Here is a 57671-nt window from a genome sequence, read left to right as displayed (position 1 = left end):
GCGCGTGTGACAATCTGTTCGAGGGTGGCATCATCGATACCAAAACCAACCAGGGCCAATGAAAAGCCTTCGGCTACGAACCGCGGTGAACGTCCCAGCGCTTTGAGGAGGCTTTCAACATCGCATGGCGGCAGTCCCTCCCGCGCGAAGTCGTTGCTGCGATCCAAGGTCTCCAGCATCCAGCTGGCAAGCGCCTGCGCGACGAAATGTGGGGCCAGTCGCGACATACTATATAAGATCCTCGGCATCGATTGCACATAAGGTCAGACCGTCGGATGGCTCGACCGCAAGGCCCAGACGGACCAGCAGAGCCTGGAAGCTGGCCGCGTTTGGTTGCAAATCCTCGTCGCTGTCGAGCGGACCAAAGCGCTGCGCGCGCAGAAGCTGCGCGTCCTCTGCATCGGCGCCAACGCAAATACGCCATGTTCCGCGCAACGCGCGGGCAAGATCCGACAGGGTCATGATCTGGCCCGGAGCGATCAAGCTCAGGACCAGCACGCGGAGCGTGTCAGCCTGAATCTCGATATGCTTTCGCGTCGCGCTTGGCGCGCGGGGCTGAACGAAGCCAATGCGAACGCCGAGATCCCGAAAATGATTATCGAGGTTCTGGCGCGCATCTGCGGACCCCGCAAATACGCTCCAGTCGCTGGCTGACAGCGCCGCCGGCTTTCTGTCCCATTGACGGTCATAGCTTGCCGAGAACAGGTCCAACTGGCGTGCATAGCTCGCCCGGCTCTGCGCGCGGATTCGCGGATTGCCGCCCTGCAATGCGTCGATCAGCAACAGCGGCTCGAATGCACCACGCTTCATCATGTAGACGAACAGCCAGCTGCACAGACCGATGATGAGAAACCGCAATGCATAAGCCGAGCGCGTTGCTTTCAGATTCTCGACAAGTCGTCCGATCGCCTTCGTCTGCTCGTGCATTTCTGCAGCGATAACCTTCAGCCGTTCGTCATCCAAAGTCCCAAATTGCTCATCATATCGATCGACGAATGGCTCATCGAAGTCATCGAGAAGGGGTGCGCCGAAGTCGGCAAGTGGCGGCGGCGGCGCATCGAGGAGGCGCCGGCACCCTGCCAAAACCGCCGTTCCTTCCGGCGTTGCCTCCAGCACGCTGACGACGAAGGTTCCGGCATAGCCGTGATTCTTGGATTTGTTCGAAACATAACGAAGCGATGGCGTGCTGAAGTCCGTCCCGGGCGAATTGTAAGGAGCAAACGCCGCATTCAGTGCAGCACCGTCGTTATTATATGCGGCATTGAGGTGAGCTCGCAGCGCACGAAACGCGTCCTGATCGATTACGTCGCTAAGTCGATTGAGCTCCACAAGCTTGGGATAGAGTCTGTCGGAGACATATTCATCTAATATAGATCGACTATCGCGTGGAGCGGCTTTCGGAACCGACGCCTTATTCAGCAGCTCAAGCTCATGCTGGCGTCCGGTCAGGGAAAGCAGGAAACTCGTCGCAAAATGGACTGGTTTCATGCGCCGTGGCTGATACCCGAGAAATTCGGCATGGACCCGCCTCTCAGCCGCTGCGTCCGCCGAAATCTCGTCCTTGGTGCGGCGCGGCTTAAGCATAACGTTTTACCCCTTCATAGCGTTTGCCGTCCGCGCTGAGGCTGACCTGGATGACGTCGAGATTTTCGAGGTGGACCGACCAGATCGTCCGCGCGCCCGAATGATCTGCCGTGCCGAGTTTCTCCAGGAAAGCGTCGAGCTTGTGGATATCGCGTTCGGGAATGAGTTTCCGGGGAAGCCCACGCGCGAGACGCTTGAGGGTACGATAGAGCGCGAAATCTATCCGCAATCGAGGATGGCCAGCCATTCCTGGCACACTGAGGGCAATATGATCCGCCTGGTATTCGAAACAACCCAACAGCCGCGATGGCAGTCGGGGTACATCTACTGAGAACAGATCCACTGCCACCCTGCTGCCCGCCAAGAAGGATCGCGAAGGCTGCTCGTGAAATCTGTGTCCGTTCCACAGATATAAATGGTCTTCTCGACCCGCGAACGGAACCGGGCAATAGGCAGCATTAATAGCGGCTATGAGCAGGCTGGCGAGCTGGGTGCCATTGGATGTCTGACCTGAAAGGAGCTTGTTGAAATCCTGGGCGTCCGGGTCGGCGAGCGCAAATGCCTGATGGCCATCGCGATGCTCGAAGTAGAACCGGCGCTTCAGTGCTGCGAAGTTTTCTGCATCTAGCAGCGAATGAGGCGCGGGGGCGGGGGGTGTCGCTACCCAGCCCGATCGGACGGATGCGCCACGCTGCTCGAGTACGGCATCCCAATGAGGATGGCTGCATCGCGCTGGATCAACATCGCGAAGCGCCGTCGTCAGGTCGAACCGGGCATCAGGGGCGAACAATGTCTCTGAATACCAGTCGGCGCGCTGGAAATCGCGCTGTCCGCTTGTACCGAAAACCAATCGAGCCGCCAGAATCCAAAGCTCTCGCACAGTGGCCCGGTGCCCGATCGCAACCAGCCTCGCCATCAGGATAGCGAGGCGCTCGCGCACGAGCGGGATGCTGAGAAGGGCATGGTTTCGCGCCGCGATCATGTCCCGATCGGAACCGATCGTCGCAATAAGCGACGCATCGCTCAGCAACCTGTCAATTAAGCGGCTGAAGAAACTCGCGCCAAGCGGATTGCGGAGACTGAGGTCGATCACGATCACGTCCGATCGGGCGTCTTCATCAGCGGATACGGCACCATAGGCGAGCCGATGTCGGCACTGCCGTTCGACCTCGTCAAGCTGGTCGAAGCCATCTTTGGCGGTACGAAGTTGAAACAGCGGATACTCGTTCGCCGCCATGCAAAAGGGACGCCCCTCGTTCAACGCCGCGCGCCATGCTTCGAAAACAGGCGCCGGATCATCACCGCGCATCAGCGCGGTGGCGTCGGGCACAACATGTGCCCCTGCCCCTTCAAGCACAGACCGAATTCGCCGAAGAATATGGGTTTTCCCATCGCCAGCATTGCCGGTGAGGACGACACTACGTCCCTGTCCCACCTGGGCGGTTACGAAATCTTCGATCGCGGTTGGCACGTGAAGGCGATCGAATTCCTGTGCGGTCAGCGCTTCGGCGATTGCCTTCGGGCCGGCTGCCGCTAGCGTCACCCACAATTTGTAGTCATCGACCGCGCTCGTGCCCGCCGTCCCGGGGTGCTTGTCAGTCACTCGTCGTTACCCCTCTGAAATCAATCAGATAGTCCCCCAAGGGGCGAAATCTGTCTACCAGCAAGCCGTTGCGTGCCGGCTCATAGTCGAGTCGGCTCGCAAGCCACCGCGATCTCCAATAGTCGGCAATGCGCTCGGTTGCTCCCACGAATGCGTCGGGATCTGCCACGTAACTCGGCAGGTTGATCGTGCGCTCCATCAACCAGTCGCGCGCGGCATCGAACAGTGGGGCGGCGTAGATCAGCCGGTGCTGGCGGTGCTGGAGCAGCTTGTCGGGATCGAAGCCAAGCATGCGCAAACCCATTTTGAGCTTGCGAAGCTTGGGACTCGTGCCCTCCCCAAAGACACTGTTCACCTCCTTGTAGGCGTGAGTGCGGGAGAGGAGCGCATCGATCGCGCGGCTCGTTTCAGGCGAGAACTGTACTGTTCCGAAGCCCGAAGTTTGTCCAATCGGTAAGTAGCCGATTTCGGTCTGATCGGGCGCGATCGTCCCGGCGGGGATCCGGAGCCGGTTATACTGGCTCGATCCATGAACGTAGAGGCTGGTGGTGCCAAGATATACTAATGCAGAATCTCGCGTGACAGGCTGGTTTCGCATTTGCGACGAGATGATCGATGGACTGTCATAGGCCCGCTTGTAGTCGGCACCGACCTGCGGGCTGAGCATCAGCAGAGCAACCAGTTTGCCGCCCAGCATTCCCGTATAGGGAGCTATCGCGCCGCATGTGGTGATTTCGAGCAGGTTGGCTCCCGCGCGACGGGCCTTCAGCGCTTCGAGGACAATGTTGATTGCGCTACGCACATCCTCCAGCTCCAGCGTGTCCAACGCTTTGGCTGGGTCGATGAGCGAAGACCGGTGCTTCCTCAGCGCGCGGCGCGCCTGAAGCAGCCGTCCGATCGCATGCGCGCGCTTCTTTGCAATGAGCTGTTTTCGAGCTGTGTGCATCCGGGCATCGATCGACGCCTTGGCTTCCATCTCGAGCACGTTGTCATCGACCGGCGGAGCGTCATCCATCTCCCATCTGGTGACATCGAACGCATCGCGTTCGCTGCTGGCGACTTCGCGCAATAGCTCCTCGCGAAGCCGAGCGAATTCCTGACCGCGTCGCAGGAGCTTTCTGATAATCGCATCATCGGGATCGGCAATCTGCCCGGGTGTGACGAGGTTCTTCCACTCAACCTCACTAAGTGACGTCTCGATCTGCTGTTCGAGCCACTCGACCTCGGCTTCGAGCGCCTCGCCGCCCGACGCCACTGCGGCGGCGAAGCGCGGTGCCAATGCCCGTCGATGCCACCCGATGAAGGATTCGCGGGTTTCCCCCATCTCGAGTGGGCAGTTATTCAGGGAGGCAATGCCAATTACGGGCTTCGACGGCAGCGCATGGTCGCGAACGAGATAAAGCAATTGCCGCCCCGGGGTCGAAACCTGCGGGATCGACCACGTAAACCGGACATAGCGCCAGATTTCGCGTAGGCTATGCCCTGTCAATTCGTCCTTCCTATCGTCAGCGAGCTCAAGTACCGGTTTGACGGCATTTGCCAATGCGGCGGCGCGCTCCGGACCCTTCAATTGGACTGCTTCCCGCATCCGCTGGCTGAGTTCCGCACCGTCCGTGAAAAGAAGCCGGATGCTCTTTTTGTCCCGACTGCCCGCTTCCATCTTCTCAATGAAGCTGCGCACGGCGGGCTGTTCGAGCTGATCCTTGACCAAGGGGCGAAGCTCGGCGCGCAGAATTTCCTTGCTGGCGATGATTTCGGCTGTCGGACGTCCGCTCACCAACTCCTTCGGGTTCTCAAGCGCAAAGCCGTAGCCTTGCTCGATCAGTCTCCAGCGAAGCCGCACGAGATCCATCAGGATTCGGAGGCATGCTTCATAGACGAGTCGTTGATCCCCCAGCTGCGTCGCACCTTCGCACCACCGTAGCTCTTGCGCCAATATTGCTTGCATGCTGTCCCGGTCTCCCGCCTGTTGGGCGGAAGCAAGGGCCCGGGCGAATTCGGGAAAGCGCTCCGCAGGGCTACCGTCGAGCGGTGGGAACAGAGGGACAATCATAATATGAAGGGAATTCGTCGATTGCAGCGGTTACCCGCCAAATCTTTGACGTTGGGCGGCTGGGATGGCAAATGTCTGATCAGGACCATGTTGTTCAGATAGCATGTTGAAAGCCGCGCGGCCACCCGGTCTCGAATCGTTTCCTCAAATCTGCCCTCTGGCTGCAGCATGACACCATCTGAACTGGTTAATGTGGGATTGAATAGATGGGTTTCGGGAATGTGGGATTATTCGAACCACTTCCACGGTATCGACTATTGGTCCCCTAAACGCTTCCCAATGGTATCGTTAGGCGCCAGCGCACGAGGAGGGGCAACCCATAGGGCATGACATGCCTCGGCGTCCAAAACATTTTCATCGATTGAATGGGCCAACTCATTGCGTCAAATTTAAATAATTCACGACCATAGACGTATCAGATCTAATACATGTAATAATACAGTAAGCATTTTCTCGATGAGGGAAACAGATGTTGAGTTTAGCCGAAATCGGCACCCTCGAACGCCAGTTGAAGGCGGCAATCGTCGCTTTAAATAAAAAGAAGGTCGCCGACGTTGCCCTCATCGAAGCAGTCGATGAGGCGATGCTCTGGCCCGAGCATTTCGACACGCTCGGACCGATCGCGCCATTGCACGATCTGGAGAATCTGATCAGGCGCTCACCACTTTTCATCTGCGCCGTCGCCGCTGAGATCGGCTTCCGCTTTGAAGGCGTCGGAACCGTTTTCTGGGCAAAGTTCAGCGACGCTCTTGGTCTTACCGTCTCAATGGCACACCGTCAGCGCATTGCCGAGGCCTTTGAGGCACAGGCAACGCGATACAATCTCTCGCGGCCAAGCAAGAGTGCGTTTAGCAGTCATTTCTCGATTATCGCCTGGCCAATCGCCAACGCGCTACTCCCGGTCGATCTGGTGGGGGCGGTAAGTAGGCTGATTGCAAGAGCGCCGATAGCGGCTCTGCCTGGGCCTGGACGGAGCATCAATTTTCCTAGCTTGCGCGCATGGGCAAGCGCCGCCGAAGGCGCCCGGCTAGCTGACTGGCTTCGGTTCGAGGGGCCAAGCACACGCGTGCTAACGGCACTGCTTACGGAAAACCGTGGATCCGTGTTGTCGCAAGCGAGCTACACGCGGCTGCGGGACGCCGTTGCCGTCGACCCGGAGGCATTCTTCGCCGCGCGAGCCGCGCGGATACGCACGCGTACCACCAAATCGCCCGTCGCCGCTGAACAGATAGTGGGTCGCCTCTCGCTGTTACGCGACGCGGCTGGCGTCCGTCTTTTTGCAAACTGGCCGGCTTTGCCCCCTTCGCTATACGACGAGGCGCGGAGCATCGCACGCTCGGCGGGCTGGCGCCCCCGGCTCTGGGGCTTCGGCAGTTTCCTCCACCCCGATACAGCGCTCAGTGCCGGCCCGTTCGCCATCGCGAACCAATCCGTGCCGAGCGACGAAGACCCTGCATATCCTAACGCCGCTGCCGTCTTTGGCGCTGGCACCGACATCGCCGTCACGCTTGCCGGTCGATCGATCGACTGGACGGTCAATCTGCTATTCGACGTCAATGACGAGCGCGCGCAGGCGGAACAGCGATTTGGCGTGCCGAGTGCGACCAGCGGCTACATATGGCTCGGCACAAAGGCCGGCGGCGCTACACTCGATGGGTTGAAGAAGCTCGGTGCCGCAGCCGGCTATCAGTTTTTCGAAGCCGACCTTGCTTATGCAGCCGACCGGACGCTCTTGACCCGCGAGGGGCTGCTAACCACTCAAGACAGGGTGCAACTCGCGCGCCATCCCGTTGATGCTATCGGAGCGCCGCAGGGCGTAGTTCGGCCAAATAGGCCATTCCTTCTCTACAAAGAGGGAACAGGGACTGACCCGGACGCGGCGCCACAACGCCTGCCTGCAAATGGCCAAATCGCTGCGGTGTCCGGGCGATCGGGCAGACCCGGCTTGAAAGCCGAACCTGCTCCGCCACTGGAGGGCGGCGTCGCCGATATTGTTTTGTTTGAACGCGACAATGCCTTCGAAGCGCTTATCGAGCGACGCCTCCAACTGCGCATTGAGAGCCGACTGCCGCTCATCAACGTCGCCATATCTGTCGATCTTGAGATTGGCGGGCGCCTGGTCGCGCGCGGGCGAGAGTATCTTCCCGCGCTGCCGATGACTGTGCCAGCTACCTCGAAGTTGCTAACCCGTCTTTACGAGGACACAGCCCGTACGAAGTTGCTCGAAACTGGAAAGGGCCTGCTGCAGATCGCCATCGGACGGTCACACGCCATTCAGATCAAACTCGAGCGTCCATCGGCTTCGGTCGAATGGGCGGATGGCAACCCGCGGCTCGTTGGTGCTGACCTCCAAGGAACTCTCGTGGAAGCCAGCGCGCAGGCGCCACACCGCTTCACTGCAACCACAGCCGTTTCCATCCCGAGCCGCGGGGCAAGGGCTTATGGCCTATTGCTCTCGAACGGGCGTATCGCTGACCCGGTGCAACTCTTCACCTCCAATATTTTCGACTATGGTGATTTCACCGCGAACTTTGTTGACGATGTAGGGTCACGGCGTATGTTTGACCGTGGCAAAGGTGTCGGTGACATCGCGAGAGCCCGGATTGCGTGGGCCCGAGCGCTCTGCACGACCTTGCCAGCGATCGGCGCGAAGGGTCGTATCGTACGTCAATTCGAGGATCCACTTGTCGTCGATTTGTGTGGTCGCGCCTGGTCGCTCGCTGAACATGCGAGCAAGGACAGCCCAACCAGCCCGCATCAGGCGCTCTGGCAGTGTGCGCTGGAGAACGGCCTTGCGGCGGTCCCAAGTGAAGCGAACGCCGATCAGGTTGCAGTCTTCGCCCACGCTTTCGTCAAACACGCACAAATTCTCGATCCAGATTGGCCGCTCGCTGATGCCCAGCCAATCGACGGCGCTATGGACGACGCGCTGAATACAGCGTTTTCCGAAGCGATGACGATTCTGCACGCCGAAGGGGCCTTGCTCGACGTTGAGGATGATTTCGATTTCGGCGCGCCGTTCGAGGATTGGGAGGAAGCCGCGAACAAGGCGCTACGTATGATCCGCCGAACTGCGCTCGCGCGCCAAATAGCGCCGAGCGATGGTGGCCGGCTGCTCAGCCACCGGAGCTATGCCCACCTCAGCATCGCCGAACTTGCTGAAGATCTCGCCGCTTGGACCAAGACCTTCGCACTCCCCCGCGGTCAACTGTCCGCCGAGGTGGCAGCGAGTGCTCTTCAACTCTGGCTGTCTCCGTCCGCATGCGATGACGTGGACGCGGCGGTCCGCGTCCTCGCCAATGATCCGTTCGTCTCACGCGCAACGCGCTATGTGGCACTCCGAGTTGGGCCGATCATGTTGGCGCAGCAATGAGCGACTTTCACCGCGTTGTCCTTGGCCTACATGCTGAAGCACGGCGGATCGACCGCGATCAGGCGCTGCTCGGCGCACTCGGCGTCGGTGCGTTCGCCTATACGCATCAGATCGACAGCGTACACCGAATGGTCACGGGTGCCGCTTGCCGCTGGCTGCTCGCTGACGAGGTCGGTCTAGGCAAGACCATCCAAGCGATCATGGTTATGCGGGCTCTGGCAGCGCAAAGCCCGCGGCCTCTCGCCACTGCTCTTGTGGTGCCTGATGATCTCGTGTCGCAATGGGAAGAAGAATTGCTCTGTCGTGGCCATGTGCTCGCACTCGAGAGCGGCGAGCAAGGTGGAATCCACGGCAATCTCGTCATGCGCTTGATCCGACCGAGCCGGCTCCTTGCGGGCGGCCGCATCGCCTCCGATCGAATTGACCTCCTGTTGATCGACGAATTCACAAAGCTCCAGGTTCAGGTCCGCGAGGACCTGATCATCGCTGCGCGGACGATTCCCAATGTTATCGCAATGACCGCGACGCCGGCGCTCCATCATGCGCGGACCCGCCGCGAATTGATGGCACTCCTTGAGCCCGAGGCAGACCGCATCGCGCGCGCCGAGGACGGTGATATCCTCAAGGTGCTCACCGAGCGCGAGGCACGTGCGCGGCATCTCTACAGCCAAGATTTCCAGGAAGCGGGCAAGCGTCGCGCAGTGGAAGATAGCTTCGGCCTCTATCGCCGCCTCATCCGCACCGCCCGCACGGATTATCCCACGGCGCTGCCGAAGCGAAATTATCAGCCGATCAAACTTGCGCCAACCGACGGCGATGTCGAGCGCGCCCGCGCAACGCGGTCTTATCTGGACGCCGCGCGCGCCGGCAATCTAGACATCCGCCGTGAAGCACTCTTGCAAGTAGCCGGACGAAGTCCGCAATCTCTGCGAGAGCGTTTGAGCACCCTGCGACGCAGCACTGTCGAACTCCAAGCCGCTTGGCGCCAGATCGATGCCTGTCTGCGCAATGAACCGGGCGATTCCAAGCTCGACGCGCTAATCGACCACTTGCGCATCTTCCAGGCCAGGAACCCTAGTGGCCGCGCCGTCGTCGTGGCTGAGGACAATCCGACTACCGACTATCTGCGCGACGCGATCGAAAAGCTCACTGACATGAAGGTCGCCAAGAAGCGCCGCACAGTTGGCGCTGCAGAAGAACTCGAGGTCCAGGTCGCTTTGCTCAAGGAGGCACTCGATGACTTCATCAGTGGCGAGGCCAAGATCCTCGTCGCTGCCGACGCCGCGCGCGAAGGCCACAATCTGCAATTCGCCGACGAGATCATTTTCTTCGCGCTGCCTTGGTCGCCGCCCGACATCCAGCAATGGATAGGCCGCATCGACCGCCTTGGCACGAAAGGTTTACCGGCTAATCGTTGTATCGCTATCACTCCAATCGTCGTGGACAACTCGATCGAGAGCAACATTCTGACTGTGCTCGAAGGTACCGGCGTGTTCCTACGCAGCGAGGTCTTTGACGAATCCGAATGGGATGACATCAGCGACGCAATTGGAGCTGCAGCTGATGGCGCAACAGGCGCGAGTTGGGGCGACGCCGCGAAGCAAGCGAAGAGACTCGGCGACGCCTATGATGAGTGGCTCGAAGCAACATCCTTGCCGCCATCGCCACGCACCGCCATCGCTGCCCGTTGCGAAGCACGTTTTCGCAATCGACGATATGCTGCACCGACAGAACTGATCGACAGTGGTCACTGGAACTGGTTTCACGCCCGAGAGCGTGCGGCCGAGACGATGGTCAAACTTGCGCGCGAAAATTTCCTTGAGGTCCGTAACGGCCAGGACGGCGAACAACGGTTCAAGACGATGTGGTACAAGGTCAGGCCCGGTGCCGAAGACCTTACGATTCCCGATCTAGACACGCGTAGCAGTTGGCATCGTCAGGCTTTCATCTCCAAGCGAACGGCGATCGAATGCCCTCCCCGCTCCAACGTCGTCCAGAGCGACGGTGTCAAACGCAGGCTCCATTTCTTCGACCATGGCTGCAGCCTGCATGACGGGGTCGTGGCCGCTTTCGAAAAGCAGGCGCCCGCCACTGACATCAGCACGGAGTTCATCGTTGAGTATCCCGACGGTCATCCCATTCTGCAGTTTGCCAATCGCAAGTTGCTCGTCGCGGTCAGCGAGATCGACCTGCGTGACGTGCTCGCCTTTGACGCCAGCGCGATCCTGGGCGTCGCCGATGGTCAAGAGTCCAGGGCGGAACAGGACGCACGCGCCGCGACTGTGCGCGTCGCACTCGCGCAGTTTCAGGCCGATCGACGCTGGATGATCGATCTTGCGCCACCCGAGATGCTGTTCGTCAGCCTCGTCGAGAACGGAGGCGAGATGGCGGTAGCCGACGCGGGGCCTGCTGTATTGAATCCGATCCATGAGGGAAAATCCGCACGCCAACTCGCCAAACGACGCTCAGTCCTTTCGGAGGGGCAACTGCGCGCGGCGCGGACCGCCGCGATGCAACAGCTCACGAAACTGGGCAATGAGAGCCTTGGTCTGGCAACGCTCGCCGTCCGGCGTACTGTTGAGAGCCGCCTGTTTGCCGCGAAGGCGGATGCCGACAATCTTGCCGACGCCGCGCGCGCCGAGATCAAGGTTGCCGCGGCGCTCGATGCCAGCCTTGAGTTCAATCGCGCGGCTGTTCGCGGCGCCGGCCTGATGTTGACGCTCGCTGAATGCGCTTGGGAGGCGCGCGCTGTCCGCCTCCAGGGGATTGAACAATCGCTAAGGGCCGCCGCAAAACTCAAGACCCCAAAATTCTTTTGGTTGCTGCCAAGGGCTCCTGTCACGGAGACCCCATGAGGGCAGCGATCGCCGCGTAGGCGCTTGGCTCGATTTTCCAGGACCATGCCGCTTGCTGGGTTCCGGTTATGAGCGCTGCCCGCTCTGCTTGGTGTGGCGGCGGTGTCAGGAAGTCGAGGATCTCGCTCATCGGATCATAACGCAGCACCGGGTCGCCCAGCGCCAAGGTCTGCCCGACCACGATCCAGCGCCAGATATCGCGCGACGGCGGTTGCCATAGCGTTGTATCTTTGCCAGCCACATGCAGCACAACATTTCTGTACGAGTAACCGGTGCTGATTGAGGCTGGGAAGAAGCCATCCGCTTCGATCCGTCGCCAACGCCCAGACGGCGATGGGTCGGCGCGGCCGAAAAACTCGGCGCGGCCGCCGACCACCGCAACAGATGTTGGCTCGTCAAGTGAATAGCGGTCCCCGCTGGCTGCCAAAGCTTGTGAAAAGGAGAACAGGTCCCGAGCATCGCCATCGGGAGCATCGGCGCCGCCCAGTTCGAGCAGCGCATTGCGCCACTCGAGCCGACCCAGTTCGTCGGACAACGGAACCTGCGCAGCGGCTTGGCTTCCCGGCAAATCTGCTGGCTGACGTCGGACGACGCCAGTCCCGGAAATGTCCGTGCCGAGGAGTGTCTTGGTTTCGCCGCCCCAATAGACCAGACGTGGTGATGTCCCGACATAGCCCCGGCCTACACCTGTCGTATATTCATCGAGATCGCCGCTCAGAAGCAACAGATTTAGCGCTGCCTCAATGCGTTCGCGAACTAACGCCTCATCCACTCCGAGCGGACGATACGCTTCTTTCAATCCACTGGTGATTCGACCGCGACTGACGAAGCCGGTCTCGAATACCGCGTCGCGGATATGAGTGACGACGGTCTCGAGCGTAGGCCCGTCGCCGTCGCCAGCGATAAAGCCGATCGCCCCCGCCCAGGCTTCGCCCGTACTCATTCGCCCGTGCCAATTGCAATTGCTGCGGCCAATGCGGCATCGAGGCTCTCTTTGGCGGCGCGATCATGGGCGACGATGATGAGATGCGACCGGGCGCGCGTCAGCGCGACATAGAGATCGCTGACCGTGAACAACGTGCTGAGTCCGGAAAAATCGCACAGGATCACGACGTCGGCCTCGAGTCCTTTGAAGCTGCGTGCGGTGGTGACCAGTACGCCCTTGCCATCACGCCACGCGCTGGCGTCATCGACCAACGTAACACCATCGACCTGAGCAACGTTGGCGAGGGGCCCCTTGACTTTGCTCGCGGGTCCCAGGATCGCGATCTGTCGCGGCTCGAGCCGTTGATCAGCAAGCAGGGACCGCAGTTCTTGCTGCACGAGTCCACTGATCGCTGCCGGCGATTGAGGCAAGATCAGTTTGGGCGGCCGCCCCAGCGGCGCCAGTTCGAATGGCTCGCTTTCGATGCTACTCGCGCTATTCGCACAAGCAACGATCCTACGCGTATTGCGGCAATTCACGTCGAGCGCGACATGGAATGCGCCCTTGAGCGGCGGCACGACAGGTTCACGGCGCAGGCTCTGCGCTTTATCAAGGAACGCCCACACCGGATGGGCGCGATCACACAGATAGTCGAGCGCGTCCCACCAGCCCGGTGAGAAGTCCTGTGCCTCGTCGACCACCAGCGCGTCGAATGGTGGGCCATTGGGATAAAGATCCATCGCCGCCTCGGCGAGAAGGTCGGGCGCCCTTTCATCCCACCAACGCTGGGCATCGGCAGCGTTGGCGACAAACTCAACCCCGGCCTGCTTGCACAGATCGGAGGCGAGACGATGAAAATTTTGAACCATGATCTTGCCGCCATTTTCAGCGAGATCGTCGCCGATTTCCTCGCGTATCCACTTGGCGAGTTCGCTATTGAAACAGGTGAACAGCACCGCATTGCGGGTCTTGGCGAAAGATCGCGCGCGCTGGATGGCGAGTAAGGTCTTACCCGAGCCGGCGACGCCTTCGACGATCGCATGGGTATTCGCATCGAACGCGCGCAACACCTGCAACTGCTGCCGGGTCAGTCGCGCCAGGGTCTCGGCAGTGTTGTCGACACTGACGCGCAGCGGCTCATAGACGCGGAATTCGGGCGCAAGCGCGCGGCGCACCGCATCGAACTCCTGCACCGAGAGTTCATATTTGCCGCCACCACCCGCTTTGTAAGCCCGCAGCAGCGCGGGCTCTATATTCGGGAGGTCATCCATAGTGAGGATGGCCTCAGGCGGAAGGTCGCTCGGTGGATGATCCTTGTAGAGACAGTGCGGAAAGGCGATCCCTACCGAGATGATGGTACGGTCGGCAACCGACTTTCCGCAAATCAGTGTGAGACGCTTTTTGAGCGCCCACAGACTTCGGCGCGCCTGCTTCACAGGGTCCTTAATTTCCTTAGGCGCGGACTTGATCCAACGCACCCATGTTCGACCCTTCAAGGCGATCTCGCCACCCTTCACCTCGAGGATTAGCAAACCATGTTGACGATGGAGAACGAGGAAGTCGGCTTCGCCTTCGCGGGCCGGCGCGTCAATATCGTCGCGGGCAGGGAACACCCAAGGCAGCGAATGCATGATCAGATAGCCCGGCCCGAGTTGCTTCAGCATCGCGCGCGCAACGTCGGCCTCCGATCCGAACTCCATCGTCTCGGGGTCAATCATTGGGATGAATTGGGCCATCAGTACACCGCCTTCACGAGCAAGGCGACCGGCACCACCTCCTTCGCCGGCTGCACCAACTCGCTGGCGCACTCCATGAAGTGGGATGCCGGCCGGTAACGGACGCGGATGCCATCGCCGGCTACGGATTGGAGGAGCCCTACTGTCCAGGCCTCACCGGTTGCGCCGAACACCTTCCCATCCGTCCGTCGGAGCAAAAAGACATCGGTCTTCTCGGTGGCCTGATCAGCACCGCCGTCATGCGGCCGGAACAGACACATCGTCCCTTTGGGTACGGGTGCATTGCCGTCGCCCTTTTTACCGCTGAGGACATTGGCGGTGAGTCGAAACAGAATATCGCGCTCTTCGGCACCGCTGACGGCAAAGCGCGAAGCCGTTGCTGCCGGATTAAGGTCGCCCGCCGCGACGGCCGCCGCACTCAATTCCGGGACGCCATCGGGGTCGGGTTTGAGTCCCGCATTGGGATCGACATTGGGGACCGACAGAGCTTCGCTGGACGCAATTGGCAGGGCGCGAAGCACGAGCAGGATGTCGACCGCGACCGCGTCCCTGCCATCGGCAAGCGCTGCACCCCGCGCCGAACCGGGGTGATTCTCAACAAAGGGATGGGCGAGGCAGATCACCTCGCCATTGTCTTTGATCAGCCCGCCGTCGGTGCGAGTGACCGTGGCACCGCTTTCGGTCAAGTCGGCTTCGAGACGGTCAAGCGCGAGATCTTCACGGGTCGGGTCAATTGAAAGCGGCACACCCTTGAAGGCGGCGCGCAGCAGGTCGGCCCCGATCCGTCGATCAAACAGTTCATGCTCATAGCGGTTCTTGTAGGATCTCAGGCACTGGTAGCAACTGTCGTCGCAGTTGCAACTGTCCAGCAGTTCGAGCGCGTTGTTGACGAGGCGTTGCGGATCGCGCGCCGCCGCCTTGACGAACCCGGCGCCCCCGGCAGCCTGATCATAAAGATAGAGATCGATATATTGGCATGTGCCGTCGCCCGGCGCGAAACGGAAATCGCCGTCGATATCGTTTGGCTCAAGGTCTTCCAGCCTGCACGCGGCGCGGCGAAGGGCCTCGACTGCGGAACGCGCGGCGATCGTGGTCGACGGCTGATCGGGATCGAGATTCCAGTCCAACGGGAGCGCGAGCCGGAACACGGCGACATCGGTCTTGAACTCATTACCGAGCACGATCTTGGCGGGGTTGCCGTCGCACTCGACGCTTTCCTTGGGCCGATTGGGACGCGGCCGTGGATGCGACTGCCCACTACGCAATCGGCGTAGCGCAGGGTCGAAGTCCGCGGGCTCAATGCGCCCGCATTTGTTGCAATAGTTGAAGCCGTAATCGGTCGCGCTCAGTGTCCCACGATTGGTGACGACGAGGGTCTTGCTGGCGCCCCATCCCTCCCAGCCGGTGCCAATCGACCAGGCTTTGCCGCCAATCCGCGCTTCGGGCGCGAATTGCAGCGAATCGAGCGTGGCCCGCGTCGGGCGAAGGCGGGTGCCAGCGTCGAAATCGGGCGGAAGCGCTGTGATTGTCGGCGGGTGCGAGAAGCCAGTTGGGCGGACCCAGCGGCGGGCAGGTCCTAAGGCGCCGCGGCTCGCGCAGGCCGGGCAGTCGCGGGTTTCGTCGACGTAACCCTCGGCTAAATCCTTGAGATCAGCATAGTTGCAGATCTGACACTGATAGTAGAGCCGGCGGTTCCGATAAGCCTCATAGCGATCATCTTCATGCCCAGAATAGAGGCCAAGCGAGATGTAACGCTGACTGTCGACATAGACCTCGTGGCCCGGCGCATATTGACTGAGTGCGGCATTGAGACCGAGTTGGGGGGAGTAGCGCCGTTTCGGTCGCCAAGGGTCCGTGTCGCCCTCGAAGACGCTGAAGGTCGCAACGTCGGTCGGGAACGCATATTTGGGCAGAAGGCCTACATCAAACAGGCGATCGAGCAGTTTGCCATTGTCGACTACGCCATGCTCTTCGTCGTCGGCGTCCTCCATCACCTCGTCCTCGATGTCGTCATCGGCAGCTGCGGATTTGGCGGGCTGCGGCACTGGCGCAACTTCGGTGGGCTGCGCCAGCGTGTGTTGGAGCGAGCCTGGAAATCCATTGAGCAATTCATCGGCATCAAGCGCCGGACAATGAACGGTGAACATCCGCTCGAGATCAAACCGAAGAGCCTCGCGGCCTTGGGCAATCCACTGCTTGAAGCCAGCGAGCGAGAAGACATCCTCGGCGCCGTTCATGAAATCGGCAACGGTACCCAACGAAGAAAAGACGTCTGCGCTTCCTCCGACGGTGTCAATGCGCTCCTGCTGGAAGCGTCCGATCAGATAAGCGAGCGCCTGGCGTCGTGCGATGACGGGGTTATCGAGGTTGAGGATGGGATCAGGTGCAGGCCCGGCGACAATCGGCGCCGGTTCGCGAAAGAAACTCTGGTCGTGGCTGTCGGCACCGCAGAACATTACGACGGTCGATAGCCCGGCGCCGCGACGGCCAGCGCGACCGGCGCGCTGCTGGTAGTTGGCTCGTCCGGGCGGTACGTTGCGCAAGGCTACTGCGGTGAGACCGCCTATATCGATGCCGACCTCCATGGTTGTTGTGCAACTCAAAATGTCGATCGGCGAGCCGACGCGCCCATCTTGCTCGATCGGAATGTCTTGGAAGCGCAGTTCATAGGCTTCGTTGCGCGACATCGCGTTGGCGAGCCCGCTATCATTGAGTGCAGCCGAGTGCTCTTCGGCGATCAGCTGATGCGGCGCGTAGGTGTCATCGGGATCGTTTAGCCGCTCCCACAGGCGCCGGTAAAAGGCCTTACGGCTACGGAAGACGAAATCATGCGCTGGGTCGATTTGCTTGGCGCTTCCCCCGCAATATCCGCATACGAGCCCAAGCAACGCGTTGCTTGGTGAGACCTTGGTGCAGCGCTCGCAGCGGAGCCATTCAGCGCTGTCGCCCGGGTCAAGCGAGACGCGGCTTGCCTGGACATGAAAGTCACCTTGCTCACCAGGACTGAAGACGGCGCGCAGCACGGGCTCGCAAACAGTCAGGAAGTCACCCTTCACCCAGGCATTGAATCCGCGCTCCGCGAGTGCCTTGGCGATAACCCGGCTGAACTTGCCGTTCCACAGCCGAATGCCCGATGAGCCCTTGGCTGAGTCGATATTGGACGGCGTCGCCTGGAGCTTGATCGCGTGCTTGCGCATCGCCTGCCATAACCACAGTTCGATGAGCGAGGCTCTGATGTCGTCGGGGGTCATGCCCTCGACTTTGGGCAGTTTGAGTTCGTCGGCCAATTTCTGCTGCTCGGTCTTTGTGAGTTTGGGGCGCAGCATCGCGAGCGCGAGCGGAAACAAGCCGGTATGATCGTCCTGAAGGACTGCATAGATGCTCTGGAACACCGATAGCGGCGCGGCGTCTGAAGTCTGGGCGGTGAGGCCGCGAAAGTCATCATTCTCAGCGTCGTCATTGTTGACGAGCCTAGCGGCCATCTGGCCGGCGCGGTCCATGACGCCATCATCGCCAAGCGGTCGGAGGCGCACACCGAATTTGGTGGCGCCGAGTGCCACTGCGAGCGGCGCATCGTTGAGCGAAGGCTTATAGGTCGGATGGCGAAGGGCGGCCATGCCGACCAGCAACAGCGGGCGTAGGCTATCGCGGAACGAGAAGGTCTTCATGTCGCCCGCAAGCCGCGAAGCGGTTTGGCGACCATCGGAAAATACCAGTGCCTTTCGGCCCTGGAGCGGCGTGTGGCTCTCAGGGCGGGGAGGCTGTTCGAGCACTTGAACGGTAATTAATTCCTTGAAGGGCTGCTCGCCCTTGGTCTGCAGGTCCGAAATGCCGCCCATTGCGGTATCGCCACACGCTGCCCCGCACCGTGGGCAATTCTCGAATAGAGCCGCGCTTGTGATGGGCGGCAGCCAGACTTCACGGTTGAAGGTGCCGCTTCCATCGATGCGCCCGGAACTCAGATCCAGATAGACCGGGCGGACAACGCCGGACTTTTCCGGAAGCGGATCCTCGAGGCAGACATGGATAGGTTGGAGGACGCCGGTGTCGCCGGCATAAGCGCGACCATTATCCTGCCATAGATGCTCGACTCCAGTCGGGGCGCCAACGTTGGCGTGTGCAACGGAGAGCCCGCAATCTCGGCAACTGTATAGCTCGTAAACTTGGGAGCCACAGCCGCAATTCTGGCGCGCCTCGGCATAGAGAGCGCCGGTCGGCCCGCCACGTTCGGCGGGGGATATCTGGTCGCAGCCGGGATTGGCGCAAGCCCAGAGACCTGGCAGACCCCGAAACAGCATATGGACGCGGGCCGGCAGCAGCGGGGCGGTTCCCGGCGCAGCTTTGGCGAGCGAAGCCAGTTCTAGCAAGGCGTCAACCGCCGATGCCGCCATATCGGGCTGGACCGAGGGAAAGAGGGCCTTGGGTAGTGCGGTGAATGCCCAAGCTGCTCCGGGAGATTCGATGGGATCTTTGGGCGACGAAGCGCCTGACGTGATGTTGCGAAGGCGCCCTAGCACGTTGGAACCATCGAGAATTGCTGCAAGCGCGGCAGGCAGGTCGTCCTCATCCCAGTCACAGTTCTCAGATGTGGCAGTGCCGAGAACGTAGGCGCGCGCGAACGCGACGCTGCCCGAGTCGGTACGGACATCATCGACGATCCGAAATGGCTTCGTGGTCGCAACAGTAGCGCCACTCGGCACGACCACCAGTTCTTCGACCTCGGCGCCCGACACATCCCGACCATGGAGGGTAGCGATTATGTTGGCGGAACCGCTGTCCTTGCGCGTCAGGGTAACGGGGAGGAGGCCCGATGTCTTGGCATGAGCCGCTAGCGGGACCAGCACTTGGGAACGTTCGGTCGGAGACGAGGATTGGAGTAACGCGAGCGGGACGGAGGCGAGCGCCGCGGCAAACTCAGCCGACCCGTCACCCGCCGGCTCGAACGAACGCTTGTCACCCTGAAGTATCTGAACGCGCTCTTTCGCGAGTCCGGAAAGGCCAGCGACAAACTCGGCGGCGGCGGCTCCATCCGAAAACGAGGCACTTGTCGCTATGAAGACTACGCGGGACGGTGGCAAACCGAGTCGATCAAGCAAGCGCCGGATTAGATAGGCGACTTCCGTACCGTTGGCACCGCGATAGAGGTGCGCCTCGTCGAGAATAAGAAAGAATTTCTCGTCCGGATGCGCTTCGAAATAGGCACGCGTGTCAGCGAAAATCTTCCGCTCGATTGGGCGCAGAAGCATATATTCGAGCATCGAATAGTTGGTGACGAGAAGGTCCGGACTCGCGCCCTGAATCTCGTGGCGCGTAAGGAGCTCGGGATCCTCGGGTCGCTCATTGGCTCGCAGGGGATCGCCATTCTTGGTCTCCCAATGTTCGCCAGACTTGCCGTACCATTTGCGAAGGCCATCGAACGCGCCGAGGAAACTGTCGGGCTTGGCTGGCCAGCGCCCTTTTTCCTTGAGGATATTGACAAGCGCTTGATCCTTGGCGTTGCCAGTGCGTGCGCCATCCTCGATCTTGAGATAATATTCAAGCGTCTTGAGGCGCTTCTGGTCACGATCACCGTCGCGGATACCAGGATAAAGGGTACGGCCGGTATAACGGCCAAACTTTGCTGGACGCTCGCCTGTGGCAGTGAACCATTTTCGTGCGGCGCTTGAACCGAAAAGCGTGCGCAACCTACCTAGCTGGTCGTTCACGAGGGCATTCATGGGGTAAAGCAGGAGTGCGCGCACCGCGCGCGTCGAGAAATGATCGGCCCTGTAAATCGCTTCATCGGCAAGCCGCGCCAGCACAGGCAGTAAGAAGCTCTCGGTCTTGCCGGACCCCGTACCGGTGGTGACAACAATCCCGGTGCCGCCTGCATTAGCGGCCATCGTCTTTTCAAGCGCTTGTGCCTGATGTTCGTATGGCGGGTCGAAAAGGAGTTCATCAGACTCCTTTGAGGCCATGCTGGTAAGGAAATCGCGAACCTGCTGATCCAGGTCAAGGGTCGCAAACTTGCGGTCTCCTACATACGCTGGCGTACTTTCTATATACGGCGTCTGGGCGATGCCGCCCTTCATCAAGATCTGCCGACGGAGGTTAACAACCTTGGGATTCGAGAGGTGATAGGTCGCCTCGATGTAGGAGGCCAACGCCTCCCGCATATGCTCAATCTCGGTACGCATGCCCCCTCCTTCGACCTCTCCTCGTGGTTCTTGGAGAACCACCGGAAGAAATTCACTTTTCACTATAGTTTTGTGTTTCGCAGACCGTCATCAGCGACGAGGGCGATCTTGCCATTTCTCCCCTCATTCTTGTTTGAGGACTTGTCGATATCTCCATCAATCAGAAGGCGGGAGGCCCATTTTCCGTTGGGCGCGTCAAATTCTCGCCCAAACGGCCAAGCGTCACATTCTGTAGGCTAAACGATCTGGGCGCCACAAAGACCACTCACAGTGCAGCTTTACTGCAGGCACCTCAGCCATCCTCATCGTAGGGTTGCACAACTGAACACGCAAATAGTTTCCTGCTAGAAATCAAAATCTTCAGGATAACTTGCCATGCTTGCCACGTGGCCGACACTGGATGCTCGGATCGATGTTCAGGAGAAAGCAGCTATCGACTGTGTCAGATCGGATGCACCTCGACGTGCAGGAGGATCCTGCCATCACGGCGGAAGTTGAGCGACTTCTGGCGCGCCGCACGCGCGACATCCGCCCCGACGGTACGCGCGAAGGGTGCACGCCTCTCCGCACAGTAAGGAAGATATTCCTGCATTGCCCTTGCAGATGGCGTCCGGAATCGCCATGTACTGGATATTGATATTTCGGCCGATCGATCCGTGCTTTGCGATTTCTCGCTTTTGCTGCGTCTATCTCCAAAGTCTCGATATGAACCGGTTCGGCCTCATCGCCGGACCACGCTGCAATTGTTACGAAGGAATACGCATATGGCGACTGGAACCGTGAAGTGGTTCAACAGCACCAAGGGTTTTGGATTCATCCAGCCCGATAATGGCGGTCAGGACGTTTTCGTCCATATTTCCGCTGTCGAACGCGCGGGTCTTTCGACCCTCGTCGATGGCCAGAAGATCAACTTTGAGATCGAGCAGGACCGCCGTACCGGCAAGTCCTCTGCCGGAAATCTCAGCAAGGCAGGCTGATTGTTTTTCGCGTGCCCCGGCATGAGCCGGAAGGACGCGGCAAGTCACGGATGTACTGGCAGTCGCTCGACAAGAGCGCGCGGGAACATGGTTCAATCGGAAGGCCGGGGCAGCACATTGCTGCAAGCCTTCTGGAAATCCCATGTGAAACCAGACTGTTTGCAAAGAGAAGGCGGGGTTACTCCCGCCTTTTTTGTGTCCGGACTACATAGGCCGATGGATCTGCAGCAATCAGGCCGCGGCCTTCTTGCGCGTCCGCTTCACCGGCGCCGGCTTTTCCAGTTCTTTCGGCTTTCGGCCGAGCCCCATCGTCTTGGCCAATGCCGAGCGCGCCGCGGCATAGTTCGGCGCGACCATCGGGTAGTCCGCTGGCAGGCCCCATTTGGCGCGATATTCGTCGGGCGTCAGGTTGTAGTGGGTCGCGAGATGGCGTTTCAACGACTTGAACTTCTTCCCGTCCTCAAGGCTGACAATGTAGTCCGGAGTGACCGATTTCTTGATCGGCACGGCAGGCTTGAGAGCCCCGGACTTATCCGGCGCAACACCGCCGCCGGCGGTGCCCTTCAATGCGGCGTGGATCTGACCGATGAGAGCAGGCAATTCACCGACCGGAACCGGATTGTTCGAGACATAGGCCGAGACGACGGCGGCAGTGAGTTCGATCAGGTTGTCGGCATTGCTTTCAGCTTCTTCTGTCACGAAACTCTCCTGGCGGCTTGAAAGACAGTCGGCGAAATTTTCCGTTTCATAGTGGCGGTTGGCGCCAAACGCAACGAATGCATTGGCAAGACTATTGCGATGCCTGTTCTGCACAGCGGTCTATGGCGGACGCATCCCGCCGTCGTGCGCGTGTTGATCTGTCTGCTGTTTGCATAGCCAAGCATCGGGAATGACGAAGCCATAGCGAGCAGGCGAGGGAAGGGGCCGTACTATCTTTGGGGACTCGATCTCGTTGGCCTACGGATCGAACGAAGCAACCGCTGCGAGCTGCTCGCGCAGCCAAGCATTACCGGCGTCGCGGTCCAATCGGCGGTGCCAGTACATGGTGACGTCCATTGCCGGCGATTCCATCGGTGGCATGAAAATATCCAGCTCAAGACGTTCGGCTACCAGACGCGCAAAGTGGACCGGGATGCTGCCGAGCAGGTCGCTCGTCGCCACGGCTAGCGCTACGGCCTGGAAATGCGGAACGGTGATGGCGACCTTGCATTTGCGGCAAGCGCAACTTTTGATCCTCAGACGTCGACGCGATCATTCATGCTGATTGGGTCGGACTATTTTCTCAACATTGCTTATGCCAAAGCTGGCGGCGAGCATCACGCCAATCGCGCCTTCTGTCATCCTCCAGATGATGGACCACCCGTCGACCGATGTTTTCGGCCTGCTGAGCGACGGCAAGGCCGACATCGTGCTGGACCGGGTGTTGGACACCCCGGAGTGGATCGCCAGCCGCAAGCTGTTCCGTTCCTGGCTTGTCTGCATCGCTCGCCGCGGACATCCCCTGCTGAGCGCAAGGGGCATCCGGCCTGCGGAGGCCATACCTGCCGATGTTTTCTGCGCCATCCCGCAGGTGTTGCGCTCGGCCGACGGGAGGAGAACCGGGACCATAGATCCCGCGCTCGAAGGGCTCGGCCTGTCGCGTCGCTCGGTCGCCTGCGCTCTATCCTGGGCGACGAGCTTTTCGTGCGCGACGGCAACCGCACATGATGCCGACACCGCGCGCGCTCCACCTCAAAGAGCCGGTGCACCAGGCGCTGGTGCAGATCGAAGAGGCATCGCAACCTTACGATCCTGACTCCCGGAGGGCTGGAGGAATTCTTCGTTGAGGCGGCCGCACGCGAGCTGCGCATTCCTAACCAGATAACCGAAGTGGCGGAACTCGCGGGCCGCTATGGGATCGAGTTCCGTGGACCGGCCAAGTGGGCCGATTGAACCGGAAGTCCCCACGAGACAAGATAGCGCAGTGTCCCCGCGCCGCTTCTTCATGCAGGCTCCGGTCGGGCCGCCCGATATTTCGCGACTGCTCGAAATCGGCCGCCTGCGATGGCCTGACTTTTATGCTTTGAGCGACTGAGAGCTGGGCCTGGCAGGCCTAGCAATCGGCTCGATGGAACAACCGCTCGGGACAAACAGGTGCTGCTCTTGTGCCCGCCAAGCGAGCCGGGCTATCGTCCGCTCGCCCTGTCCGTCCTGCGCCTCGAGGACGGACGGTTCGCGAAGGACTTCCAGGTGCCGATGAGTTTTCCGCTCCCGCGCGGTTTCAACAAGGGCGAGGTTCGAACATAGGGAGGTCGGATGAAGTTCGCGACTGAGCAGGAGTGGCAGGCCGCCCGCAAGGAACTGCTGGCGGCCGAGCAGGAGCTGGCCGCGCACGAACAGCGCATCACCAAGCAGCGGCGGGAGTTGCCCTGGGTCCCGGTCGAGAAGCACTACACCTTCGCCACCGACGACGGGCCCAAGTCCTTGCCGGAGCTGTTCGATGGCCGCTCGCAGCTCCTCATCTACCACCTGATGTACGGGGAGGACTGGAAGGTGGCGTGCCCGGGCTGCACCTCGGTCGGCGATGGGCTGGGCGGCATGATCACGCACGTGAACGACCGCGACGTGACGCTCATCGCGATGTCGCTGGCGCCGCTGGAGAAGCTGATGGCAACTAAGGCACAGCGCGGGTGGACGGTGCCCTACGTGTCGGACTACGGCGACGACTTCCTGTTCGACTACGCCTTCGCATTCCGCCGGGAGGAGATGTCCGGAATCGTCCGCGACGAGTTCGACATGGGGCAGCTGCTCCGCGAGGCCCCGCAATGGCTACAGGACTACCGCGACGACGTCGGTGCGCCGGACCTCCAGTCGGCCGTGTCGGTAAGCGCCGGGTGGAGCGTCTTCGCGATGGAGGATGGAGCGGTCTACAACACCTACCGCCGCTATCCGCCGCTGGTGGGGCCGCCCTACGCGCCGTTGCTCGAGTTCGTGCCAAAGCCGTAACATCCGCAACTTGCGCGCCTCCATAGACCGCCTCCTTCCAGCCCGTCGCGCCCCGCCCTGGGCGTGTGAAAGCGCTCCCACAAGGGCGTGCCCTCCTACTTGCCCGGAAAGGGCGAAAGTTCGCCACATCTGACAGGCCAAGATCCCTGGCGATCTCACGGGTCGGTTTCTCCCAAACCATCGCAAACAACTCCTCTCGGGAGAGTTCTCGTCGTGCCATGCTACCTCCATCCGGCGACGGCGCCCGCTGGCCGGCAACGCGCATGTCTGCAACGAGCTGGTCGGCTGTCGCCCGCCGTTTCAAGAAAGCTCGAGTTGTCAGATTGCGAGACTCATCTGTCTCTCTTGTGAGACCATTTCAGCCTCAAGCGAGGAGATCGTCACGCCAAGCAGCCGAATTCCCTTCTCGACCGGAAAAACAGGATCGAGGAGGCCAAATGCCATGGTCTGTAGCGCAGCTTGGCTGCGGATGGTCTGCTGACTGGTTCGACGCCGCGTAATCTGGCCGAAATCGGCATATTTGACCTTGAGCGTCACCGTGCGCGCATAGATTTCGTTGTGTTCGCAATACCGCCACACCTTTTCTATGAGCGGACGCAGCCCTTCGCGTGCCTCCGCTATCGTGAACAGATCCCGCGCAAACGTATCCTCCGCTCCTACGGACTTGCGCACGCGATCAGGCTGCACCGGTCGCTCGTCGATGCCACGCGCTATCCAGTAATAATACGGTCCGGCCTTGCCGAAATGTTCCTGCAGGAACGGCAATGTCTGCGCCCGCAGATCGGCGCCGGTGCGGATTCCGAGCCGTTCCATTTTCGAATTGGTGGCAGGGCCGACGCCGTGGAATTTCTTCACCGGCAGCACTTCGACGAAGCCCGGCCCCATCCTCGGCGTGATCACGAACAGCCCGTCAGGCTTGCCCTGATCGGAGGCCATCTTGGCGAGGAACTTGTTGTAGCTGACACCGGCTGAGGCGGTAAGGCCGGTGGTCGCCTTGATCTTCGCCCGGATCGCCTCGGCGATCTCGGTCGCCGTGGCCATCCCCTGCATGTTTTCCGTCACGTCGAGATAGGCCTCGTCCAGCGAAAGCGGTTCGATCAGCGGCGTGTACTCGGCGAAGATCTCCCGGATTTGCTGCGAGACCGCCTTGTAGACGTCGAACCGGGGTTTGACGAAAATCAGATCGGGGCATTTGCGCCTCGCGGTCACGGAGGGCATCGCCGAGTGAACGCCGAACTTGCGAGCCTCATAGCTCGCAGCTGCGACCACGCCACGTTCGAGGGCGTGCGCGACGGCGACCGGTTTGCCCCGCAGTTCCGGTTTGTCGCGCTGCTCTACGGAAGCGAAGAACGCGTCCATATCCACATGGATGATCTTGCGCTGCAGCGCAGGCCTCTCAGCCCCAGCAGCTTCGCTTGTGACTGCGTCTTCCATGACTCGTCCGCCTCGATTACCGGCTTACCTCCACATGCCTTTTACCCGCGCGCCGAAATCGACCCTCACCTGCCGTGCCTCTGAGCGCGCGGTTTGACCGGCCGCAGCGATCGGCAAACGGCGTTTACCTCAGCTGCGGCGGGGCTTCTTTTGTCTACGCCATCCGAAGGAGTCGATGGTTAGGTCTGGGAAAGCCGCTCCAGATTGCCAATCGTTTTCCTGTTGAGCTGCATACCGATTGCCTATTCGGCACCGGGCGGAGATGCTTCTATGGCCAGCACCTCCAAGGCCTCAATCTCCTGCATCACCTTTCCAGCGATGCCTTGCAAATCGCCGTACATGCCCACGGTCGACTCGATTACGCTTTGTATTTGAGCCTCCCGCTTGGCCCACAGGCGTGTTGTGGCCTTGCGTTCCCTGGCCAGGTCCTCCTGCATATCGGAGAACTTTTCGACGATCGCCTCGACGCGATGGCGGAACCGTGGACCGGTCAGGTAGCCATAGACCTGCTCCATTTTGGTGGCTTGGCCGTCCTGGGCGAAGCGGGAGTTCGCCAGCTCTATAAGAGATTGTCGCAGCATGATTGCGATCGGCATCGCGCATTTGGGATGGGCGACATAGACCCCGTCCAGAAGATCGAAGGTTTCCACGCCAGGAGGCAGCGCTTCCGAGATCATAAGCGCAATGTCCGCCTTTGCGGCCCGCTGATCAGCCCTGAGCTTCCCCAACCAACCCTGGCTCCAGTTCTTGGTGCGCTTCGATTCCCACAAAATGGCACCGGATGGCTGGCCGGCCGGTCCGACCACTCGGTGCAGGACATCTCCGCCGAACTCACCCTTGGCGACCGGTTCAATGATGTCCATCGGGAACCGGCTGACAATGAGGGCTTCCAGCTCGAGCTCCAGCACCTCGCCCTGGAGCTGCTGGGAACCCTGTTCCGCACGGCGCTTCAGCTCCTCAATCTGACGCTGCATGCCGGCGATCTGCTCCTCTTTTTCCGCAACCTTCATTTTAAGGCCGTCTTCGGCTTCCGACCTCGCCTTGATGCGAACGGCGTCCAGTCCCTCCAGGATCTTCCTTTCGATGGTCAGCGCCATCTCCCGCTTTTCATCGTCAAGCGCACGCTGCTTTTTCAGGAATTCCGCCTGTTGCTGCTGGGCCTCGGTGAGCTTTTCGTCGCGCGCCTTCAACGTCGCCTCCAGCTCGGCAAGCTTCTTATCCTTATCCTCCAGGTCTACCGAAAGCAGCAATTTTGCCTTGCGGGCTTCCTCGACCGCGATTCCGGCACGCTCAAGCTTGATTTGCTCAGCCACCTGGTTGGCGATGTCCTCTTTGGCGGCGGCGATCTCGGCCTGCTGGCGCTTAAGCTCCTCTTCTCTGGCAGCCATCGATGCGTTGCTCTGCGCCAGGCGCACTTCGTATTCTTCGCGCGTGGCGGCAATCAAAGGGGCCGCGAGCGACTCATTGAGCTTGATTTCCGTCTTGCAGCTTGGGCAGCTGATCGTCGGTTCATTGAGAATCCTGTCCCCCTGCAGCATGGTATTGGTGGGCTGGATAGTCATCTGCGCGCTGCTCCCTGAGGAATCTGTTTTAGACACGCTAGACTATATCGCGCCAGGCGCTTTCGGAAAAGAACAAAGAGTGAACTGACGGGCTTATCCCCGCCGCAAAGCTAGGGGAGGCGCGCTTCTTACACTTCCTTTGTGCGAGCGGCGTCAACCTCGGCTAGGACTCGATTGCCAAGAAGGTCGATTACCTCGACGGGTATGTCCGAATGTCGAGATCGCATGCAAATGACGAATGTCGTCCTTTTCGCCTGGACGGAGAGCTGAAAGTTCACTGGCTGATTCTTTCATTGCACCGGCAATTCCGCCAGTATTTCAGCTTCCCGTTTCCGTTCGAAACTGAAATCTCTATCGGCGCTGATTGAGACCGTGATGTCGTCAAATTCACGCCTTTGACGCAACGGAGACCTTCATCATCCGCGTTGCGAATGGCAGCAATACGCCTGAAGGCCGGTCATTGAGATCGGGCCTTCCACCGCCTGAAAGCAGAGATTCCAATCGCGCTATAGCTCTTTCTGGAAGGTCTGATGGCGCTGCATCGATCAGGCGATCTGGCCTTCTTCGGCGATCTGGCCGGGCTTGCACATGCCGACACCTTCGCCGCCTGGCTCGCGCCGCTACGCAAATCCGAATTGGTGGTCTACGCCAAGCCCATGAAGGTTAGGAAGGTCAGGACCGGGTTGACGACACCGCCAACAAACTCCCCGAATGTGCCGAGACTTAACTGGTCGTCAGACTTCCAGGCGTCGAGGTAGAGCGCCAATCCCAGCACCGCGACCAGAACAAACAGCCCGGCAACGAACAGCCGGAACACACCAGTTGTGCTGTTCTGGTCTTTCGGCTGGACGATGCTGTCAAAGCCCTTGCGCAGCAGCCCGAACCGCAACTCCGCAAGAGAAACGCAACTACGACGGCGGCAAACGCCCAATTGTGCCACATCACGGTATCCCCCCAAATCTCAGCAGAGATACCACGATTCAACGCGCTGGCAGAGACTACTTGGGCTCAGACACCCTTCGCCCCCCGTGCTAAAGGTCTCCGGCTCTTTGAACGATTCGATGGTTGGACGCCGTGGCAACTCTAATGGAGAAGATCAGAGCCCGTGAGGCAGAGCGGGCGAAGCTCATTCAGTCGCTTTCCTATCTCAACGTCCCACAGGCATTGCAGATGTTCTGGGCAGTCAACATGCTGCAGTCTGAAAATCCACCGGCCGACATTGCCAGATATCTGACCTTCCCTGCCTCAGCGGCCGGTGCCCCTATGGGGTCTCCCAACCACGCGCTGAAATGGGAAATCGAGAACGTTATCCTGCTCATGCTGGCGAACCCAACCAGCGGGCTAAAGTCCGCTCATCCGTCGGAAGTTCGAAAGTTCGACACCGTCTGCAAAATACTCAATCAATACAAGACGGCCAAGATTGCCGAGGACCGCATCCTTATCAGCGACAGGACCGTGCTGGAGGAAATGCCTCGCATGGCGATTGAGCAGTTCATCTGGCAGCGGGAGTTCTTCCACAGCCAGCGCATGCACCTGTATTACTTCATCTACGGCCAAGGCTCCTGCGCTGCCTATTTCGAGCAGAAATACGGGCTTCCCATCGACCAATTCGCATTGAACTGCGTCGGCCTCTACTCTACGCGCAGACGACCGGATGGCACCTGAGGCCCAGGTTGCCGGAGGAGGACATTGGCCTGCGGCGGGACAGCATGGACCTGACCATTGACCTGATTTCCAAGGAGCTTTTCACTCTGCGGGAATTGACCCGCGAGCGCATCGACACCCTAACAGCCGCCAACAAGTCCAACCTTGCTTACCTGCCGAGCACTTTGAGGCAATTCCCAATCGTCTCTTCGGTCGCGGTGGGGAAGAAGTTCATTTCCCCCTTCCCGCAGCTCATCATATTCCGTGCCACGTCGGGCCTCTATTTCGATCTGTGTGACGGTCCTAAGACGATGATGGACGAGGCGCGGGAACGGTTCGAGCAATACGGCAAGATGCTGATCGAGGCGCGGTGCCCGAGGTTCAAGGTCTCGCGGGAGCAGCCGTTCGGCACCAGGAAGCGGCCTTTGAAGACGCCAGACCTCCTTGTGCAGGATGGCGACAAAATTAGCGTCGTCTTTGAATGCAAAGCCACCAAGCTCACGTTCCAGGCTCAGTATGCCGAGAACCAGTACGAAGCTGCGTCGGGCGCTTACAACCAGATTGCTAAAGGCATGTCGCAGCTGTGGAGGTTTTTCGCACGAGCCCGCAATGGCACTTACACCGACATGCCGGTGGCGCCGGATGCGGTTGGCGTGGTCCTCACCCTGGATTCATGGTTCGCGCTGACCAGACAGCATCTGCCCGCCATACGCGCCAAAGCCGTGGAGCTTTGCGCCGACGAGCCGCATATCATCCCCGAGGACATGAGAGATATCGTATTCTGCTCCATCGACGACCTGGACGACTTGCTGGCAGTGTCGGACGAGGACCAGACGCTGGAGGTTCTTCGCAAAGCGCTGCTGCCCCAATACGAGGGTTGGGAATTGGCAAACATCAGGCGCCCAGCTTGGGAAGAGCCGCTGGAAAGGAAGGCCTATCCCTTCCATGTTGCCGACGTACTCCCGCTTTGGGAGGAGGTCGGAGGCGAGCGGCGACAGCGGCGCCAGTGCGACTAGCTATCGTTCTTCCATCCCGCCTTGTCGCACCTCCGACATCAACCTGGTCATCTTAACGGCCTGAGTTTCCCAGCATAGCGTGGCGGTCTGCTATTGTCCGCCGCCCGCCCGGGGTGCCCGAGTGCGCGCAGCCGATGGCTCGCCCGCTCCGTATTCGGTAAGGAAGTTCAGGATGTCGTGGTTCGTAGGCGGTTTGCGCGACGGCTCTTTTGCGCCAATACTGAATTCCGAATTCATGCCCGCAATCAAAGCGGATAATCATTGTGCCGACGCGGCTTTTTTTGGGCATCGGTGGCAACCGCACTTGGTAAATTTTCAACAAATTCTTCTCCGCCACCTTGGGCGGAGTCGCCCTCCTGCAATTTTACAAATCCCTGCCGTTCAATTGGCCGATCAGCTCACATTTTTACTTTGAGCGCTAACATATCCTGTGTATGCTAATTTGAGCTAGTGACTTGGGGGGTGCTTAATGATCGCCGTACCGGATTTCAATTCCCAACTCCAAGCACAGATCGAGCGTGATCTCCTGGCATGGAATGATGCCGAAGAGCGGCAGTCGACGCGCTACCGAGCCGCGCACGAGGCTGCGATAGTGCTCGGGGCTACATTTCATCTGGAGCCTAAGCATCTGCTCGCGATCGGCGACTCCTGGTTCGACTACCCGATCGAAGGCAACAATCCTTTCTCCGGCCCATCCGACATCAAGGTTCAACTTAAGGCGATCTGCAATCCGTCGCCTGTCATCTACTCCACCGCCCATCGCGGCGACGCCTCCACCGAGGAGATGAGCCTGCCGAAGCAGGAACGGATTCTGGAACTGCTGATGGACAAGGCCAAATGGCCCAAGGGCAAGCCGGACGCCATCATCGTGTCGGCGGGAGGCAACGACGTTGCCGGAAACAACTTCTGCATTTTCCTCGATTACAACGATGGAAAAGCCAGCGGCCTCAATGCTGAGCGCTACGCGGGAGTCCTGGCCATCGTCCAGTCGAGCTATTTGTCCTTGTTTGCCTTGCGCGACAGGCATGCCAAGAACGTGCCGGTCTACGCTCACTGCTATGATTTTCCGACGCCCGACGGGGTCCCGGCGCCGTGTGGCAACGGACCGTGGTTGAAGCCATCCCTGGACTTCTGCAACTGGCCCGTGATCCGTGGCAAAGTGATCGTCCATGACGCCCTCGTTCAGTTCAAAACCATGCTCGACGGGTTGGCGGCAGATGCTAAGAACAACTTTCATGTCGTGCCGACGCAAGGCACGCTCAACGACAGCCACTGGGCGAACGAGTTGCACCCTGATCCCGCGGGATTTCGCAAGATCGCGCAGAAATTTGCCACCGCTCTCCAATTGAATCAGCTTTCGGTCCGGTCCGCGCGCAAGGCCGTGACCCCACCCACCGTCAAGGCGCAAAAGGTCGCAACCGCTCCCAAAGCACAGGGCCGCAAGCTGAAGCGCAAGACTTCAGCCGCGCGCTAAGGCACGTCTTGTTTTGATCAGAAATTATCGGATTTACATCGGACTTCTCAGGGCAGGATTGCGCGGGGGCTAAGACAGTGAGCAGACCGGATGTGTCACCCCGATCGCGGCTGCGGACAGTGTCCGGCCTGCTTGGTCTTCTCGCCTTCCTCTTACTGGCCTCGCCGCCTGGACTTGCCGAGGAACCTCCCGACTACAGTGGCGAGGTCCCCGCCAACCTGCGTGGCCCCTTCGTGTTCGAGCCGGACGTTGTCGTCGCCCTTGACTGTGCCGGGCACGATCCATGCGACGGTTCGCTGAACTTCCGCACGTTGATCGAGGCCAAGGCCAGAAAATATGAACAGGTCGGGCACAAGAACCCGTTCCTGCTCAAGATCGCACGCCCGATCGAAAGCACCCTGGCAACCGATCTCGATGATTTGACGGCCAAAGCCGATGCTGCTGGCTTTCAGCTGCACACCGAATTCCTGACCGATCCTGGCTCGAGGATAGAGCTGGGTGGGGTCGTCAACCGCATGGATCGCCAGTTCATCACCGATGCCTCACTCTCGCCGGCGCAGCGATCCTGCGGCGAGATATCGGTCATCTACCGCTTTTCCTATGATCTTGCGAACGGCCGCAAATCTAGGTTGCCCGTGACGATGAATATTGTCTTTCCCGCCTTGCCCGCCGAGACGAATGGCGGGGCGGTCACCTGCCAAAGCGTCGCGCAACGCTGGGTGAAGGAGCTTGCGCAACCCTCCGGCCGGACGCCAGCGCGCAAGTTGCAAGATCTGCTAAACGCCAACAGCGGTCCACTCGCCTTGATCAGGGGCGAGGACATGCTGCGCATCGAAATCAACGCGCAGGTCTATCGCAAGCCTGCCGGTGTCGTTCATGATTTCGGGTCGGAGGCGGAGTATCTGATCCGTGTCTTCCATTGGGAGGACAAGGCCCAGGAGTTCCAGCCGATTGGGCTGACGAACCAGATCGATCGCGACAGGCTGCTCTGCAACACTGGCGACAGCGCCGCGCAGTGCAAGAAGAGGAATGCTTTGCGCGCGGAGCTTGTCGCCTATCTGCAGACGCCGGCCGTCGTTGCCGACATTGATGCCGGCACGCTGGAACTGCCGCAGAAATATTTGTCCAAGCGGGCCGTTTCGGTTTCGCCAGGCGGCGTCCACCGCGCGAAGAACCAGCCTTTCTGGAAAGCGGCGCAAGGTGGGGACACGTCGGATCAGGATGTCATCTCCGACGACGCGATTGAGACCGCGTTGCGCCGCTTCGGCGACACGGGCCAAAAGCTCAGCTTCATCAAGTCGGCGGAGGACTTTCGCACGCGGCTGAATGACAGCACCTGCACCGGCTGTCACCAGACAAGGGCCATCGCGGGTTTTCACTTCCCGGGCGCGGACCGTCAGGGCACGCCGGCGGCGAATTCGGTGTTTCTGCCTGGTTCGCCGCTCTTCTACGGCGACCAGCCGCGCCGCAAGGCGATTGTCACCGCGATTTCGGAGCGTCCTTCTGGCAGGTTATCGAGCTATGAACTGGCGATCGGCTACTCGGCCCGCCCCCTCAACAGGCTGCAGGACGAGCTGTTCGGCACGCAATTGCTGGGCGGCTGGGGAGGGGCCTGCGTCATGCCCCAGTTCCTCCCCTCCACGCAGCGCCAATGGACCTGCCAGCAGGGGCTGACCTGCAAGCACTTCTACAAATCGTCCAATGAGCGGATCGTTGGAACTTGCGTGCCCGAGAGCTACACCGGGGTCGGCGATCCGCTCCAGATCGGCACGATCCGTTCGCTGTCGTTCGAACGGGATGCTTACGCCCGGGAGTTCCCTAGGCCCTATCCGGACGGCAACGACAGGAACTGGCTTGTCGACGCCGAGGCGCTGAAGAAGTTCAAACTTCAGCCCCTGAGGGGCAATTCCTACTATGGTGCACACCAGGAGTATTACGCCGGCAAGAGCTGCGAGGGCGGATCCTGCGGCAAGAACGAGCTGCGCGACGCCCAGACCGGGGGGTTCCCGGGTGGCATGTTGCGGCTCTCGGAATGCCAGGGTCTCGGCCCGACAAGCACCTGCGGCCTGATCGCGTCGACAGGGTTCAACAGCTGCCTTGACCGGATCACCGAACCCGGTAGCCCCTATACCCAGAGCGTGTGCTTCCTGAATTTCACCTCCTTCGCCGGCATGCGCGCCTGCGACGCCGCGAATCCTTGCCGGGACGACTACATCTGCGTCAGTCCCGTGGCCGCCAGCCCGGACGCGTTTGCGAGTTACTTCGCCACCCGGTCCGAAGCGCTGACCAAGAATCCGTATTTCAGAAACATCGTGGGTAAGGCCTATGCGGCCGCAGACTACTTTGGCCAGAGCTTTCCCGACAGGGAGTGGCTGGACAGGCAAGATCACCGGGGTCTGTGCATCCCGCCCTACTTTGTTTTCCAGTTTCGCTCAGACAAGCATCCGAAGCCGTGACGATGGCGCGATTTGAAAAGGGAGGGACAGTTGAAGATTGGCACAGTCACACTCGGCTCTTCGAGCCAAGACCTAACAGGCAGCTCGTTCGGCAGCTTCGCAACCGGGCTTGACGATGCGGTCGCCGCGACCTTGCGGGACGGCGGCTCATTTGCTTATGCCGGGCCACTGTTCGCGGGCGGGGCCATTGAGGCAATCAAGATCGACGGCCAGACCCCCGCCAATCTGCCCGCCACGGTTGATGTCCAGTCCGAGGCGGCACTGGCCATCGTGGCGCTGTGCTTGCGCGATGGCGACGCGGTCAGATTCTATTTGCCATCCCAGCCGGGCATTTTGAGCGGTCGATGGGTCGATGTCGCCCGCGTCCCCGAATTTCAGGCCATGGCCGAGTCCGATCGCGATCAGCAGCGCAAGGCCTGGATCAGCGTCCTCGGCAAAGTACCTGCCGGCAACTGGCCGGCTGGCATCGACCTCTCCAAAAAGACGCTGGCGGCTGTTTCGGCGCCGGCCCTGCGCATCTTGCTGGCCTACGTGGCAACGTATGCCTGCCCGGTGACAGGGGTGAACCAGCCAGCGGACAAGTACCGCGGCGGCCAGAGCCATGGCGTCACGCTGCCCGTGCTGCGCTACCCCGTGTCGGAGCCCGACTGCTATGTCCGCGTCATCTCGGGGCGCGAGGGTCTGCTGGAATCCATCAACGCCTACGATCTCAAGGCGGGCATAAGCCTGGGTTCGATCCAGTTCAACGTCAACCGCGCCGCCATTTTCCGCTTTCTCTTTGCCTTCAACAAGGCGGATGGGGACCTGTTCGGCACCTGTTTCGGAAGTCTTGGCTGGTCGCCGAGCCAGGTGATGATCGGGTCCGACCGGTTCTTCGCGCTTGACGTGCTCGACGCGGCCGGGCGGGCGGTTCAACTGGTCGGACGGGAGACCGACCACGATCGCAACTGCGGTTACTTCCAGTCGGCCGTCCCGGGCAATGATAGCTACGCGCAGATCGACGCCAATTTCCGCAAGCGGCTGGCAGCCGCGTTCCGCGACGCGGTCATGTGGCCACATGTGCAAGAGGTGGTGATGAGCGTTTCGGCGGAATGGCTCCGCCCGGGCCTCCAGGATATCGAGGCTGCGGGCATCCCGCCGGTCGATTCGTTGCGGCCCGATCGCGACACATTCATCCTCAAGGCGCTGCTCCTGTCTGCCTATGTGCGGTACTCGGCCTGCCTCGCTCCGCTGCTCAAGGCGCTCAGGCCCTATGCCTCGCCAGTCGCGAAGCTGGCCGCCCTCAACGGCGTGCTGCTGGCGTCCGACACCTGGTCGAGCTGCGATCATAGCCGACGGTCCAAGCTGGCCGAAAGGCTGACGGCGCAAAAGCCCGATGCGATCGCGGCGTGGGAGGTCATCGACCGCCTCTCCGGGTCCCGGTCTCGGCAAGGCGACGAGAGAACGGGCGCCGTCGTTGCGGCGCTCGAGACCGACACCGCCGACCACAGCTGCGACCACCATGGCGGCCCCGCGTTTACCGGGCGTCGCCTCTGGGACACGCAGGCCACTGCCGCCAACACTGGTCTCGGCGATGTCAGCCAACGCTTTGAGGCGCTTTTGGAAGGTGAGATCAATCGCACGCGGGGCCGCAAGTCTGCGAAGGCCGGTTCGTCCGGCGCCGGCAGAGCTAGACCCATCGCGTCGGGGGACATTGTCTTCAAGACCTCGAAGTCAGGCCGGTATAAGATCGCGCTGGTCGACGCCGTCCATGGCGACGATCTGCATGTCCGTAACCTTGAGGGCATCTATAAGTGTTGGCGCGCAAAAGACGTTCGGAAGCGTCACAGCGCTCTGCAAGTCCTGGTGCCCGCCAAGAGCGTCTTACGGCAGATGGAGGCGTTGCAAGAGGCATCGGTGTTTGCTGACCCCTGGCTCGCGATCCCGCCGTTCGAGAGCGACGAGCGGCGGGTGATCGTTACACCGTTGCTGACGCCAAACGACAACCAGGCGGCGTTCGTCTGGGGCGCGCAGAGGCACCCTAGCGTGTCTGGCGTCGGTCTCGGACGAATTGCCGCGGCCCTTGAATCCTATGTGGACTTTGCGGCCGTAAAGGCGGCGATCGCGGCGGCAAATGGGGCGACATCAGCCACTGACGATGCGGTGCTGGTCGAGGCGATCCACCAGTTCCAGCGCAAGGTCTATGTCGATGCTGCCCAATGCGACGGCCGCTGCGGCGAGTCGACACTCGACAGCCTGGGGCTCTACCTCGGCCGGCCGGGCCTGAACCAGGTCGACGTCGCCAACCCGACGGCACAGGCCCGCCTGAACGCCGTCGACAGGAAGCTTGTCGGCGTGGCCGACAATCCCGCCGCCCCTGCGACCCTGAATGCGGCGAATTGGTTTCGGCACATAACCGCATCTGCCTTCTTGGGACAGACGTTTCGCAACGGCATCCACGCCGTGTTATTGCGCAGGTTGCGGTCCGCCGAGCGCCATCTGCTCGGCCTTTCGGCCTATAGGGGCCTCACGCCCGTCAAGCTCGGGCTGGCGGTCGGCATAGGTGAGTTCCACCGGGGATCCAGGCCGACGGCGACAACTCACAGCATGCACACCTTCGGGCTGGCGACCGACCTTAACTACAGCGGCAACCCCTGGATCGAGGGTGGCGACATAGTGCGCGTGTTGCAGCGGGCAAGGCTGCTTGTCTCGGGCCAGATGTTGGACAATTACTCCACCACCGCCGGCCTGCTCCACGCCAAGCTCGCGAACAGGCCGACCGCTGAAATCTACGACACGCTCTGGGGCTTTGACCGCGAATTCCGCAGCTACCTCGCCCTGCGCGACGACGCGGACGAACTCCGGCACCTACTCGAGGGGCACCGCCAGAGCGGCACCCCTGGCATCTTCAACGCCGGCGAGACGACCGACCACGCCGCCGACCGCTGGCGCAATACGGTCACGGCCGACCTCGCCGGTCTCGGCGCCAATGACGGCTTCGTGGACCGGGATCCTCGCAACGGCTTCTTGAACCTGTCCAGGGATCTGGTGATCGCCTTGCGTGACTTCGGCTGCCTGGCCTGGGGAGCCTCCGACTTCGGACCGGGGGCGAGCGGCGACATCATGCATTTCGATTGCCGCAACACCGGCCTCGGTCGCATCGTCAACGTCGGGTTTGTCCCTCCGGAACGGACATGCGCCTGAGCTCTCCACCCGCAAGAACGTGATTTCCAAGGGAGTTACCCAGGCGATGACCAGGCTTTCAACCTCGACAGTGCTGCCTGCATTGGCGCTAGCTGTCCTGTTCGCCGAGGGCGCGCATGGCGGTGATCTCGTGACGACAATCGAAAGCCAGCTGAAGGAGCGGTTCGCAGGCGGCACGCGCTACGTGATCGGCAGCGAGACCAGCGCCAACCCGCACCCCTGGTGCACTGAAATCACGGCTGGTGATCCGCTGCTGGAGAACGAGCTGGTGAAACCGTATGCCCGTCTCGCCGGGCGTGGATCGGCCAGCCTCTTGGAATGCGACTATCCGGTTCCCGGCTCAACACGCCGCGGCTGGGTGGTCGTGTTGGCGGCGACGCCTCGAAACCTGGCCGAGAGGATGGTCAATGCCTGCAACGAAGTGGCGGTCGACCAAGTCGAGACCTGCGTGAACAGACTCATGGACAGCGGCGATTCCACGGTCCCCGCAGGCTCCAATGGCTTCATCTACCCAATCACTGGCTTTGTGCGAGAACCGTGCGGGGGCGGGGAAAATCTTATCGGCTTCCGCCACGGGGTTACGATCCAGTACACGGACGGACCGGCGAATAAAGACAAGCTGAGCTACTGCGTCACGACGGACGAGACGCCGGCCTGGCAGCGGGAGGTCGGCCTTACGTTTGGGACCTTCGACGTCTTCAAGGTTGGGCGCTTGGCCGCGGTCACTAGGTCGGAAGCCTCCGTCGACGGCGACTTCCCCTCACCGGACGAAGGGACGGTAGAGGGATTGAACGCTGCTGCGTTCCAGTCCTACGTGCGCGACAATGAGATACGCGCGGTTGAAACTGCCTACGATCGCATGATGGTTATCAAGGCTGCGCTCAAGATGGGTGTATCGGTGCCAGCAAGGCGGTAACGCTGAGCATCGGGCTCGGCCGCTACCCGAGTTCGATAGGCCGCTTGGCACAGATGCGCCTCAGCTCTCGACCGATGACGGTAAATAGAGACTGGCCTGCACGATTATTTTTCTTGCCAGGTCGATATCCACAGTGCCCCCATATCGCCTGGAAAATTGGACGACGCCGAGCGGGTGGAAGCAGTGAGTGATGTAGAGGTTCTAGGTTCCGTCTGTTCGGACTGGGATTACAAGAACATAGCGTGCAGGTCGTTCGTTGACGTGAAGGTAGTTCGCGGGGGTGCGCAACCGTTCTTTGTGACGAAGCTGGCGATTGACGCCGAGGGTGCTCCCAAAGCCTATGATCCGATGACGACGGCTCTTACGACTATCTAGCCAATGTCAGCAAAAATGACCTTCACGGCACCGAGGAGAAGGACGGTGCGATTGGACCGGCCCCAGGTTTCTACATATCGGACACGTCCCTTAGTGACGATACCTACACGGCAAACGACACGCGCCGCTGGGTCGACGCCGAGAAGGATCCGGAGCTCAAACGCGCCATCGAGGCGGCAGAGCAGTCCCAAGAGCGGCCGGCAGAAGGGCAGGGCAAAGCCCCTGCAAATGTCGATGCCGTGAGCGAACAGCAGCGAGATCCTCGCCCCGAGGAGGCCGAGCGCCGGCCGGACGAACCGGCCGAGCGCGAGGCTCACGAACTGGCGTCAACCGTAGATGCTACAAATCGGCTGCAGGATAAGTTAAACAGGGACAAGGAGGCCGCACAACGCGGCGGTGAAACGATGCGGATCGATCCGGCGCAACAGCACATTCCTCGCCTCGAGGAGTTGGAGCGCGAGGAACTAGAAAGAAGGGAACGCGACCGCGACGACCGAGACCGTTAATGGACCATGTTTAATCGACAAGATTACGATTGCAGCGACCCGAAGGGTGACGAGGGGTTTGGCAAGGTATTTGCTATCGTCATCTGTTTCGTTTTCTTCCTGGGTGCACTGCAGGTTGTTTATGAAACGGTGTCTGGCTGGTACCAAAACGTCATGCAGTGGGGCAGCGATATGCTGGCTTTTTTGGCTGGCTTTTGGCCGTTCTGATCGTTGCGGGCCCCTGACGCTCAAGTCTCGTGCAACTAGAAAAAAGATGAACCGAACCGGAATCCGACTGCTGACGAAATAGCCGGCATGCAGTGGTGGAATTCACTCACCGAGGCTGAGCGCGCGGACTGGCTGGCCCGGGTGGATTCGGCAGTGCCCGCCGAGGCTTGGGCAGCATATAAACGTCAAGCGCGGCTCGAGCTACAACCTGCTGCAGGGATACACTAGACCGCCGGTGACTTCCGCGGTGATCGCAGCTGTAAAATTCAGAGAAATTGACCCTGAGCCGCCCTTCATCAGCCCATTTCGCTGCCCGATGGATTCTATTATCGGTAGCGACTTTGAGGTGCGTCGGACTTTTTCAACAGTATCGGTGGAAATGAGACGTTCGGAACCCTGTCGCAGGCAGCTTCATCACCGCGACAGGAGCTGACTGGTTGCTTGCTAGCTGGCCGCGACAGAAGCGGACCCTGCCTAGTTTGTCGCTAGTCGATAATCACGCTTTCGGCGGCTCACTCGAGGCAAGGTTTGGAAACCAATATGCCAACTGCCCGAAATCTTCGATCTGCTCGTATCCCGACAATTCCTCCTTGGCAAGCAAGGGATCGATCACACGACGGAAGATCGGAATTTCTGGAGAATGGGCTTCGGCGGCTATTCGCAACGTTGCTTCGTCTTCCTGCGAAATCCTGGGACCGATGAAGATACGTGTGATCCCCGAGCGCTCGAATGACGCTATTCGTTCCTGTTTCGACTGCTCTTCGTCGGCGAAAAGTATAAGTCGCCATTCCTTCTCATCTTGCCAGTCAGCGTGCTTCACGTACAACATTGACGACATCAGCTGCTCGTTCAGCCTCATGTCTTCCAATAGGAACGCCGAAGGACACAGGTCGAGCTTTGACGTGGTGTAAATTACCGGGCCGAAATGCCCTCCTAAACGCGAATCTAGTGGGCTGGTACTAAACTCAATCACCGCGCCTGAGTGATTGTCACCATAAGTCCCCCACATTCTCTGGTTGTTTCGCTCTGATGAAAAACAGGTGACGCCGGAGTGCGCCATGATCCTATCTAGAGACCTATGCAGAGCCTCGAGGAAGGCTTGATATCTCGCGTCCGTGTCAATTGCGTCCAGTTCCTTGGAAGCGGCCAGCGCCTCATCGAAGGTGGCATACCAACCCTCAGCCACGAGCGTCTTCGCAAAGACACGATATCTGCTTTCATCCGTATCCCTATACAGGGATCTTGCCCGAAATTCGTAGAGGTCGTTCTGCCCAGCTGCGGGGGCTAGAAAAATCGTGAGATCGCCAACGATTTGGATCGCCCTCTTAGCTGAGCAATACTTGTAGACAAACGGCGGCGTGAATTTCGGTGCGAGCATAGGATAGTGTTAGCCATAGACACACGTACTGTCGATATCGGCGGGGCTCAATGTGCACGCAATAGACCATACACTGCCAGGATATGAGATTTGAACGAGGGGTGGCTGATCGGCTGAGCCATGTCCGCTTCGGGTCCAGATCGCGTCATGCGCGCTCGCAACTGAACAACCGCGCAATGGGTCGTTTCCTCGTGACCTATTTCTTCAGGAATGAAAGAAGGCCGCTTGTATGGAAAGTGATATCGCGCTGAAAGAGTTGCGAGTATCGGCGTTCCAGTTCGGCGTCTTTTTGATGGCTCACCACCCGTATAATTGGTAGATCCTTTCTTCCGCGACGTATTACAACTGCGCGCAAGAGCATTGAGCGAATCCAGAGGTCGTCATCCGGAAGCGAGTAGCCAACAAAGATCCACTCACTTGCGTCTTCTAATGCCTTTTGTGCACCCCGCCAGATGTTTGCAAGGTGAACGTTCGAGTACCGTTTGACGAATGATGGGGTCACAACCAGCCCATCCATCTCGGCTCCGCAATGACATTTCCGATCGAGCCATGACCGTTCGGAGTCGTCGGACGGCATGATAATTTTGTTAGGGCTCACATAGAGATTTCCACAGCGCGGGCAATATTGCCAATTAAAAGAGCCGTGAAGCTTGTAAAGAAACCTTGATTCAATCGACTGTTGTTGCTCCAAATCGTCGCCAAATTTGTCGACGAGCCTAGCACCAAGAGTGCCATAAGCTGGCGGGAGGCCGGTCTCTCGAAATATAGCCTGGTCAAGCAGTGTGTCCCAATTGGTCGTCACCACGACGTCACCCTGGCAAACGCCTTTTGCCAAAGACTCGAAAGCTGGATGATACGGCCTAGTCCGGCCCAGATTCATGAAACCGTCCAAGAGCGCCGCCACAAGACGTTCACGAATCCGGTGCAGTTCGTTTCCTTTCAATTCGCGAGGTTTTCCACCGGCCGACGACTCGTCGAAGCTCGGCCCGAGGCTCCACTGCTCGGCAATTGCGACATCGATGATGCTAAGTATCTCTATGATGCTGGGCATCAACTCGGAGTTGGGCAGAGCGGAGGGCACGTGGCCAACTGGAGTGTTCACGAATTCATGCCACTCGCGTGCCGCCCGCTCTAGCCCTGCGTTTTCGAGCGAATAGACAGTCGCAAGATATTGCTCTAATCGGCTGGACCGCTGTTGGTTTTTCCGTCTGTACTCGAACAAGTAGTGCGCGACGGGGTAAATCAGCCATTTCGTGATGGGATAACCCGCTTCCGCGGAGCCGCCAGCACCAATGAAAAAGACCTTCGACATGCCCCCTCCTGAGACCCGTCACTGCGCCGCAGTTGGGCTTCCCGACGCGACGTTCCAGAGGAAAATTTGTATCAGCCCCCTCAGTAACGAATGCTATGCCTTTAACGTGCGCCCTGTCAGGTTTTGAACCGGACCGGCCAGAGACAGCTCAGTACTGTTTCGCCCCTCGGGTTCGACCAAACGACCTGGACCGCATGGTGCGGCGACGGGACATGTGTCTTGTCGATATCCCGGAGCAAGGGTGTAAAATCGCGCATCGGCGCAGGGTCCGTAAGATCGGGTGCTAACGACGTGAGATGTAGACGCGGTACATCTTCGATGCGCGTCTCGAGTTGGTCGGCGAGTTCGATCTGCGCATATCGTGGATGCAAGTCGGGTCGCCGCTGAATGATAAGCCCGTTCAGGCCGTACCGTGATGAGCGCGCCCGGGTCTGATCCCAGAAGAACTGGTTCGCGCCCGTGGAGTCAGTAAAAGTCGCATTGAGGGCGGCGCCTAGCAGATCGCCATAGTCGAAGGGACCGGCGTCCCTCAGGAAGGTATCAAGACTCTGCTGCGGGGTCATCGTGACCAGCGGGTCGGGGAAGTGATGCTTCTGCAGAGTCCGAAAGTCGATGTCGACCGGTTCTCGGCCGTGACTGCTCCAACTCGAATAATCGCCAAACATCTGGAAAGCCGGGTTGATGTCAGGGATGTCGTCGTCATTGACGTCGCGCAGGTTGCGCTCGACCCGGACGCGCACGCGCGTGTAGCGCCAGGGTTCGTCCAATACCATTACTTTCAGTACAAAGCGATCCGGCGATGGCGCGTCGGTCATCAGTTGCATTACCTCTGCCGCCAAGACGCTGCCAACGCCCTGCGGATCATTCGAGCGCAGCCGTGCGGCCGGCAGCTTACCAGGTGCGAACCAAGTCACCTTGGTTTCCAGAGTAGCTGTCGCGGGTGCGGGGCCAGCGGACTTGTCCACAGGCGGCGCCGGCACCATTAGTCCGTCGTCGGGATTCGGCGGGGCCAGCCAAGCCTTCATCTCCAACTCGAGCGCTTGGCGACCCACATCCGCCGGTTTTGTGCCGATCCCTGTCGGGTCGGCCGCCTTTAACCGCTGATAGGTGAACCAAGCACCAATTTCCCCTGACACTGCATATTTCGCGGGTGATGTCGGTTCTTCGTCCGCGAAGGGCTGCTCGCCAAGATCGACCTCGATTCGAAAGCGATCGTTGTTGAACGGCCCATCTGGGCCCGAGGCCTCTTCGTCGGCCTCAACCACGAAATAGTGCTCTGAGGCGTAGCTCTCGAGACACCACCATCCCGGAGCCATCTGGCCGACACGGGGAGGCTGAAGCTGACCGAAGAGTGGCGAAGCCAGCCGAGCGGCGATGAGTCCATGCCCGCCCGAGGTGCCAAAGTCGGCTGCGTTGTTGTCTCGCAGCCGAGCGATGACTGCTGTGCTGAGTTGATTGTTGAGTACAGGTCGGTCAATTGGGCTGGTCAAGGTGAGTGGCAGGGTGCAGCGAGCTGGGGTCGCGCCTGGACGCGGCTTCAGCTTCACCGGTGTAGCCGGGCGTCGGCGCGACGGGAGTAGATAGAACTGACGGTTCACACCTGGCGCCGAGACGGTCCAGTTGGGGTTCCAATGCACCGCGTCGGCTTCGACCTGCCGCTCCCTTGCCGCGCCGTCGTCGAAACGGTTCTGTTGTTCAATAACGTCCTCGCCCGTTCGTGCCTGAAGATCGCCCCGCTGACGGAGGCGATGATCGTGCAGCACGACCCCAGGTCCACCCGGCTTCCAATCGGGCCGACGCGGATCAAAGACGCTCTCGTCAATCTCGAACTCGTTATCGTAGCGCTTGTCGTCAAGAATATCGACTGTGTAGCGCAACGCCCCGCTGGTTTTGAATTTAGGAAACACGAACTGGTCGACGTCGAAGCGCGACGGGTCGCTTCCTAAGGCATCGGGGCGCCCGGCGGGGTGAATCTGCTTACGCAATTGCAGGGAGTGCAAGCGGCTGCTCCAGGCGTCAGGCTCAAACAGCACGAGGCCGAAACCCTTGGAAGTTGCAAAGAGACCCGGTGTCGCTTGGAAAAGGTCGGCCAGTGTGTTGCGGGCGTCACCCATCACGCGGCCCATGAGGTCGTGCACATAGCCAAAGAGGGTATTTCCGGGTACGCCGGACTCGGTATTGTGGACCCAGACCACTAGGTCGGCCACTAGACGGGTAACAGTCGGCAGCAAAGTATCCTTGAAGCTGCTTCGAACCGCGTGGGCTTCCGCAGCAGTCAGCGCCTGCACTCCCACGTACTGAGGCTCTCGACCCGAGCATATATCGTCGAGAAGTTGTGCGAGGAACTCCGCAAACTCCAGGGTGGTCTCGGAGTCTCCAATCTTCGGATGCGGTCTTAGTGGCCGGAAGCTGAGCGGCACGTAGAAGAGGTCGAGTACCCGAGGGACCGTCGGCCGACGATCGGATGGTGCCACCAAGAACGCCGTGGTTTCGCCGAACAGTCGTTCCAGTCGTCTGGGATCATTGGTCTGTTCAGGATCGGTCACGCCTGCTGAGATGGGTGCGGGCTGTGGTGGACGAAGGGACCGGATCCAGTCGAAACGGCGGCGGAGCGATGTAGGATTGGCGACGGACAAATAGGTTCCTAGTTCCTTCGCAGCCGGATCGTGGAGAGCCGCGAACGTTTCGTTCGCGAGTTCGGGGTATTTTTTGATCCGATCAGCATCTACTGCCAGTCCGAATCCTGGCGTACGCGCCGGGGCGGCGGGATCAGCGAAGGTCGCTGGCACGACTGATCCTGGCGACCGCGCGAGGTCAAGGCCGAGACGCAGAACGTCGCTCTCAGCTGACACGACTCCAGGGTTCGGCAAGTCCGACCACGAGGTATCGAACGGCAATGCCAGCTTCAGCCAAGTGTCGCCTGGGCCACTGGCAAGGCTCGCGACGTCCGTCTCGAACTTGGCTAGGGGTTGGTTCAGTAGTGCACGAACAACTGCCAGCGGCGCCAACAGCACGTCGGTCGGTCGTAGTGAGCGGCGGTGGCTTGCGATCAGCCGCATATTCTCCGCCAGCGATCCGCTGTCCTGGGCGCGCCGTCCGGTTGTCGCTGTACCATCGGGGCCATCGGGGTCGAAAGCCCAGCGCTCAAGCCGCAACTCAGCAGTGCCATAGTCGATGGCCGCGATGAGATCTGCAAGCGGTTCGTAGACGGCCCGCAGGCTGGCCGGTCGTGCATCAGCACCGGGGTCGACTGCGGTTGCCAGCTTCAAGAATTTTCGGGAGAAGCTGAGTTCCAACGTCGGCGGTGTAGGTGAGAAGGCCCAGGCTATCAATGCCTCGTCCTGGTTGTCCGCGCGCAGTGCGGCAGTTGCGGGGTTCTGGATATCCGACGCCAGTGGCAGGGTCATGTCGGCGCCGGTAAGCGGAAAACGGAACGTGTACTGGTGTTCGGCGTACCCCTCGATACGCCAGGCGATCTCCGGGGTCAGATAATTCACATAGCGCAACGATTCTGCGGCAAGCCGCTGGTTGGGATCGCCTTTCTCGGCCGCTTTCGCATCCTGGGTGAATATCTGGGAGAGAAAATAGCCGAAATGCCGGGTCGTCGCACCCTGCGGCGCTGCTACAAACCAGGGGGGAGTTGACGGTTGGTATCCTGCAGATGGCATCGGTGCCACGGCGTCCGGATAGTTCAGGAATGTCACCCAGCGTCCGTCGATGAGAGGAGCGGGTGCACGCTTGGTGACCGCGCTTGCGTCGCTGGAGAGGGCCAGACGAAGCTTATTAAAGTCGCCGAATTGCCCAACGACGGGTTGAGTCGCGGGTGCGTTACTCGGCGAGGGCGTGTAGGTGAGCTCGAACCGGTCGAGAATTCGATCCGCGCATGCACTGACGCGGCTGGTGAAACTATCTTTCAGAACGCAGATAGGTGGACGCTCCGGGTCGCCAAGCGTTACGACCAGACCGCCCATGACCCGATTGAACAAGGGATCGCCCCCGCTTGCCGGAGGCAGGATCAGCTCCACGGCCGCGCCATTTAGCGTCACATCATTCTTTCCTCCCGGCACGGGTGCGCTGATCTGGTCCACTAAATCCGCCAGAAGCCCTGCAGGGCCGGAACGATCGACCACTGTCGCGATAAGACCACGCCTGGAGTCTTGTGTTAGGCTCAAAACCTGGCCGGTAAGATCCCATGCGGCTACGCCGGGCGCGGTAGCAATTGTCAGCCACACCTGACCGCCCCATTGTCCCAGCCGCATGAAGCGGGCCTGGATCTCTACGCTTTCATCGTCGTGAAAATCCGTCCCAATAACGAGCTCAAAGAGCGCGGTGGTCGCGCGGAACGTCGCCCCCAGTTTCAGGAGCCGAGCCGGAACCGCAAGCCGTCGCGCCGTCGCAGTTCCCGCCAGCTCCGGGCGATAGAGTTCAGCCTCGCGTAACGCCATTCTTGCAGCTACGCGCAGGCTCAAGGTTGGCCCGCCTTGCGGCGCGCTCCAGCGCGGCTTGTGATCAACTGCGTCCAGCAATGAGGACGGGATGGCGTAAGGTGTCGCCGATCCAGTGGGCGCGCTACCGGCGGTCATCTCGGCCATTTTCGGCGCATATAGAAAGAAGCCGCCGGGCCGATCAGCGTCGCGTGCGATCGTCGCAGTCTGGGCGCGCGGGGCCGCGACGTCAGCGAGGAGCGTGCGCAACGCCGGGGCCATGTCGGGACAGGAGTGCCCCTGCACCTCGAAATGGACGGCGGCCTGGTTGACGTCGTCATCGATATGGACGGGCAGCCGGAACACCTGGCCAAGTAGGGAATGCACATTGGTACCGAAGGCAGACCATCCACGTAGGGTCGCGCGTCGGGCAACCTCGTCTAAGACCATGAACGCGGGATCGTCCATCACCGTCATGGGCCAGCGCAGGCGTTCGCCGAAGGCATACAGCCGGCCCAGCGCCTGCGTGGCGGGACCGTCCACTGGCTGGGCAGCGACCTGGTGACACAAGTCCCGCCAGATCTTCTGATGGTAGGAGACCGCCCAGGGCGGATTGACCGGTTCGCCGAGATCGAGCAGACGGACTGGTGCAGTAGCTAGCGAGACTTGGTCGTGGAGGAAGCGAGGCGGCAGTATGGGCCGGGGATCGGCGGGGATCGGCGGTTGCAACATACGCTCCCAGAGTAGACCGACGCGTGGCGTGCCGCCGACGGTCGGCGATGCCTGAAGAAACGCTCGAATCATCTCTTCGGTCTGCGGCGTCGGAGCGTCAGCCGGACCCAGGCTCAAGTCCAGCGGAGCAAGTAACGCATAAGCGTCCCGTTCCGCGGCGGTGGGCGTTGGGGCGTCGGGGTCGCGATGTTGATGAAGGATGCTTGCCGCGAGGCTGATAGCCCAACTCATCAGATCCTTCTCGATCCCGTCCCGCCGTTCTGGGCGGACCAGCGCTACATCAGCGTAGGTGCGGATAGGTGGCGCAGCAAAGTTCACGTCCGCGAAACTCGGCCAGTCAGAGACCGGCAGTAGCAACGGAGAGGCGAGGCCGCCGGCCGGGTCAGTCTGGGTCGATGGAATCGTGCGCGAGATCTCGATCGGTTGAGCCGCACCGGAACTCTGCCAGACGGCCCTGAGGGCAGTATCTGGCGGGAACGGGACAGGAATGGCAGAGGCCGCGATTCGCTGCCGCAAATCAAGGCTAAGCGCATCGCTGACAAACACGACCTGATGGTTGCTAAGGTCGGGTCCGGTGAAGGCGAAGTATTCGGCTGGCGGCAACGGATCGGTTTTAGTGTCGGTTGTAAGGGCCGCCTGGAGTACCGCAAATACCGCCTTCGCCTCATGCGGATAGGTTTCAGCGCCCGAAAGCGGCGTGGACGGAACAAATGCGCCGGGGCAGAAGAAGTCGAGACCTATGTACAGCGTTCCCATATTGCCTCAGCTCAGCAGAAGTTGGCCGGAGACGCCCATGGAGACCTCCCCTTGGACGGAAAAGGTCCAGCTACAGAAACCGCAGCCGACCCTGACGGAGGCGGAGTATCCGGCAGCCATGATCGCAGAATAGGTGAGGGCACAGGGACCGCCGGCGACGTAGCGGATCGTGCAGGAGACGGCGACTTGGGCGGAGACGCGGAAGCTCGCTGACAGGATCCAGACGTCAATGCCGCCTTCGCCGTAGGCCATGACGCCGATGACACCGACAATCTCTATGCTGTAGATCGACGATTTCAGCAGCGCCATCGGGTCGCTGTGTGCCGGCCCTTGTAGTGTAATGCGGCCCTCGAGGATTGCGAACACACCGATCCCTGCCCGGACCCACGCCACCGAATTCCCGGCCCCGAAATAATAGCCCACATAAAGGCCCATTCCGATTGCCAGGGTGATGCGCTGGTCGTCCTTTACAACGAGCGTCTTCTTCTCGATGTAAAAACCGAACTTCCCCTCGTAGCAGCCTACTGGAATGCTGAACGACCGGAACCAGTCGTACCCAATGCTGGTGCGCCACGGGAACCCGATATCAATCAGGAAGTCCCAGTTAACCCCCCACTCCAAGGCGAACTCACCGGACTTGAGGCTGCCCAGCATATCCAAGGCCGGAACGCGTAGGTTGGTGCGGAACCGGTCCTCCGCGCGGGTCGGTCCGGGAATGTAGGCGAGCTCGATGCTCTCTTGTTTGAAGACAGACTTCACCCAGGGTGCCCAGAGCCGGATGCCGTAGTAGTGTTGGTCGTGCAGCACGAAGCTGCAGCGTTCGAACAGCACACCCAGCTTGAAACTGAGACCGAACAGCCAACTTTCGCGGTCCATTAACTTAACGTCGCGCAAGATGAGGTCTTGGCGCGGTGTGGACGGGTCAGGGCTCTCCGACGGCTTGTCCAGCAGTCGGTCCAACAGGCCTTTCGGGTCGTCAGCGCCCGGGTTTTGTTCCAGGAGATGATTAAGTGCTTTGGCAGGCAGCTCCATGTTGTGCGCCAGCACCATCCAGTAGAGCTCAAAGAAGCCGCCGGATGGTGGATGCATGCTCGCGTCGTAATAGGCCAGCAGGCCCTTTCTCCGATTGTCCTCGACGCTTCCTCCCGGGTCGCGGGTGGGGTGTAGCATCAGCAGATCAAGCCGGCTGCCGGGAGGCGTCGGCGACCAATTGAAAATCCGCAGCTTGAGGTCTTCGGCCAGAATGGCACCGGCATTGACCTTGCTCGGGGCCGGTCTTTCCGTTCCCTGCAGGAGTTGGGCAGGCGAGATCCGCAACTCCTCCACTTCGAGGGTGAGGAAGCCGAACAGGTCAAGTTTGAGGTCCTTCGCGTCCAGGCCAGAAATACCTAGGTAGGCGGCCGTCGGAGCGTTATTCTCGACCTTGACAGCGAGCGCCATGCTGAAGCGCAGGCCGCGAGCATCGACAAGTCCGAAGCTTGGCGATTTTCCGAAGTCGACGTCGAATTTCATGTAGGACAAGAAGACATTGTTCGGTGCGGCGTCGAGTTTGAGCCGCGTCAACCAATTGTATTCACTGCTGAATTGTCTGAGGGCGTCCGTTTCGTTTCCTCGGATGTAACCGAGGCCTGTGGGTACCAACTCAATGCCGAACAAGTTGAACGCCCTCGGCCTCGGCAGGGCGAAGCTTAGGGCGGGAAGATCGAAGCCAAGCCGACGCCGCGCCCCGACCTCGACCTTGACACCGGGCAAGGTTGGCACTTGGATACGAAAGTTCTGCAGGGAGAGTCGCAGGTTCTCCTCAGCAAAATCGATCGCCACATCCAGGCCTTGCGGCTTCTGCACTGTCAGTTCGCCGTCAATGTCAATGCTCGTAGAGCCATTGCGCCGCGCGACACTTAGGCGACTGAACTCCAGCTGCTTCACGAATGCTAGATGGATATCGAGCGTGAACGGCGTCGGGAAAAAGGCGGAGAACGCTAAGTCCTTAGGTCCATCAGGCTTGCCTGACGGCGCCTGCAGCGTGCCATGCAGCGTTAGCGTCGAAAACTCCTTCGGAGGCGTCTGTCGGCGTCCCCACACGTCTTGGGGATAGATCTCTACCTCAATGTCAGCGGCGCTTAGCTGTGACTGGCGGACCCGAACATCGAACTTTGTCAGGGCAAGCTTTACATCGCCTATCTTCCCGGGGTCTTTCGGCAGATCCTCACCATCAGGATTCTGTTGGAAAATGTGCGCCCAGACGTCGATATGCGGTGGCTTCGGCGACGCTACTGCAGGTCGGCGTCCGCCGACAGCGACGTAGTTCGCGGTAATGTGGTCGAAGCCAGCGAGGTCACGCAGCACGATGTCCTGATGGATATCGGCGACAGGACGTAACAGGACCACACCAATCCAGGTGGGCTCCGTGAGGTCGGCGTCCAGATCGGTGATGAAGCGCTCGACGATCTCGCTGGAGTCCAACGGTGCTGTGTTAGGCGGCGCATACGGCCGAATGCCTAGTGGGTCGGGCCGACCCGCGTCCGCGTAGCTGCGCACTACTTCGCGCAGGATATCGCTCAACGGGCGCTTCCGAGAAAGCTTGATCAGGACCGTCGTTTCATCGTCCAGGAAGAAGGTCCAAGCTTTGTCGGTCGCGAAGGCGCAGAGATCGAAGCATTGCTGCCACAGCGCATCGACCAAAGTCTCGTTCGCGACTCTGGCGACCGGGAAACGCCGAGTTCGCAGAATGTACTCCGGTGGGTCAGCGGACAAATCGCCGAGCCTACGGAGTGGTTGCGACAGGTAGCAGTTGAGCACGGCGAGCAGTGCGTCAGCGTCGGCCTGCGCCGCAGACTCCAGCAACTTAGCGTAGGCATCGCGTGTGAGGCGGGGGCCATACTTTTCTCGTAACGCCGCTAGAATCGGTTCGGAACCGTTCTCATAGATGTCGACGACCTCTTCCCAGAGCGCGTCGACGCCCTGCATTACTCCTTGCAGCAGTCCCTCCGCCGGGATGTCAAGAAAGGCCGCCAGTTGGGTGAGGTCACGCACGCCGAAGAGCTTCTCGGCTAGGGCGCCAGACCCTGCGAAGCGTACGATCCGCCGCATTAGATCGTAGTTCGCCGGCGACCAGACGTGCTCGAGAAGCAGGACGAAGCGCGGTGTCGGGGTTGTCCATTCATCCACGAATTCGTCCGGCGTCACGCTTGCAAGATAATCACCCAAGGCCTCCGCATCGTCAGAATCGTCGACGATGTCGGCAACGTTGTCGCTGACCCGTAGGTAGTCGATGGCTGCCGAAAGGAGTTTCGGAGCTAGACCGGGGTCGAGAACGGGCGGTCGCGGAAGGATGCCGATGGCGTCGCGCAGTCCTTGAACGTCGGCGTCCGCGGTGAATTGCCGCCAGCTGCGTTCAAAGGCTTTGAAAGCATCTCCGCCGATGGAGCCGGCATGCAGCGCCTCAGTCCTGAGCTGGTGGACGACGTTGGAAACAGCCCCCTCGTCGCCGCCAAACAGAAGGTAGGTGGGTTCAGACGACGTGCCCGCAGCCAACGCGGCCGAGGACGCGCCTTGCAGATCCGGGCCGATCCGACCTGTTGCCTCAACAGTCGCGGCGGTGGGCAACTGGTCTAAAAGACGTCCGAACTGCTGCCTGTCGGCAGGCAGCAGTCGCGCGCCATCGACGTGTCGCTGGGCGGGAATGGCCGGCGGCTCGAAGAGTGTGATGAACTGCGCCTCGTCTTTATCGAGCCTGGTCTTCGCCGCCTTCGGCAACCTACCGTCGCCCAAACGAAGGCCAGCTTTGTTGACGCGATCCCGGCCACTTAGGTTTGCGACCGCAAAGGGAAGGTCGATTGCCGGAAGATAAAAGGGTCCCTCTCCCGGAATGCCGATCAATCGGTGTGCGCCCACCGGCTGCGGTGTCGCTAGGCTGGTGTTATCGCCTGGCTTAATATCTCTTTCTTCCCGCAGGACCACAATGTCCCAGTGTCCAGCTTCGCCCAATTCCAGGTGGGTATGATGAAACAGCGGCTGTCCGTTTACATCTGGCTCCGCCGGCTCGACGACAAGAGCGACCTGCGCCTGGCCAACTTGCACCCTTGCAGATTTGCTCTCCAATCGGGCTCCTCGCGAGAGACCGTGGATCTCACGGGGAATGGTGATAGGATCCAGCGGCACCAGTCCGCTCTGGACAAACCACGGCTTTGTAAGGCTGTTCTTCGCGACCGTGTCATCAGAGAAGGTGTCGTACAGCTTGGGTGTGCTCAGCGAGCGCATCTGCCCGGAAACTCTCAAGGGGCCAGCAAGCGGTGTCACGGGGCCGATAACGTTCGCCCGATTGGTGGAAACCCAGGAGGCAACATCGCTGGCGGAGTGCACGGTTGTCGCTACGCCGACCCGTGTGCCCAGTTGCACCGCATCATCGGTTACAATACCGAGCGGGTAACCGTGTTCGTCCTGCTGTCGTAGCAAGAGGACGAGCGGAGAGTCCGGATCACCCGGCAGAGCCTCCCAAGACATCGCGCCAATGTGCGCAACGTCTGGTCCGACTACTTGCAGCAATCCGTTTGCAACCGCGTATTGGAAGATGAACGCGTTTTCCGTGTTGCTGACAGATGAGGTGTCGAGAACGTCGGCGTGAAGAAATAAAGCGCCGGTGTCTGGACGAGCCAAAAGTTCGTAGCCCGACACTCCAGCATCGAGCGTGGCGATCGTGAGAGTTTGAATCGGACCAAAAGAGGCGGGCGGGGTAATCTTGTGCCGGAACCGGTCCGCCCAATTCAATTTCGGCCCTGCGGGTGCCGCCGGCCGATGTCGAGCCTTAGCGCGACGCACATCAAGCGAAATGACTGTCGCTCTCGGCGCGAAATCGAAGTTCAGGCCGAGGGGAAGGCCGGGTGCTAGCCAAGTGAACACAGCGCCGTTGCGGTCGACCACTTCTAAGCCCAGTGCTGGGTTGGATGACACCTGCAAAATCGGCGTGGCGAGCGCAACCACGGTGGGACCTGGGAGACGCAAGCTTGCGGTCAGCGATGCAGTTGGCGCCGGTGGTGAGACCAAGGTTGCGTTCCCACCTGATATCTGTATGGACCCTCGCCAAGAGAGGTCCATATTCACGTCGCAGACCTCGCCTTGCAGGGCGATACTAAGACGGCGTTGGGCGGAGGTGAGCGTTATCCTGGCGCGTACGGCAAAAGAGCCAAGTGCGGTGATCGTGTTTGGTCCTTCAGCAAGCTGCAAATCCGCACCGAATAGTCTAAAGGACAGCATCGGAGGTTCTCTCGGTTCCTAGGGGTTGCAGGCTTTGCGCGCGGCGCTGGATAGGGCGACAGCGGTGTTCGGCGGATGGAACTGGGCCACATATCCCCATCTGACCGTTCGTACATCTCCTGGCGACAGGAACACCAAGCTTTGCTCTGAAAGGGTTTCAGCAGGTGCTGTGCGGTCGGTTTCTGTCGTCCTGGTGCCAAGGGGCAGGGGCTTGATATCGAAACGCCCCTTCTTGTGTGCCGGCATAACCCGCAACAACCGCAGGGGTTCGTCCCGCAGTGTCACATGGACAATCCTGAGAGCCCTCCCCTGCGCGTCAACGCATATGCCGGCCTTCTGCCAATCCGCCAGGCTCCAGCGCGCTTCTTGGCCGGATCGATTGAGCATAGCAACACCGGCGCGTTCCACCCGGGCGACTGATACCGCAACCGTGCCGTCGTAGTACTGATCGCTCTTCAGATTGCCCGACGTCTCCGTGACGGCCGAGAGCGGCCCGCTGAGCGCCTCGATGCGACGAAGCTCCTGATTGTCCTTCGTCTGACTAGCATCTCCACAAGTGGTCACGAAGAACGACGTCGCGAGGACCGAATGTCCCGCAATCCTTCTGAACTTCGTGCAGAAGCCCTCGTCGACAACGTTGTTTTCACCCTTCTGGTCGCCCATACGGACCTGGAGTTGCGCGGGCTGCGTTGTGGTCGCCTTACTGAGCACGAATGTGTCGGCCAGGGCGTTCCAAAGCTCAGTCCGGGAGCTTTCCAGATACGCGGGAACCTCAGGGTTCAACGTTGCGCTCGCAGCGCCGGCGGCCAAGAATCCCATGAGGAGATTCGCCTCGTCCGACGTAAGCGGCCCGCGCGCCTTGCGCAGCGGCAGCCTTACCGCGTCGGACCAGAGCGGATAGGGGTTTTGGAGACTACCTGAGGACCCCAGGGGAAACCCCTTTATCGAAGTTGTCAGATAGATGACATCACCGGGATTAAGGGCGAAAACGCCGGTCCAACCTTCTTCGGCCACGACAAAGCGGTCTGAGAGTCTGGGTGCGGCGCAACCGAAGAGCCCGAGCCCCAGGCAAGCGAGCGCCGCGATTAGAGCCCACGACCTCACGTGTCACCTCCGAGCGCCGCGGTGGGAAACGGAATTCCGTCGGTGAACAGCGCGAAATCTCGCCGTAAGCGCAACAGGGGGCCTGCAAGACCGTCCGACCAAGCGGGCGCCGACCAGCTTGCGAGGGTCGCCAGGGAGGTCGCAAGGCTCGGCGCACACCTGCCCGCGAGGTTGGGCGTTGTGTGCGCCTTTGCGAAGGCGGCTGCTAGCTTTATCTCATCGGCGTCGCGCCAAGTGCCTACGGCCTTGGATGTCAAACCGGCCGCGGAAACAAGTCGCCCCGGAACCACGCCGGATTGTCCCCCATCGACGATATGGCGCGGGCGAAAGATATGCCATCGTACGAGCGAGCCTACCGTCCGCTCGCTCTTGAATACGTCGCCGAGTGTCGTCGCCCCAGGGGGGGCACCGGCCCCCCAAGGCGTGGTCAACACATCGTTGATGCGCTGGCGGGCGAATGGCCAGACGGCTCCTTGCACACCAGGAGAGTTCCGAAGAGCCGCCTGAATTCGATAGAGGCTGGGCCATGTTCGCAGCCAGTTTCGTGCCTCCAAGGTAGTTGGCGCAGGCATACCGCCGGCTGGATCGACAAACCCGAGTTCGGCACGATAAGTCCCATCTCCGGAGTTGAATAAAGCTCGGCTCCAGGTCTGCCGAGCGGCGACGCCCATCCGCGTGAAGATCGCGTCGTACTGCGTCGCTGAACGCGACGAAAAATACGCGAGGAACGCGCCGAGTTCTGCGGCCCCAAGGGCATCCGCTGGGAAGCCAGTATAGTGATAGGGGCCTGCTGAGAAGACAGACGTATCGTAGGCGTTGAGCCCATCAAATATGCCGCCCGCCTCCACCTGGGCGAGCGCCGCCGTCACCCGAAATGTTGATCGCTCTGGCTGGGACATGGCCGACCAGGCTCGACCTACTACATGTTCGGGATCGAATGGCGTGAGGGAATGCGGCGGCTTGCTCGCCGGTCCGTAAACCGTGACAATTTGCTGTCGGATTCTCGCCTTACGATGGACCGCTGTGCCGACCGGCACCAGCGGCGGCTGTCCATTGGGGTTAAGAGGGTACCGTCCGGTGTAGTCAAGCGCGAACACTCGAGGCTTGGTGGTCTGTAACTCGTCATGGAAGCAGAATGCCTGCTGTGCGACATGTTGCCATGGTGCAGTGTGGCTGCCGGGATCCCGTGCCTGGAATACCACCGGGCTGCGCAAGCGCGCGGTTCCCGCCAGCCAGGCATCGATGGCCGCAAGGGTCAGCGGCTCGGGATCGCCGTGGGGGATGAAGTCGTCGGCCAACTTGGCGACCGGGTCGACCTGTTGAAGCTCCACCTGCTGGAGCCGCGCGGCGTCTGGCGGACCACTGGCTTGGGAGTCCTGCGCGCCATAACGCTCTCGCGCTGCGATCTGAAATTCGCGCACGAGCATCTTCTGCCGCGCGGCCTTCGTACCAGCTGGCGTTGAGCTGGGAAGAATGAACCACAGCGCGTCCAACTTGGCTTGCAACGCCGGATCGAATGCCACGAACCGCCCCCTCCGCCATGCGTTTGTATGGACCAGTCGGGCTGCCACGCCGAAGACGCGCCTTACCAGGGCCGTAGGAACAGGGCTTTCCGTCCACCAAACACCGCCCTCGAATTTGCGCACGACTTGCACGGGCGCGCAATCCCAAGGCGCAAATATTTTTCAAATACAAACTTGACCTTCACTGCCAATCCACTCGCTCGAGTCCTGCGTCAGCTTCGTGAGTGAGGCTCGGTAGGTTATAATCCGAATCTATCATCGATTAAACCTTAAGGGCTGTTCACGATAAACTAAAGGAGAATGATCTACGGTGCAGATTCCCCTAGCCATTTAGGCGCCACGAGGCTCACACGCCTTTCTTAATAGGACATCGATTCCAAGCGATTTAATCGCCGCGTTGCGCAAAGACTTCTGTCAGTGTCGAATTTGCGAATGTATCCATCGTGGCTGTAGTTCCCGGCCTGTTCGCATCGGCCTGGAAACCAGAGTGGAGATGGAATTTGGTCCTAGCAAGTCAGTAACGAGGGCAATGCTACTCATGGATCGGCCAATTTACCAGAGTACGTTATGGCTCCTGCTCACTGGTGTTGAGCGTACGATTAGCGCGATGCAAGAGCTGGCGCTACAGAGCGATCAGATTGTGATCGCGATGCGTCTCGACACCCACAATTGTCATTCAACAGTTCTGCCCTCTTTGCTCGCTTTGTCCAATTTCTCTAATTTTGGAAGAGAGGCCTTATGGAGTACTCTATGAGCAATTGGAGAGAGAGCAATGGCGACTACGGTCGCCAAAGTCAAATTTGACAGTATACCGTACGTCGCGGCTACCGCATTTAACCAAGGATCGGGTATCTCCGTTGATGGTCCATTCCCCGAAATAACCATCGCAGCGTGCGTATAGGCCAAGAGCGGGCTTTCTCCACTAAACTGCAAGTAAATCAGCATACCCAAGCCGACTGTCGCGGAAAGCAGGACGGAGGCGAACAAAAAATGCAAAGCGAGACGTCTCGCAAACACCGCCAGTGAGGCCAATGGCTCAGAAAATCGCTCGTATCGCATATAGGTCTCTTGTACTGAAAGCTTCCGGAGCTTCATCGAACCGGTAATTCCCCGGGTCATAGAACCATCGAGATCAGCAAGGTGATGGGTGCTGCGTTGGACGACAGTATGTTGACTTTCTCGCCCCAGTGTCGGCTCCATCCTCCACCTTTTGGCGTGTATCTACAATAGTTAGGTACCGTGTGGATGCGAGAGCCGGACGTGCTATTTCATGCTCATCACACTGGCGCCCAAGTCGTCAATGTGATAATTGAGAGTGAGGGGACCTCCAAGCGAGTAGAAGGGTAGTTCGATGAATTATCGCGGGCACGTATTCGACATAGACTTTGGGACGCCTCGTAATAACGTTCAAGTTAGTGTTAATGGGCAGATGGGCACGCAAGCTTTTTTTGTGAACGATTCCTCCTTGGGATGCATATTAGCAACAGCGCTGCTCGCAAACGAACCAGTAGAAATTGAATATCAAGACAGCCGAAAGCTGATAACGGAAGTGCGATTCGCTGGATTATCATCCAGTTTTACAAGAAAAGTGAAAGTCGATCTTGATATTGAGGTCGAGTCTGAAGTCTCCGGTAGCGTAAGGCGGTCAAAGTTCCACCGCAAATTAGAGGGGTAGGGTCTTAGCGACGGAGTCAAATTTATTTTTTGGCAAGATGAAGCAACTGCCCGCCTGGCGGTAGGGGCGGGTGGTTGATAGTTCAAGATACCTACCAACAGGCCATTCTTAGGTGGGCATCGCTTCGCCTTTCGCCGATCGAGGTCTTCGATGGTTTTCGCGCTCAGTGTGATGCGGTTCGACGGTCCGGATCATCAATAGTGGTCGTGAAGGTAACTGCGGTCAAAGCGCCAACACCGGGAATCGTCATTAAGCGCCGACACGTTTCATCATCGCGTACCGCTTGGAGAAGCATCTTATGCAGCACGGTATACTGCTGACGAAGTGCGGCGCGCGCTTTCAGCATTGGACGGATCATCGCTTCTAGCAGGCTTCTCTGATTGGGGTCGTTGAGGTCAAGCTCCTCCTGATAATTTTCCGGACCATGTCGCCCCGCGGGTCACTCGCTTCTCTTCGCGGTCGGCGTTAGGCCGC

Annotated in this window: 32 protein-coding genes and 2 pseudogenes (1 of these 34 running past the window's edge); 14 read left to right on the top strand and 20 right to left on the bottom strand. The window is 60.1% G+C overall.

Annotated elements, in window-relative coordinates; all coding sequences use genetic code 11:
* The 4 genes in view from NKI59_RS27235 to NKI59_RS27220 are tightly spaced (at most 1 nt apart) and all read right to left on the bottom strand, a layout consistent with a single transcriptional unit that may run on beyond the window.
* Positions 1-227, bottom strand: the 5' portion of a protein-coding gene (locus NKI59_RS27235) for an AAA family ATPase (RefSeq protein WP_352707919.1). It extends 4480 nt beyond the left edge of the window; only the first 227 of its 4707 coding nucleotides appear in the window; it begins with the start codon at positions 225-227; the stop codon falls past the left edge of the window.
* A 1-nt stretch (position 228) separates the two neighbouring features.
* Positions 229-1584, bottom strand: coding sequence for a hypothetical protein (locus NKI59_RS27230; RefSeq protein WP_352707918.1), 1356 nt, complete (start codon positions 1582-1584; stop codon positions 229-231).
* Positions 1577-3187, bottom strand: coding sequence for a DEAD/DEAH box helicase family protein (locus NKI59_RS27225; RefSeq protein WP_352707917.1), 1611 nt, complete (start codon positions 3185-3187; stop codon positions 1577-1579). The genes NKI59_RS27230 and NKI59_RS27225 overlap by 8 nt, the downstream gene beginning before the upstream one ends.
* On the bottom strand, positions 3180-5039 hold the full coding sequence (locus NKI59_RS27220; protein ID WP_352707916.1) for a Druantia anti-phage system protein DruA: 1860 nt from the start codon (positions 5037-5039) through the stop codon (positions 3180-3182). Before NKI59_RS27220 ends, NKI59_RS27225 begins: the two co-directional genes overlap by 8 nt.
* Before the next feature lie 673 nt (positions 5040-5712).
* Here NKI59_RS27220 and NKI59_RS27215 point away from each other — a divergent pair.
* Both NKI59_RS27215 and NKI59_RS27210 read left to right on the top strand, forming a co-directional pair.
* Positions 5713-8613 carry a hypothetical protein gene (locus NKI59_RS27215; RefSeq protein WP_352707915.1) on the top strand — a complete coding sequence of 967 codons (2901 nt, stop codon included), beginning with the start codon at positions 5713-5715 and terminating at the stop codon, positions 8611-8613.
* Positions 8610-11468: a helicase-related protein gene (locus tag NKI59_RS27210; RefSeq protein WP_352707914.1), complete on the top strand. Its 2859-nt coding sequence runs from the start codon at positions 8610-8612 to the stop codon at positions 11466-11468. The genes NKI59_RS27215 and NKI59_RS27210 overlap by 4 nt, the downstream gene beginning before the upstream one ends.
* Here NKI59_RS27210 and NKI59_RS27205 read toward each other — a convergent pair.
* Genes NKI59_RS27205 through NKI59_RS27195 form a run of 3 tightly spaced genes read right to left on the bottom strand, consistent with a single transcriptional unit; the run spans position 11452 to position 20305 of the window.
* Complete coding sequence (locus tag NKI59_RS27205) at positions 11452-12411, bottom strand: hypothetical protein (protein ID WP_352707913.1); 960 nt, start codon at positions 12409-12411, stop codon at positions 11452-11454. The two genes, NKI59_RS27210 and NKI59_RS27205, sit on opposite strands and share 17 nt — an antisense overlap.
* Positions 12408-14129 carry an NERD domain-containing protein gene (locus tag NKI59_RS27200; protein ID WP_352707912.1) on the bottom strand — a complete coding sequence of 574 codons (1722 nt, stop codon included), beginning with the start codon at positions 14127-14129 and terminating at the stop codon, positions 12408-12410. Before NKI59_RS27200 ends, NKI59_RS27205 begins: the two co-directional genes overlap by 4 nt.
* Positions 14129-20305: a DEAD/DEAH box helicase family protein gene (locus NKI59_RS27195; protein ID WP_352707911.1), complete on the bottom strand. Its 6177-nt coding sequence runs from the start codon at positions 20303-20305 to the stop codon at positions 14129-14131. Before NKI59_RS27195 ends, NKI59_RS27200 begins: the two co-directional genes overlap by 1 nt.
* Positions 20306-21069: 764 nt before the next feature.
* On the opposite strand from NKI59_RS27195, the gene NKI59_RS27190 reads away from it, so the two are divergent.
* Positions 21070-21282 (top strand): cold-shock protein, encoded by a 213-nt coding sequence (locus NKI59_RS27190; protein WP_282753690.1) that lies wholly within the window; start codon positions 21070-21072, stop codon positions 21280-21282.
* A gap of 231 nt (positions 21283-21513) precedes the next feature.
* Here NKI59_RS27190 and NKI59_RS27185 read toward each other — a convergent pair whose 3' ends face one another.
* Together NKI59_RS27185 and NKI59_RS27180 are read right to left on the bottom strand one after the other, a co-directional pair.
* Complete coding sequence (locus tag NKI59_RS27185; protein WP_352707910.1) at positions 21514-21981, bottom strand: Ros/MucR family transcriptional regulator; 468 nt, start codon at positions 21979-21981, stop codon at positions 21514-21516.
* A gap of 258 nt (positions 21982-22239) precedes the next feature.
* A complete protein-coding gene (locus NKI59_RS27180; protein ID WP_352707909.1) occupies positions 22240-22443 on the bottom strand; it encodes a type 2 periplasmic-binding domain-containing protein in 204 nt (67 codons plus the stop codon).
* 133 nt (positions 22444-22576) lie between these two features.
* On the opposite strand from NKI59_RS27180, the gene NKI59_RS27175 reads away from it, so the two are divergent.
* The gene (locus NKI59_RS27175) at positions 22577-23077 is read left to right on the top strand and encodes a LysR substrate-binding domain-containing protein (protein ID WP_352707908.1); all 501 of its coding nucleotides are present in this window, start codon (positions 22577-22579) and stop codon (positions 23075-23077) included.
* Between the two features lie 500 nt (positions 23078-23577).
* Complete coding sequence (locus NKI59_RS27170) at positions 23578-24267, top strand: DUF899 family protein (protein WP_352707907.1); 690 nt, start codon at positions 23578-23580, stop codon at positions 24265-24267.
* 318 nt (positions 24268-24585) lie between these two features.
* On the opposite strand, the gene dinB is transcribed toward NKI59_RS27170, so the two are convergent.
* Both dinB and NKI59_RS27160 read right to left on the bottom strand, forming a co-directional pair.
* A complete protein-coding gene (dinB, locus tag NKI59_RS27165) occupies positions 24586-25701 on the bottom strand; it encodes a DNA polymerase IV (protein WP_352707906.1) in 1116 nt (371 codons plus the stop codon).
* A gap of 242 nt (positions 25702-25943) precedes the next feature.
* Entirely contained in the window at positions 25944-27263 is a 1320-nt protein-coding gene (locus NKI59_RS27160; protein ID WP_352707905.1) for a DUF2130 domain-containing protein, read from the bottom strand.
* Between the two features lie 512 nt (positions 27264-27775).
* Here NKI59_RS27160 and NKI59_RS35185 point away from each other — a divergent pair.
* Positions 27776-27919 (top strand): annotated as a pseudogene (locus NKI59_RS35185) (IS91 family transposase); the annotation flags it as partial.
* On the opposite strand, the gene NKI59_RS27155 reads toward NKI59_RS35185, so the two are convergent.
* Positions 27907-28203 carry a hypothetical protein gene (locus NKI59_RS27155; protein WP_352707937.1) on the bottom strand — a complete coding sequence of 99 codons (297 nt, stop codon included), beginning with the start codon at positions 28201-28203 and terminating at the stop codon, positions 27907-27909. The pseudogene NKI59_RS35185 and the gene NKI59_RS27155 sit on opposite strands and share 13 nt — an antisense overlap.
* Before the next feature lie 125 nt (positions 28204-28328).
* Between NKI59_RS27155 and NKI59_RS27150 the strand changes: the two genes are divergently transcribed.
* From NKI59_RS27150 to NKI59_RS27115, 8 genes and pseudogenes are all read left to right on the top strand, one after another.
* On the top strand, positions 28329-28928 hold the full coding sequence (locus NKI59_RS27150; protein ID WP_352707904.1) for a hypothetical protein: 600 nt from the start codon (positions 28329-28331) through the stop codon (positions 28926-28928).
* A 44-nt stretch (positions 28929-28972) separates the two neighbouring features.
* Positions 28973-29923 carry a hypothetical protein gene (locus NKI59_RS27145; protein ID WP_352707903.1) on the top strand — a complete coding sequence of 317 codons (951 nt, stop codon included), beginning with the start codon at positions 28973-28975 and terminating at the stop codon, positions 29921-29923.
* A 469-nt stretch (positions 29924-30392) separates the two neighbouring features.
* Complete coding sequence (locus NKI59_RS27140; RefSeq protein WP_352707902.1) at positions 30393-31397, top strand: SGNH/GDSL hydrolase family protein; 1005 nt, start codon at positions 30393-30395, stop codon at positions 31395-31397.
* Positions 31398-31489: 92 nt separating this feature from the next.
* A complete protein-coding gene (locus NKI59_RS27135) occupies positions 31490-33853 on the top strand; it encodes a hypothetical protein (RefSeq protein WP_352707901.1) in 2364 nt (787 codons plus the stop codon).
* A gap of 30 nt (positions 33854-33883) precedes the next feature.
* On the top strand, positions 33884-37036 hold the full coding sequence (locus NKI59_RS27130; RefSeq protein WP_352707900.1) for a hypothetical protein: 3153 nt from the start codon (positions 33884-33886) through the stop codon (positions 37034-37036).
* A gap of 46 nt (positions 37037-37082) precedes the next feature.
* Positions 37083-37952: a hypothetical protein gene (locus tag NKI59_RS27125; RefSeq protein ID WP_352707899.1), complete on the top strand. Its 870-nt coding sequence runs from the start codon at positions 37083-37085 to the stop codon at positions 37950-37952.
* Between the two features lie 512 nt (positions 37953-38464).
* Positions 38465-38833, top strand: a pseudogene (locus NKI59_RS27120) (conjugal transfer protein TraA); the annotation flags it as partial.
* Positions 38834-38839: 6 nt separating this feature from the next.
* Complete coding sequence (locus NKI59_RS27115; protein WP_352707898.1) at positions 38840-39040, top strand: hypothetical protein; 201 nt, start codon at positions 38840-38842, stop codon at positions 39038-39040.
* A 496-nt stretch (positions 39041-39536) separates the two neighbouring features.
* Here the strand turns inward: NKI59_RS27115 and NKI59_RS27110 are convergent, their stop codons facing one another.
* From NKI59_RS27110 to NKI59_RS35180, 8 genes are all read right to left on the bottom strand, one after another.
* Positions 39537-40418 (bottom strand): DUF2971 domain-containing protein, encoded by an 882-nt coding sequence (locus tag NKI59_RS27110; protein ID WP_352707897.1) that lies wholly within the window; start codon positions 40416-40418, stop codon positions 39537-39539.
* A gap of 196 nt (positions 40419-40614) precedes the next feature.
* Complete coding sequence (locus tag NKI59_RS27105; RefSeq protein ID WP_352707896.1) at positions 40615-41730, bottom strand: SIR2 family protein; 1116 nt, start codon at positions 41728-41730, stop codon at positions 40615-40617.
* Positions 41731-41846: 116 nt separating this feature from the next.
* On the bottom strand, positions 41847-47642 hold the full coding sequence (locus NKI59_RS27100) for a hypothetical protein (protein ID WP_352707895.1): 5796 nt from the start codon (positions 47640-47642) through the stop codon (positions 41847-41849).
* A 6-nt stretch (positions 47643-47648) separates the two neighbouring features.
* On the bottom strand, positions 47649-52622 hold the full coding sequence (locus tag NKI59_RS27095) for a hypothetical protein (protein ID WP_352707894.1): 4974 nt from the start codon (positions 52620-52622) through the stop codon (positions 47649-47651).
* 291 nt (positions 52623-52913) lie between these two features.
* Positions 52914-53909, bottom strand: coding sequence for a hypothetical protein (locus NKI59_RS27090; protein ID WP_352707893.1), 996 nt, complete (start codon positions 53907-53909; stop codon positions 52914-52916).
* A gap of 86 nt (positions 53910-53995) precedes the next feature.
* Positions 53996-55522, bottom strand: a complete 1527-nt coding sequence (locus NKI59_RS27085; RefSeq protein ID WP_352707892.1) for a hypothetical protein — start codon at positions 55520-55522, stop codon at positions 53996-53998.
* A gap of 672 nt (positions 55523-56194) precedes the next feature.
* Positions 56195-56722 (bottom strand): hypothetical protein, encoded by a 528-nt coding sequence (locus NKI59_RS27080; protein WP_352707891.1) that lies wholly within the window; start codon positions 56720-56722, stop codon positions 56195-56197.
* 638 nt (positions 56723-57360) lie between these two features.
* Positions 57361-57447: a hypothetical protein gene (locus tag NKI59_RS35180; RefSeq protein WP_502901106.1), complete on the bottom strand. Its 87-nt coding sequence runs from the start codon at positions 57445-57447 to the stop codon at positions 57361-57363.
* Positions 57448-57671: the final 224 nt, after the last annotated feature.

The organism is Mesorhizobium sp. M0598, assembly GCF_040320865.1.
GTDB lineage: Bacteria > Pseudomonadota > Alphaproteobacteria > Rhizobiales > Rhizobiaceae > Mesorhizobium.
The sequence above is the reverse complement of the archived record's forward strand: the minus strand, read 5'-3'. Positions and strand labels throughout refer to the sequence as shown.

What these genes read in the sequence shown, in the direction of transcription:
- NKI59_RS27220 (WP_352707916.1), bottom strand. Translation starts at nt 5,039, where the DNA reads ATGGATCTCGTGCGGCTTCGCTGGAGACTGATCGAGCAAGGCTACGGC.
- NKI59_RS27110 (WP_352707897.1), bottom strand. Translation starts at nt 40,418, where the DNA reads ATGCTCGCACCGAAATTCACGCCGCCGTTTGTCTACAAGTATTGCTCA.
- NKI59_RS27230 (WP_352707918.1), bottom strand. Translation starts at nt 1,584, where the DNA reads ATGCTTAAGCCGCGCCGCACCAAGGACGAGATTTCGGCGGACGCAGCG.
- dinB (WP_352707906.1), bottom strand. Translation starts at nt 25,701, where the DNA reads ATGGAAGACGCAGTCACAAGCGAAGCTGCTGGGGCTGAGAGGCCTGCG.
- NKI59_RS27195 (WP_352707911.1), bottom strand. Translation starts at nt 20,305, where the DNA reads ATGCGTACCGAGATTGAGCATATGCGGGAGGCGTTGGCCTCCTACATC.
- NKI59_RS27140 (WP_352707902.1), top strand. Translation starts at nt 30,393, where the DNA reads ATGATCGCCGTACCGGATTTCAATTCCCAACTCCAAGCACAGATCGAG.
- NKI59_RS27170 (WP_352707907.1), top strand. Translation starts at nt 23,578, where the DNA reads ATGAAGTTCGCGACTGAGCAGGAGTGGCAGGCCGCCCGCAAGGAACTG.
- NKI59_RS35180 (WP_502901106.1), bottom strand. Translation starts at nt 57,447, where the DNA reads ATGACGATTCCCGGTGTTGGCGCTTTGACCGCAGTTACCTTCACGACC.
- NKI59_RS27160 (WP_352707905.1), bottom strand. Translation starts at nt 27,263, where the DNA reads ATGACTATCCAGCCCACCAATACCATGCTGCAGGGGGACAGGATTCTC.
- NKI59_RS27175 (WP_352707908.1), top strand. Translation starts at nt 22,577, where the DNA reads ATGCCAAAGCTGGCGGCGAGCATCACGCCAATCGCGCCTTCTGTCATC.
- NKI59_RS27115 (WP_352707898.1), top strand. Translation starts at nt 38,840, where the DNA reads ATGTTTAATCGACAAGATTACGATTGCAGCGACCCGAAGGGTGACGAG.
- NKI59_RS27205 (WP_352707913.1), bottom strand. Translation starts at nt 12,411, where the DNA reads ATGAGTACGGGCGAAGCCTGGGCGGGGGCGATCGGCTTTATCGCTGGC.
- NKI59_RS27080 (WP_352707891.1), bottom strand. Translation starts at nt 56,722, where the DNA reads ATGGAGCCGACACTGGGGCGAGAAAGTCAACATACTGTCGTCCAACGC.
- NKI59_RS27210 (WP_352707914.1), top strand. Translation starts at nt 8,610, where the DNA reads ATGAGCGACTTTCACCGCGTTGTCCTTGGCCTACATGCTGAAGCACGG.
- NKI59_RS27200 (WP_352707912.1), bottom strand. Translation starts at nt 14,129, where the DNA reads ATGGCCCAATTCATCCCAATGATTGACCCCGAGACGATGGAGTTCGGA.
- NKI59_RS27125 (WP_352707899.1), top strand. Translation starts at nt 37,083, where the DNA reads ATGACCAGGCTTTCAACCTCGACAGTGCTGCCTGCATTGGCGCTAGCT.
- NKI59_RS27190 (WP_282753690.1), top strand. Translation starts at nt 21,070, where the DNA reads ATGGCGACTGGAACCGTGAAGTGGTTCAACAGCACCAAGGGTTTTGGA.
- NKI59_RS27100 (WP_352707895.1), bottom strand. Translation starts at nt 47,642, where the DNA reads ATGGGAACGCTGTACATAGGTCTCGACTTCTTCTGCCCCGGCGCATTT.
- NKI59_RS27145 (WP_352707903.1), top strand. Translation starts at nt 28,973, where the DNA reads ATGGACCTGACCATTGACCTGATTTCCAAGGAGCTTTTCACTCTGCGG.
- NKI59_RS27105 (WP_352707896.1), bottom strand. Translation starts at nt 41,730, where the DNA reads ATGTCGAAGGTCTTTTTCATTGGTGCTGGCGGCTCCGCGGAAGCGGGT.